55 protein-coding genes (2 of these 55 cut by a window edge) are annotated in these 56,377 nt (G+C 67.5%); 30 read left to right on the top strand and 25 right to left on the bottom strand.

From position 1 onward, the window contains the following. A protein-coding gene (locus NRB20_RS23055) for an FAS1-like dehydratase domain-containing protein (RefSeq protein ID WP_153412417.1) crosses the window boundary here: on the top strand, positions 1–663 show its 3' portion. It extends 576 nt beyond the left edge of the window; 663 of the gene's 1,239 nt are visible here — the last part of the coding sequence; its start codon lies off the left edge, out of view; it ends in the stop codon at positions 661–663. A 36-nt stretch (positions 664–699) separates the two neighbouring features. Here NRB20_RS23055 and NRB20_RS23050 read toward each other — a convergent pair whose 3' ends face one another. Further along, on the bottom strand, positions 700–2,184 hold the full coding sequence (locus NRB20_RS23050) for a FadR/GntR family transcriptional regulator (RefSeq protein ID WP_153412415.1): 1,485 nt from the start codon (positions 2,182–2,184) through the stop codon (positions 700–702). Between the two features lie 277 nt (positions 2,185–2,461). On the opposite strand from NRB20_RS23050, the gene NRB20_RS23045 reads away from it, so the two are divergent. Next, positions 2,462–3,655 carry an acyl-CoA dehydrogenase family protein gene (locus NRB20_RS23045; protein ID WP_153412413.1) on the top strand — a complete coding sequence of 398 codons (1,194 nt, stop codon included), beginning with the start codon at positions 2,462–2,464 and terminating at the stop codon, positions 3,653–3,655. A gap of 28 nt (positions 3,656–3,683) precedes the next feature. Here the strand turns inward: NRB20_RS23045 and NRB20_RS23040 are convergent, their stop codons facing one another. Then, complete coding sequence (locus tag NRB20_RS23040) at positions 3,684–4,208, bottom strand: nuclear transport factor 2 family protein (protein ID WP_153412411.1); 525 nt, start codon at positions 4,206–4,208, stop codon at positions 3,684–3,686. A gap of 213 nt (positions 4,209–4,421) precedes the next feature. Between NRB20_RS23040 and NRB20_RS23035 the strand changes: the two genes are divergently transcribed. Beyond that, complete coding sequence (locus NRB20_RS23035; protein WP_227833775.1) at positions 4,422–4,655, top strand: ferredoxin; 234 nt, start codon at positions 4,422–4,424, stop codon at positions 4,653–4,655. Positions 4,656–4,698: 43 nt separating this feature from the next. Further along, the gene (locus NRB20_RS23030; RefSeq protein WP_319945290.1) at positions 4,699–5,274 is read left to right on the top strand and encodes an isochorismatase family protein; all 576 of its coding nucleotides are present in this window, start codon (positions 4,699–4,701) and stop codon (positions 5,272–5,274) included. A 2-nt stretch (positions 5,275–5,276) separates the two neighbouring features. On the opposite strand, the gene NRB20_RS23025 is transcribed toward NRB20_RS23030, so the two are convergent. Beyond that, positions 5,277–5,921, bottom strand: coding sequence for a response regulator transcription factor (locus tag NRB20_RS23025; RefSeq protein ID WP_319945289.1), 645 nt, complete (start codon positions 5,919–5,921; stop codon positions 5,277–5,279). Beyond that, positions 5,909–7,084 (bottom strand): sensor histidine kinase, encoded by a 1,176-nt coding sequence (locus NRB20_RS23020; protein WP_153412409.1) that lies wholly within the window; start codon positions 7,082–7,084, stop codon positions 5,909–5,911. The genes NRB20_RS23025 and NRB20_RS23020 overlap by 13 nt, the downstream gene beginning before the upstream one ends. Before the next feature lie 169 nt (positions 7,085–7,253). Between NRB20_RS23020 and NRB20_RS23015 the strand changes: the two genes are divergently transcribed. Continuing rightward, positions 7,254–7,457 carry a hypothetical protein gene (locus NRB20_RS23015; RefSeq protein ID WP_153412407.1) on the top strand — a complete coding sequence of 68 codons (204 nt, stop codon included), beginning with the start codon at positions 7,254–7,256 and terminating at the stop codon, positions 7,455–7,457. Between the two features lie 391 nt (positions 7,458–7,848). Here the strand turns inward: NRB20_RS23015 and NRB20_RS23010 are convergent, their stop codons facing one another. Continuing rightward, on the bottom strand, positions 7,849–9,015 hold the full coding sequence (locus NRB20_RS23010; RefSeq protein WP_153412405.1) for an acyl-CoA dehydrogenase family protein: 1,167 nt from the start codon (positions 9,013–9,015) through the stop codon (positions 7,849–7,851). Between the two features lie 136 nt (positions 9,016–9,151). Between NRB20_RS23010 and NRB20_RS23005 the strand changes: the two genes are divergently transcribed. From NRB20_RS23005 to NRB20_RS22970, 8 genes are all read left to right on the top strand, one after another. After that, positions 9,152–11,143: an alpha-ketoacid dehydrogenase subunit alpha/beta gene (locus NRB20_RS23005; RefSeq protein ID WP_153412403.1), complete on the top strand. Its 1,992-nt coding sequence runs from the start codon at positions 9,152–9,154 to the stop codon at positions 11,141–11,143. Between the two features lie 95 nt (positions 11,144–11,238). Then, positions 11,239–11,898, top strand: coding sequence for a TetR/AcrR family transcriptional regulator (locus NRB20_RS23000; protein ID WP_153412401.1), 660 nt, complete (start codon positions 11,239–11,241; stop codon positions 11,896–11,898). Between the two features lie 112 nt (positions 11,899–12,010). After that, complete coding sequence (locus NRB20_RS22995; protein ID WP_153412399.1) at positions 12,011–12,760, top strand: SDR family NAD(P)-dependent oxidoreductase; 750 nt, start codon at positions 12,011–12,013, stop codon at positions 12,758–12,760. A 108-nt stretch (positions 12,761–12,868) separates the two neighbouring features. Then, complete coding sequence (locus NRB20_RS22990; RefSeq protein WP_153412397.1) at positions 12,869–14,389, top strand: acyl-CoA synthetase; 1,521 nt, start codon at positions 12,869–12,871, stop codon at positions 14,387–14,389. A 106-nt stretch (positions 14,390–14,495) separates the two neighbouring features. Then, positions 14,496–15,686, top strand: a complete 1,191-nt coding sequence (locus NRB20_RS22985) for an NAD(P)/FAD-dependent oxidoreductase (protein ID WP_153412395.1) — start codon at positions 14,496–14,498, stop codon at positions 15,684–15,686. 18 nt (positions 15,687–15,704) lie between these two features. After that, a complete protein-coding gene (locus NRB20_RS22980; RefSeq protein ID WP_153412393.1) occupies positions 15,705–15,899 on the top strand; it encodes a ferredoxin in 195 nt (64 codons plus the stop codon). A 66-nt stretch (positions 15,900–15,965) separates the two neighbouring features. Further along, positions 15,966–16,331 (top strand): EthD domain-containing protein, encoded by a 366-nt coding sequence (locus NRB20_RS22975; RefSeq protein ID WP_153412391.1) that lies wholly within the window; start codon positions 15,966–15,968, stop codon positions 16,329–16,331. Then, positions 16,325–17,293, top strand: coding sequence for a zinc-binding dehydrogenase (locus NRB20_RS22970; RefSeq protein WP_319945288.1), 969 nt, complete (start codon positions 16,325–16,327; stop codon positions 17,291–17,293). Before NRB20_RS22975 ends, NRB20_RS22970 begins: the two co-directional genes overlap by 7 nt. A gap of 201 nt (positions 17,294–17,494) precedes the next feature. Here NRB20_RS22970 and NRB20_RS22965 read toward each other — a convergent pair whose 3' ends face one another. Together NRB20_RS22965 and NRB20_RS22960 are read right to left on the bottom strand one after the other, a co-directional pair. Continuing rightward, positions 17,495–18,025 carry a hypothetical protein gene (locus tag NRB20_RS22965; RefSeq protein WP_153412389.1) on the bottom strand — a complete coding sequence of 177 codons (531 nt, stop codon included), beginning with the start codon at positions 18,023–18,025 and terminating at the stop codon, positions 17,495–17,497. Between the two features lie 13 nt (positions 18,026–18,038). Beyond that, on the bottom strand, positions 18,039–18,581 hold the full coding sequence (locus NRB20_RS22960; protein WP_153412387.1) for a hypothetical protein: 543 nt from the start codon (positions 18,579–18,581) through the stop codon (positions 18,039–18,041). A 217-nt stretch (positions 18,582–18,798) separates the two neighbouring features. Here NRB20_RS22960 and NRB20_RS22955 point away from each other — a divergent pair, with 217 nt between their 5' ends. Further along, complete coding sequence (locus NRB20_RS22955) at positions 18,799–19,599, top strand: enoyl-CoA hydratase/isomerase family protein (protein WP_319945287.1); 801 nt, start codon at positions 18,799–18,801, stop codon at positions 19,597–19,599. A 53-nt stretch (positions 19,600–19,652) separates the two neighbouring features. Here the strand turns inward: NRB20_RS22955 and NRB20_RS22950 are convergent, their stop codons facing one another. Further along, positions 19,653–20,345, bottom strand: a complete 693-nt coding sequence (locus tag NRB20_RS22950) for a TetR family transcriptional regulator (RefSeq protein ID WP_153412383.1) — start codon at positions 20,343–20,345, stop codon at positions 19,653–19,655. A gap of 86 nt (positions 20,346–20,431) precedes the next feature. Beyond that, a complete protein-coding gene (locus NRB20_RS22945) occupies positions 20,432–21,469 on the bottom strand; it encodes a cyclase family protein (protein WP_319945286.1) in 1,038 nt (345 codons plus the stop codon). 102 nt (positions 21,470–21,571) lie between these two features. On the opposite strand from NRB20_RS22945, the gene NRB20_RS22940 reads away from it, so the two are divergent. From NRB20_RS22940 to NRB20_RS22930, 3 genes are all read left to right on the top strand, one after another. Further along, on the top strand, positions 21,572–21,976 hold the full coding sequence (locus NRB20_RS22940; RefSeq protein WP_153412379.1) for a nuclear transport factor 2 family protein: 405 nt from the start codon (positions 21,572–21,574) through the stop codon (positions 21,974–21,976). A 22-nt stretch (positions 21,977–21,998) separates the two neighbouring features. Beyond that, positions 21,999–22,397, top strand: coding sequence for a nuclear transport factor 2 family protein (locus NRB20_RS22935; protein WP_153412377.1), 399 nt, complete (start codon positions 21,999–22,001; stop codon positions 22,395–22,397). 223 nt (positions 22,398–22,620) lie between these two features. Next, positions 22,621–23,358: an SDR family oxidoreductase gene (locus NRB20_RS22930; RefSeq protein ID WP_153412375.1), complete on the top strand. Its 738-nt coding sequence runs from the start codon at positions 22,621–22,623 to the stop codon at positions 23,356–23,358. Between the two features lie 108 nt (positions 23,359–23,466). Here the strand turns inward: NRB20_RS22930 and pntB are convergent, their stop codons facing one another. Then, a complete protein-coding gene (gene pntB / locus NRB20_RS22925; RefSeq protein ID WP_153412373.1) occupies positions 23,467–24,867 on the bottom strand; it encodes a Re/Si-specific NAD(P)(+) transhydrogenase subunit beta in 1,401 nt (466 codons plus the stop codon). 7 nt (positions 24,868–24,874) lie between these two features. Then, the gene (locus NRB20_RS22920; RefSeq protein WP_153412371.1) at positions 24,875–26,413 is read right to left on the bottom strand and encodes a Re/Si-specific NAD(P)(+) transhydrogenase subunit alpha; all 1,539 of its coding nucleotides are present in this window, start codon (positions 26,411–26,413) and stop codon (positions 24,875–24,877) included. Between the two features lie 267 nt (positions 26,414–26,680). Here NRB20_RS22920 and NRB20_RS22915 point away from each other — a divergent pair, with 267 nt between their 5' ends. The 4 genes from NRB20_RS22915 (at position 26,681) to NRB20_RS22900 (ending at position 30,464) form a co-directional block, all read left to right on the top strand. Further along, positions 26,681–27,433 (top strand): SDR family NAD(P)-dependent oxidoreductase, encoded by a 753-nt coding sequence (locus NRB20_RS22915; RefSeq protein WP_153412369.1) that lies wholly within the window; start codon positions 26,681–26,683, stop codon positions 27,431–27,433. Positions 27,434–27,471: 38 nt separating this feature from the next. Next, entirely contained in the window at positions 27,472–28,290 is an 819-nt protein-coding gene (locus tag NRB20_RS22910) for an SDR family NAD(P)-dependent oxidoreductase (RefSeq protein WP_153412367.1), read from the top strand. Between the two features lie 160 nt (positions 28,291–28,450). Continuing rightward, entirely contained in the window at positions 28,451–29,494 is a 1,044-nt protein-coding gene (locus NRB20_RS22905) for a zinc-dependent alcohol dehydrogenase (RefSeq protein ID WP_227833790.1), read from the top strand. A gap of 115 nt (positions 29,495–29,609) precedes the next feature. Further along, positions 29,610–30,464, top strand: a complete 855-nt coding sequence (locus NRB20_RS22900; RefSeq protein WP_319945285.1) for an SDR family NAD(P)-dependent oxidoreductase — start codon at positions 29,610–29,612, stop codon at positions 30,462–30,464. 36 nt (positions 30,465–30,500) lie between these two features. Here the strand turns inward: NRB20_RS22900 and NRB20_RS22895 are convergent, their stop codons facing one another. Then, on the bottom strand, positions 30,501–31,295 hold the full coding sequence (locus tag NRB20_RS22895) for a class II aldolase/adducin family protein (protein WP_153412363.1): 795 nt from the start codon (positions 31,293–31,295) through the stop codon (positions 30,501–30,503). A gap of 81 nt (positions 31,296–31,376) precedes the next feature. Continuing rightward, complete coding sequence (locus tag NRB20_RS22890) at positions 31,377–32,927, bottom strand: class I adenylate-forming enzyme family protein (protein WP_153412362.1); 1,551 nt, start codon at positions 32,925–32,927, stop codon at positions 31,377–31,379. A gap of 245 nt (positions 32,928–33,172) precedes the next feature. Here NRB20_RS22890 and NRB20_RS22885 point away from each other — a divergent pair, with 245 nt between their 5' ends. Continuing rightward, positions 33,173–34,087 carry an IclR family transcriptional regulator gene (locus NRB20_RS22885; protein WP_153412360.1) on the top strand — a complete coding sequence of 305 codons (915 nt, stop codon included), beginning with the start codon at positions 33,173–33,175 and terminating at the stop codon, positions 34,085–34,087. Between the two features lie 18 nt (positions 34,088–34,105). Here NRB20_RS22885 and hsaA read toward each other — a convergent pair whose 3' ends face one another. Next, positions 34,106–35,266: a 3-hydroxy-9,10-secoandrosta-1,3,5(10)-triene-9,17-dione monooxygenase oxygenase subunit gene (gene hsaA / locus NRB20_RS22880; protein WP_153412358.1), complete on the bottom strand. Its 1,161-nt coding sequence runs from the start codon at positions 35,264–35,266 to the stop codon at positions 34,106–34,108. Between the two features lie 238 nt (positions 35,267–35,504). On the opposite strand from hsaA, the gene NRB20_RS22875 reads away from it, so the two are divergent. Further along, positions 35,505–36,668, top strand: coding sequence for a thiolase family protein (locus NRB20_RS22875; RefSeq protein ID WP_153412356.1), 1,164 nt, complete (start codon positions 35,505–35,507; stop codon positions 36,666–36,668). A 189-nt stretch (positions 36,669–36,857) separates the two neighbouring features. On the opposite strand, the gene NRB20_RS22870 is transcribed toward NRB20_RS22875, so the two are convergent. From NRB20_RS22870 to NRB20_RS22855, 5 genes are all read right to left on the bottom strand, one after another. Beyond that, complete coding sequence (locus tag NRB20_RS22870) at positions 36,858–37,634, bottom strand: enoyl-CoA hydratase (RefSeq protein WP_319945284.1); 777 nt, start codon at positions 37,632–37,634, stop codon at positions 36,858–36,860. 46 nt (positions 37,635–37,680) lie between these two features. After that, positions 37,681–38,403: an ABC transporter ATP-binding protein gene (locus NRB20_RS38345; RefSeq protein WP_227833774.1), complete on the bottom strand. Its 723-nt coding sequence runs from the start codon at positions 38,401–38,403 to the stop codon at positions 37,681–37,683. After that, positions 38,400–39,209, bottom strand: coding sequence for an ABC transporter ATP-binding protein (locus NRB20_RS38340; RefSeq protein WP_319945283.1), 810 nt, complete (start codon positions 39,207–39,209; stop codon positions 38,400–38,402). Before NRB20_RS38340 ends, NRB20_RS38345 begins: the two co-directional genes overlap by 4 nt. A 477-nt stretch (positions 39,210–39,686) precedes the next feature. After that, positions 39,687–41,654: an ABC transporter permease gene (locus tag NRB20_RS22860; RefSeq protein ID WP_153412354.1), complete on the bottom strand. Its 1,968-nt coding sequence runs from the start codon at positions 41,652–41,654 to the stop codon at positions 39,687–39,689. 25 nt (positions 41,655–41,679) lie between these two features. Beyond that, entirely contained in the window at positions 41,680–43,158 is a 1,479-nt protein-coding gene (locus NRB20_RS22855; RefSeq protein WP_153412352.1) for an aldehyde dehydrogenase family protein, read from the bottom strand. A gap of 259 nt (positions 43,159–43,417) precedes the next feature. Here NRB20_RS22855 and NRB20_RS22850 point away from each other — a divergent pair, with 259 nt between their 5' ends. Then, a complete protein-coding gene (locus NRB20_RS22850) occupies positions 43,418–44,914 on the top strand; it encodes an MFS transporter (RefSeq protein WP_153412350.1) in 1,497 nt (498 codons plus the stop codon). 39 nt (positions 44,915–44,953) lie between these two features. Here the strand turns inward: NRB20_RS22850 and NRB20_RS22845 are convergent, their stop codons facing one another. Beyond that, positions 44,954–45,520 carry a hypothetical protein gene (locus tag NRB20_RS22845; RefSeq protein WP_153412348.1) on the bottom strand — a complete coding sequence of 189 codons (567 nt, stop codon included), beginning with the start codon at positions 45,518–45,520 and terminating at the stop codon, positions 44,954–44,956. Positions 45,521–45,719: 199 nt separating this feature from the next. Here NRB20_RS22845 and NRB20_RS22840 point away from each other — a divergent pair, with 199 nt between their 5' ends. Then, positions 45,720–46,274 carry a VOC family protein gene (locus NRB20_RS22840; RefSeq protein WP_227833773.1) on the top strand — a complete coding sequence of 185 codons (555 nt, stop codon included), beginning with the start codon at positions 45,720–45,722 and terminating at the stop codon, positions 46,272–46,274. Between the two features lie 21 nt (positions 46,275–46,295). Here NRB20_RS22840 and NRB20_RS22835 read toward each other — a convergent pair whose 3' ends face one another. Then, a complete protein-coding gene (locus NRB20_RS22835; RefSeq protein WP_194289970.1) occupies positions 46,296–47,336 on the bottom strand; it encodes an Rpn family recombination-promoting nuclease/putative transposase in 1,041 nt (346 codons plus the stop codon). A gap of 160 nt (positions 47,337–47,496) precedes the next feature. Then, positions 47,497–48,477 (bottom strand): NAD(P)/FAD-dependent oxidoreductase, encoded by a 981-nt coding sequence (locus NRB20_RS22830; protein WP_319945282.1) that lies wholly within the window; start codon positions 48,475–48,477, stop codon positions 47,497–47,499. Positions 48,478–48,783: 306 nt separating this feature from the next. On the opposite strand from NRB20_RS22830, the gene NRB20_RS22825 reads away from it, so the two are divergent. Genes NRB20_RS22825 through NRB20_RS22815 form a run of 3 tightly spaced genes read left to right on the top strand, consistent with a single transcriptional unit; the run spans position 48,784 to position 52,225 of the window. After that, positions 48,784–49,065 (top strand): ferredoxin, encoded by a 282-nt coding sequence (locus NRB20_RS22825; RefSeq protein WP_153412344.1) that lies wholly within the window; start codon positions 48,784–48,786, stop codon positions 49,063–49,065. Positions 49,066–49,107: 42 nt separating this feature from the next. Continuing rightward, a complete protein-coding gene (locus NRB20_RS22820) occupies positions 49,108–50,571 on the top strand; it encodes an aromatic ring-hydroxylating oxygenase subunit alpha (protein ID WP_153412342.1) in 1,464 nt (487 codons plus the stop codon). After that, positions 50,564–52,225, top strand: a complete 1,662-nt coding sequence (locus NRB20_RS22815) for an FAD-dependent oxidoreductase (protein ID WP_153412340.1) — start codon at positions 50,564–50,566, stop codon at positions 52,223–52,225. Before NRB20_RS22820 ends, NRB20_RS22815 begins: the two co-directional genes overlap by 8 nt. Positions 52,226–52,363: 138 nt before the next feature. Here the strand turns inward: NRB20_RS22815 and NRB20_RS22810 are convergent, their stop codons facing one another. Next, positions 52,364–52,834, bottom strand: coding sequence for a cupin domain-containing protein (locus NRB20_RS22810; protein ID WP_319945281.1), 471 nt, complete (start codon positions 52,832–52,834; stop codon positions 52,364–52,366). Between the two features lie 151 nt (positions 52,835–52,985). Between NRB20_RS22810 and NRB20_RS22805 the strand changes: the two genes are divergently transcribed. Beyond that, positions 52,986–53,456 carry a cupin domain-containing protein gene (locus NRB20_RS22805; RefSeq protein WP_153412338.1) on the top strand — a complete coding sequence of 157 codons (471 nt, stop codon included), beginning with the start codon at positions 52,986–52,988 and terminating at the stop codon, positions 53,454–53,456. 113 nt (positions 53,457–53,569) lie between these two features. On the opposite strand, the gene NRB20_RS22800 is transcribed toward NRB20_RS22805, so the two are convergent. Further along, positions 53,570–54,574 (bottom strand): LLM class flavin-dependent oxidoreductase, encoded by a 1,005-nt coding sequence (locus tag NRB20_RS22800; protein ID WP_153412336.1) that lies wholly within the window; start codon positions 54,572–54,574, stop codon positions 53,570–53,572. Further along, positions 54,571–55,344 (bottom strand): enoyl-CoA hydratase/isomerase family protein, encoded by a 774-nt coding sequence (locus NRB20_RS22795; RefSeq protein ID WP_153412334.1) that lies wholly within the window; start codon positions 55,342–55,344, stop codon positions 54,571–54,573. Before NRB20_RS22795 ends, NRB20_RS22800 begins: the two co-directional genes overlap by 4 nt. Positions 55,345–55,526: 182 nt before the next feature. On the opposite strand from NRB20_RS22795, the gene NRB20_RS22790 reads away from it, so the two are divergent. Then, positions 55,527–56,377: the 5' portion of a class I adenylate-forming enzyme family protein gene (locus tag NRB20_RS22790; protein WP_319945280.1), read on the top strand. It continues 640 nt past the right edge of the window; the window shows 851 of its 1,491 coding nt (coding positions 1–851); the start codon lies at positions 55,527–55,529; its stop codon lies beyond the right edge, outside the window.

Genomic DNA, 56,377 nt, shown 5'->3' with positions numbered 1-56,377 from the left:
ACGCCCGAGGAACTCGCCGAGATCGACGCCGCCTACGCCGCGGAGACCCGGCGCGGCGCGGTGCCACGCTGGTGGGAGGACGTGGAAATCGGAGATGTCTTGCAGCCCAAGGTCAAAGGGCCGCTGACCACGACCGATGTGGTGGTGTGGCATCTGGGCTGGGGCATGCAGCTGACCCCGCCGGGCGCGTTCAAGATCGCCGCGCGGATCCGCCGCAAGGCCCCGGGCCTGTATCCGCCCAACCCGCTGAACATCCCCGACACCGTGCAACGCCTGCACTGGGAGCCAGAACGCGCCCGCGAACTCGGCCTGCCCAATCCCTACGACTACGGCGGCATGCGCGAAACCTGGCTGGTGCACCTGCTCACCGACTGGATCGGCGACGACGGCTGGCTGTGGAAGCTGCGCTGCGAGCACCGCAAGTTCAACTACCTCGGCGACACCACCTGGGTGCGCGGCGAGGTCGTCGACAAGCGAAAGATCGACGGCCGCAACGAGGTTCACCTCGAGGTGCGCTGCGAGAACCAGCGCGGCGAGATCACCACCCCGGGCACGGCCGTGGTTCTGCTGCCCAGCCGCGACGGCGCGGTCGAACTACCCGCGCCCCCGGCTCCGGATCTGGACGGTATGGTCGCGCACGAGCTGGCCCGGTTCAGCGTCTGAACGAGTTGTTGCGATATGCCTGTGCCACAGGGGTTTTCAGTGCCACCAGGGGGTGAGGGCGTCGAGGTGGCGGCGCATGCGGTGCCGCGCCACCCCGGCGTCACCCTGCACGATCGCGTCGAGGATGCGGCCGTGCGCCTGTTCGACCTCGTCGGCGGCCTGCGCGCCGGGCAGCGGTTGCCCGCCGCCTTCGGCGTGCCGCCGGAACAGTTCGGTGAGGATCGAAAGGAACAGCGACAGCACCGGATTGCCCGCCAGCGCGGCCAGTTCGGTGTGGAACAGATCGGCCTTGCGCGAATCCTCCGGCGGCCCCTCCGACGGCCAGCGCACGGCCCGGCCGAGTCGGTCGACCGCCTCGGGATCCCCCGCGGCCAGACGTTCGGTCACGCGGGCGACCAGGCCCAATTCGATGGCGTTGCGCACGGTTTGCAGATCCGCGGCCGTGACGCCCTGATACTCCAGATACAGCGCCATGGTGTCCACACTGGCCTGCGCCTCGGGTTCCGCGACGATCAACCCGCCGCCGGGCCCGCGACGCATCCGGGCCACCGAGTGGTACTCCAGCAGCCGCACCGCCTCCCGCAGCACCGCGCGGCTGACGCCGTAGCGGCCCAGCAGATCGGTCTCCGAGCCCAGCACCATGCCGACCTGCCAGCCGCGTGCGGCGATGTCCTCGTGGATGCGGCCCGCGACGATCTCGGCGAGTTTGGCCCCGGGACCCTCGACCACCTCGGGCTCGACCACCGGACCCTTGATCCGGGAGGCGCGGCGCACCCGATGTTTCTCGATCCACTCCGCCACCGATTCCAGGTGCGCGGTCAGTTCGATCTGGGCGCGGGCGCCGTCGCCCGCGATCACCGCGTCCACCACGGCCCGATGTGCCTCGTGCGCAACGGTTTTGGAGTCCAGCACCTCCGCCTTGGACAGTCGGCGGGAGGTGTGGGCGTAGCGGGCGGTGAGGCGGGTGAGCACCTCGATGAACAACCGCAACACCGGATTTCCCGACAGCGCGCCCAGCGTGAGGTGCAGCGGATCCTCCGCCGAGACGCCCGGATCCTCCCGGCGGACGGACTCGTCGGCCAGGATCGCGCGCAGCGATTCGATGCTGTCCTCGGTGATCCGCTCGGCCGCCAGCCCCGCGGCCATGGGTTCGAGCAGCAGCCGGGCCTCGAGCAGGTCCGCGACGCTGGTGCCGACGTATTCGAGATAGATGACGATGGCCCGGGTCGCGGGCCCGGCGTCGGGCGCGCAGATGAACAGCCCGCCGTTGGGTCCGCGCCGCATCCGGGCGACCTGATGGTGTTCCACCAGTCGCACCGCCTCGCGCAGCACCGACCGGCTCACCCCGAACTGCTCGCGCAACCCGACCTCCGAGCCGAGCGTCTCGCCGACCGGCCACCCCTCCCGGATGACGGTCTCCTCGATGCGTCGCGCGATCTGGGCGGCCAGTTTGCCGCCCACGGCTTCGGTCTCGATACGCGGCTCGCCGTCGGCGGGCTCGGTCTCGACGGCAGTCGCCATGGACACTCCTCGGGGTGGGTTTCGGATCCTCAGTGTAGTCAGCTGGGGGTTTGTGATCGGTGTGACGTGCGGTCCCGGGGTGTGCGAGTTGGAGTACGGGCCACTGTTTCGCGGGGTCGGGTCGGCTGTTCGATGCGCGAAGACATGGTTTGAAAGTATACTCTTTTAAATCTCCCACCCCCGATCGGCGGGATGTATTCCGGGTCGCGGTCGAGAAGTTCGAATATAGAGTGCAATTAATCCGAGTGCTGCGGCTCGAGAAGAGGAGCGTGGAGTAATGCGGTTGGAATCCACACCGGAGCTGGAGGCATTCCGGAAACGGGTGCGCGCGTTCATCGCCGAGCATGCGCCCGGCATCAAGCAGCACGCTGGAGTCCGCGCGCCCGAGCCCGAACTCGTTCCGGCGATTCGGGATTGGACCGCGAAGCTGTATGCGGCGGGTCTGCTCGGCATCGACTGGCCCGCGGAATTCGGCGGTCGTCCCGACGCGCATCCGCTCGAATCCTTCGTCGTCGCCGAGGAGATCGCCCGCGCCCGCACCTGGTCGCCGATCGGCGCGGCGACGCTGGCCGCCGCCGCGATCATCGAATTCGGCACGCCCGAACTGCGGATGCGCCTGCTGCCCCGGATTCGCAGCGGTGCGGACATCTGGTGTCAGCTGTTCAGCGAACCGGGCGCGGGTTCGGACCTGGCGTCCCTGCGCACCCGCGCCCGGCTGGAAGGCGAGGGCGAGAACGCGGTGTTCGTCGTCGACGGGCAGAAGGTGTGGACCACCAACGGCCAGCACGCCGACATGGGTTACCTGCTCGCCCGCACCGACCCCGACGCGCCGCGCAAACACGGCGGCATCACCGCCTTCGCCCTGGATATGCGGACGCCGGGCGTCACCGTGCGGCCGCTGCGCGAGATCACCGGGACCACCGATTTCAACGAGGTCTTCCTCGACGACGTCCGCATCCCGGTCGCGAATGTGATCGGCCGGGTGCACGAGGGCTGGCGGGCGGCGATGAGCAGCCTGGGCCACGAGCGTTCGGGGGTGGCCGCGCGCGGCGCGGAACTGCTCACCACCCTGGACGACCTGCTCCGCCTCGCCGCCGAGACGACCGTGAACGGCGTTGCAGCACTGGAGGATTCCGCGACCCGCCGCACCATCGGCGAACTCGCCACCCGCGTGCACGTGAACGCCGCCATTCTCGGCCTCACCCAGTCCCGCATGCTGCATCACACCGAACAGCCCGCCGACGCGCCGCTGGGCAAGATCTTCTTCAGCGAGCTCAATCACGATCTGGTCGCCTACGGCGTCCGGTTGCAGGGCACCGCCGGACTCTTGCAGGAGGCCGATCCGGCGGTCGTGGCCGGTGGCTGGTGGCAGGACGCGCAACTGTATTCGCGCGCCTACACGATCGCGGGCGGCGCCAACGAGATCCTGCGCACCCAGGTCGCAGAGCGCGGGCTGGGATTACCCCGGTGAGATGAGCACCCGCCCGCGCCCGGCCGCCTCACATCGACGCGCCGAATTCGAGATACGACGGATCCGAGGAATCCCGCGCACCCCAGTTGGCGGGCCCGGCCTCCGAGGCGGGCGAGCGGACCTCACGGAACAGATCCGCGACATAGGTTCGGTGATCGATCGCCCACACACCCTCGCGACACGACCAACGGTCGATGTACCTGCCACGATGGAACTGATCGGTCACGAATCCGTCGGCGGGCGAGGTCTGCAACCACACCGCGACATACGCTTCGCTGACGGCGGTCCCGGCCGGGAGATCGACCCGGATGATCGCATTGCTCACCCGATGCGAATGCGCGCGGAATCCGGCATGGAACTCCCACACGAAATCCAGGAAACCCGTTCCGGTGCCACGGAATCCGGGACCGTAGTCGGCGGTCCCGTCGGCGTGCCACACGCTCTCGGCCAGTGGTCGATCCATGCGATCCAACCCTCGGCAATAGGCGTGCAGCACCTCGCGAACGGCTTCCTTGGCGGACAGGATCGCGACGGAATCGTCGGGAATGCTCATCTGCGTTCTCCTCGCTCGATATCGGCCGTGGCGCAACGGCGTCGGCCCGTGCTCAGCGCTAACAGAGAACGCGGCCGGGAGGAGTTCGGCCGTCCCGGAGACCGGAAGCCCGCCGCCCTCGAGCCTGCCGGCCCGCGGCCCGAAAAGTGCCCTGGCGCAGGACTTTCCACTGGGCGAGACGTCCGCGACGGGCATTTTCGGCCGGTGCTACAGATGAACCTGCGCAACCAGCCCACACTCGAGAAACGGTTCCGTCTGATGAAGATCACCATCGACACCACCAAATGCTCCGGCCACGCGCGTTGCTGGGCGACCTCCCCGGATGTGTTCGAACTCGACGACGACGGTTACGCACTCGCCTACGACGGTGAGATTCCCGCCGAACTCGCCGTCGCGGCCCGCGAGGGCGCGCTGGCCTGTCCGGAACGGGCGATTGCCGTAGAGTGACTGTCGGATCATCGTGTTCCCAAGTCCCGCAAAGGAAGTCACCGTGTCGCTGACCGTCTTGGATCCGCATTCGGCCCTGATCGTGATCGATCTGCAAAAGGGCGTCGCGGCGCTGCCGCTGGCGCATCCGGTCGCCGAGGTCGCGGGTAATGCGGCCCGGTTGGCCCAGGGGTTCCGGGCGCGGGGGCTGCCGGTGATCCTGGTGCGGGCCACGGGGATGGCGCCGGGGCGCACCGAACGCTCGTTCAGCAGGCCGGCCGATGCGCCGCGCCCGCCCGCGGATTCGGCGGATCTCCTCCCGGAGCTGAATCAGCAGGACTCCGATCACGAACTGCTCAAGCAGACCTGGGGTGCGTTCATGAATCCGGAGCTGGATCAGCTGCTGCGGAAACTGGAGGTCACGCAGGTCGTGGTGATCGGTATCGCGACGAGTTTCGGTGTCGAATCGACCGCGCGGCAGGCGTACGAGCACGGCTACCACGTCACCCTGGCCACCGACGCGATGACGGATTTCAGCGTCGAGGCGCACGAGGGCAGCGTCGTGCGGATCTTCCCGTCGCTCGGGGAGACCGGGACCACCGCGGAGGTCCTCGCACTGCTCGAGTCGGCCCCGGCCTGAGTTCAGGCGTTCTCGAGGTAGGCCAGTACCGCCAGCACGCGGCGGTGTCCGCTGTCGGTCGGCGGCAGGCCCAGCTTCTGGAAGACGTTGCCGATATGTTTGCTGACCGCGCGCTCGGTGACCACCAGGGTGGCCGCGATGGTGGTGTTGTCGTGTCCGGCGGCCATCAGTTCGAGTACCTCGCGTTCGCGCGGGGTCAGCGAGTCCAGGGGTGAGTTCTTGCGTCGGGTGAGCAACTGGCTCACCACCTCCGGGTCCAGCGCGGTGCCTCCGGCCGCGACGCGGTCGAGCGCGTCCAGGAATTCGTCGACGCGGCCGACGCGGTCCTTGAGCAGATAGCCGATGCCGGCCGCGCCGCCGCCGAGAAGCTCTGTGGCATAGGACTGTTCGACGTACTGCGACAGCACGAGCACTGGCAGACCGGGGAGTTCGGCGCGGGCCGCGAGGGCGGCGCGCAACCCTTCGTCGCGGAAATCGGGCGGCATCCGCACATCCAGGACCGCGATGTCGGGCCGGTGTTCGCGCAGGGCGGGCAGGATCTCCGGGCCGGTGCCCGCGACGGCCGCCACCTCGTGTCCGGCGGAGGTCAGCAACAGCACCAGGCCCTCGCGCAACAGGGCGTTGTCCTCGGCGATCACCACACGCACGGCAATTCCACCTCGATCACGGTCGGGCCCCCGACGGGGCTGGTCAGCGACAACGTACCGTCCAGCGCGGCGATGCGACGGCGCATCCCGGCCAGTCCGGAACCACCCGGCGCGCTGGCGGTATCCGGGGGTTTCTCCTGCGCGCCGCCGACGCCGTCGTCGCGCACCGCGACCCGCAGTCCGCGCGGCATGCGGGTCAGGCTCACCTCGGCGCGCCGGGCCCCGCTGTGTTTGGCCGCGTTCGTCAACGCTTCCGCGACAACGAAATACGCGGCGGCCTCGAGCGCCGCGGGTGCGCGGGCGGTGTCGAGGGCGCGATCGGAGTCCACGGTGACCTCCAGCCCGCTGTCGGCGGCCAGCGCCCGGACCGCGCCGGGCAGACCGCGATCGGTGAGGATCGGCGGATGGATGCCGCGCACGATGTGACGCAGCTCCGCCAACGCCTGTTCGGCCTGTTCCTGGGCCTGATCGAGCATGGTGCGCGCGGTGGCCGGATCCCGGTCGAGGGCGCGTTCGGCCAGGCCGATCCGCATGGTGAGCGCGACCAACCGGGCCTGGGTGCCGTCGTGCAGATCGCGTTCGATGCGGCGCAGCTCGGCCTCGTGCGCGGCGATCGCACCCGCTCGCGTCTGGGTCAGCTCGGCCACCCGGGCGGCCAGCAGCGCCTTGGGCGGTGGTTGGAGCAGTCGCCGCGACCATTCGGCATCCAGGTCGGCCACCCGGCTGATCAGCGGTAATACGACGGCTTCGCGTCCGAGCAGCCCGCACCACACGCCGTCGATCAGGATTCCGGCGATCCAGAGCGGAATCACCAGCACGGCGAGCAGCCCGTAGACGTAGTACGCCACCATCCAGCGCAGATCCGAGAACGCGGTGGGGTCGTGGCGGACCGCGTCCAGGCTCTCTCGCAGCCCGCCCTCGATCGGCTGATACGCCTCGGGGACCTGGGTTCCGGTCCAGGCCGCGACCTGCCGTCGCTTGGCTCCCGCAAAGCGCCGTATGAGCGTCACCGTCACCGGCGCGATGCCGATGCCGACGACCGCCACCGCGCCCGCCACCGTCAGCAGCAGCATATTGATGAACAGATAGTTGCCGATCGCCAGCGCGAGCGCATCGGCGAGCTGGAGGGTTGCCCGCCCCGCCTGCCGCACCGTCTTCCGCATGTTCCCAGGCTATGCGCGGTCGGGTCGCACGTCGGTGAAGCGCGGTCCCGAGCGGGGGTGTAGCCCGCTACACCCCGGATTCGGGCACGCGCTCCCTCGTTGCGACGAGCCGAAAACGGAATCGTCTACCGCAGACATCCACCGACCTCCGAATTCCGAAGGACCGACCATGAAATCGCTGCTCGCCAAGAAATCCATCCTCTGGTTCCTGTTCCTGTTCAACGCCGCGGTCGCCCTGGCCGTCGGCTTCGCCCCGGTAGCCGAGGCCGTCGGCGCGCAGGGCATCCAACAGGTGGTGACCTGCGCCGGCATGGGCGCGGTCGCCCTGGGCGCAGGCTCCGCACTCTGGCTGCGCCGGGCGCGCCCCGCCTGATTCCGGGCAGTGCTGGCCTCGATTGCCCTGGCGCACAGCGTTTTCCGCCGGGCCGCCGAGCCGATGACTTCGGCGGCCCGGACTCCCGCGATGAGGGCAGTCCATTCGCCAGGGTGAACTCCTAAGCAGAGCTACACCGTTCCCTACGGCCAGTGTGAAATAAGGAAGTCTATCCGTCCTGGGCCGGTCTACCGATCGGCTCGGCATGAAATGGCAACGCCACCAAAGCATCTGGTTGGCTGGTCTGAAAACGGCGGCAGGGCGAGCGGGGTCGTTGATCTCGGTCGCCCTGCCGTGTGTTGTTGCCTTGCTGTGCGTGGTCGTGCAGTTGCCGACTATTCGCGCGAGTGCGGTCCTCGGGCTGTGGCGCAAGGGGGATTCGCGCCGAGACTCAGCTTCGTTGTGATGCGGCGCGAAGGACGTTGCGGGCTATGACGTTTCGTTGGATCTCGTTGGTGCCTTCGCCGATTTCCAGGACCTTGGCGTCGGCGTAGAGTCGGGAGATCTTGGATTCGCGGATGTAGCCGTAGCCGCCGTGGATCTGGACGCTCGCGCCGGCCGCGCGGTTGGCGGCTTCGGAGGCGTAGAGCTTGGCCATGGCCGCGGCCTGGCCGAACGGTTTGCCGTTGTCGGCGAGCCAGGCGGCGCGGTAGACCAGGGCGCGGGCGGCCTCGACCTCGGTGGCCATATCGGCGATCATGTGCTGCACCGCCTGGAACGCCGAGAGCGGTTTGCCGAACTGTTCGCGGGCGGCGGCGTGCGCGGTCGCCAGGCGCAGGGCCTCCTGGGCGAGTGAAAGTGCCAGTGCCGCAACGCTGATGCGTCCGGCGTCGAGGACGTCGAGGAACTGCCGCAGCCCGTTGCCCTCCTCTCCGATGAGGTTCTCGGCGGGAATGCGGCAGTTCTCGAAGATCAGTTCGCGGCTGTCCATGGCGTGCCAGCCGATCTTCTTCAACGGTGCGCCCACGGAGTAGCCGGGGGTGCCGGTCGGGACGAAGAAGGTGCCGAATCGCTTGGTGTCGTCCGCATTTCGCCCAGTGACCGCCAGAATCGTTGCGCCCAGGCTGATTTCGGTGCCCGCGTTGGTGATGAACATCTTGGTGCCGTCGATCACCCACTCGTCACCCTCGCGGCGGGCGGTGGTGCGAATGCCGCTCGCGTCGGATCCGGCGGTGGGCTCGGTCAATCCGAACGCGCCGATGTGGGTGCCCTGCGCGAGCGGGGTGAGCCATGTGCGTTTCTGCTCGTCGGTGCCGAACACGGCCAGCGGGAGCGAGGCGATCGTGGAGTGCGCGTTCCAGCAGGCGGCGAAGGACTGATCGGCCGCGCCGATCGCCTCCATGGCCGCGACATAGGACAGATATCCGGCGTCGGTGCCCCCGTACTCCTGCGGAATCAGCAGACCGGTCAGATCCAGCGCACCCATCTTCAGGAATACCTCGGCGGGGAATCGCTCTGCCTCCGACCAGGATTCGGCGTGCGGCTCGATCTCGGCCGCGGCGAAGTCACGGCACAGCCGCTGTAGTTCGAGCGCCTCGGCGGGTAGGTCTAGATCCATGTCGGGAGTCCGTCCTGTCGGTGGCCGCGTAGGCGACCCTTGTTCTTTAGAACAATCGGTATAATATTGACTCCAACGGCGTGCCACGTCAACCGGCGGCGCGCCCCGCGACTTCGTGACCGATTGGCAGAGATCTATGACCGCAGCAGCGTTGACCCCACCGGATACGACCAGTCCGGCCGCGATGTCGGAGATGTACCGCAGGATGTTCCGCATCCGACGGTTCGAGGAGCGGGCGGCGCGGCTCTACGCCGACGGGCAGATCCCCGGCTTCCTGCACCTGTCCATCGGGCAGGAGGCGTCGGCGGTCGGGGCGTGCTGGCCGCTGGACGATCGTGATGTGGTCACCTCGACTCATCGCGGCCACGGGCACTGCATCGCCAAGGGCCTGGACGTCGAGGGCATGTTCGCCGAGTTGATGGGCAGGGAGACCGGAACATGCAGGGGCCGTGGAGGTTCCATGCACATCGCCGATCCGCGCCGGGGCATCTTCGGCGCGAACGGCATCGTCGGGGCGGGCCTGCCGATCGCAGTCGGCGCGGGCACCGCCGCGCAGTTGCGGCACACCGGGGGAGTGGTGGTCGCCTTCTTCGGTGACGGCGCGGTCGCCCAGGGCGTCTTCCACGAGGCGGTCAACCTGGCCGCGGTGTGGAATCTGCCGGTGGTGTTCTGGTGCGAGAACAACGGCTATTCGGAGTTCTCGCCCGCCGCCGACCAGCATCGCGCGAGCCTGCGCGAACGCGCGATCGGCTACGGCGTGGAGTTTCAGGCGGTGGACGGCAACGACGTGCTCGCGGTGGCGGAGTTGCAGAACGCGATCGTCGCCCGGGTGCGCGGCGGCGCGGGCCCGATCCTGGTCGAGGCGAGCACCTATCGCTGGCACGGGCATTACGAGGGCGACCCCGAAAGCTACCGGGACGCAACGGAACTCGAGGAGTGGAAGCAGCGCGATCCGCTGCTGGTCCTGGGCGCGACGATGCGCGCACACGGGCTCGCCGACCAGCTCACGGCCATCGAGGCGCAGATCGAGGCCGAGATCGCCGACGCGATCGAAAAGGCCACGGCCGCACCGTATCCGGCCCCGGAAACGGTCGCGGACTACGTCACCTCGCCGCGTCCGGAGCTACCCGAACCGCCGGTGCCGGAGACCGGCGCCTGGAAGGTCATGCACGCGGTCACCAACGCGCTGACCAAGGAGCTCGAGGACGATCCGGCGGTCTTCCTGGCCGGTATCGATGTCGGCAAGGGCGGCAACGTCTTCGCGCTGACTCGCGGTCTGGCGCAACGCTTTCCGGATCGTGTCCGGGACACCCCGATCTCCGAGAGCGCCATCATGGGCACCGCCGTGGGCGCGGCCATGGCCGGCTTCAAGCCGGTGGTCGAGCTGATGTACTTCGACTTCATCGGCGTCTGCCTGGATCAGCTGATGAACCAGGCGGCGAAGATGCGGTTCATGACCGGCGGCGCGGTGAGCGTCCCGCTGGTGGTGCGCACCCAGTTCGCGGCCGGGAAGTCCTCGGGCAGTCAGCATTCGCAGAGCCTCGAGGCGCTGCTGGCGCACATTCCCGGGCTCACGGTGGTGATGCCCTCGACCGTCGCGGACACCTACGGGCTGTTGCGCGCGGCGATCCAGGACCCGAATCCGGTGGTGTTCATCGAGAACCGCCTGCTCTACGGCATGAAGGGGCCGCAACCGCCGGTCGATCACATCGTTCCGCTGGGCAAGGCGATCGTGCGACGTCCCGGTACCGATGTGACCGTGGTGTCCTATTCGAAGCCGATCCACGATTGTCTCGCGGTCGCCGAACGCCTTGGCGCGGAAGGACTGTCGGTCGAGGTGATCGATCTGCGCACGATCAGCCCGCTGGATTTCGACACCGTGCTGGCCTCGCTGCGCAAGACCAATCGCCTGGTCGTGGTGCATCAGGCGGTGGGGGAGTTCGGGATCGGGGCCGAGATCGCGGCGCGTGCGGTGCGCGAGGGTTTCTGGCATCTGGACGCACCGGTGATCCGGGTGACCGCCGGTACCTCGCCCGCGCCCTACACGCCGGTGCTCGAGCAACTCTGGCTGCCGGATCAGCAGCGCATCGAGGCGGCCATCCGTGAGTCCTACGAGATGCGATCCTGACGTACGGTCCTGACCAGCATCAACATGTTCGATCGAATGGTCGGTACAGTATATGATCGAACTTTCGACGCGAATCCGGCGAAAGAGAGGATCCGATGCCCCGCCCACCCGGACACGGTCCCGCCTACGAGGTCAAGCGGCAGGAGATCATCGACACCGCCGCGGAGCTCTTCGCGCGCAAAGGCTACTCCGCCACGGGAATCGTCGAACTCGGCGACAAGGTCGGCCTCGCGAAGGGGGCGCTGTACTACTACATCGGCTCCAAGGAGAATCTGCTCGTCGAAATCCAGGAGCGGGTGCTGAACCCGCTCATCGACGCCGCGGCGCGGATCTCGGAGTACGACGCCCCGGCGCTGGTCAAGCTGCGCCTGCTCTCGGGCGAGCTGCTGAGCATGATCTTCGCGCGACTGGACCACATCTGGGTCTACGAGCACGACTATCGCCAGCTCACCGGCAAGAATCGCACCCGCATGCTGGAACGGCGGCAGACCTTCGAGGGTGTGGTGCGCGCCCTGCTGACCGCCGCCATGGACGAGGGCTCGATCCGCGGGTCCGATCCGACCCTGGCCACCCTGCAGTTCCTCAATCTGCATAACCACACCTACCAGTGGGTCAAACCGGGCCAGAAGTGGGATGCGGAGTTTCTGTCCGCGACCTATTGCGCCACGCTGTTCGGCGGATTCGCCGGTGGCACTTGCGATCTCGCGGCCGTGGAGGCGGGCGTGGCGGCGTATCGGACCGCGCCCGCCGCCTAGCGGTACGAGTTTCCGCGTCTCTTGACAGGATCGCGGCGTATGGTTTCTTATACCGATTGTTCGGAATAACTTTACCCGGACATTCGACGCCGATATTCGAAAGAGGGCGATCATGGGTTCGAGACTCGAGGGCAAGACGATTCTGGTGACCGGGGCCGCGGGCGCGCTCGGCTCGGCGGTCGCGCGCAGCTGTGCCGCCGAAGGGGCGGCCCTCGTACTGGCCGATCTGAACGTCGAGGCGGTGCAGGCGCTCGCCGACGAGATCGGGGCAGCTGGTGCGACGGCGTCGGCCGAACGTCTCGACGTGACCGACGGCGACGAGTTCGACGCCCTGGTCGCGGCGTCTGCCCAGCGGTACGGCACGTTGAACGGGCTGGTCAACACCGCGGGCATCGTGTCCCCGAACGCGCGCATCCACCACCTGTCCACGCAGGATTTCGAACGCACCGTCTCGGTCAACCTGACCGGAACCTTCCACGCGATCCGGGCCGTCGCGCGCGCCCTGCGCAAACGCTCGCCGGTCTCGATCGTGAACATCGCCTCGGTCAGCGGCCTGACCGCGTGGTCGTACGCCGCGCCGTACTGTGCCTCCAAGGCGGGCGTGATCCACCTGACCCGGGTGGCCGCGCTGGAATACGCCAAGGAGGGCATCCGGGTGAACGCGGTGTGCCCGGGCACCTTCCCGACGGCCCTGCACGAGACGCTCCCGGCCGAGGCGATGCAGGCCATCGAGGCGAAACATCCGCTGGGTCTGGGCTCCCCGGACAACCTCACCGGCGCGGTCGTCTACCTCGCCAGTGACGAATCTTCCTGGGTCACAGGACATTCCCTGGTGGTCGACGGTGGCTACTCGCTGCCGTGAGCCTGCGGTGATCTCCATCGGATTGCCGGTTGTGAGCCGGGCCAGAGTTTATTAGGCTAATCGGTACATAAAACTTCGAGGATTCTCCTCCCCACAGCGAGGCCGTGCATGTTCAACTTTGCCTCCGTGCTGGATCGCAGCGCGCACCGATACGCCGACAGGGTCGCCCTGTCCGAAGCCGATCGTGAACTCACCCACGCGGAACTGTCCGTCCGCGTCCAGGCCCTGGCCGTCGCCCTGCGACAACTCGGGCTCGGCGCGGGTGACATCATCGCGGTACTGCTCTACAACCGCGTCGAATTCGTCGAGATCATGTTGGCGGCCAACCGGATCGGCGCGGCGATAGTGCCGCTGAACTACCGGCTGTCCCCGGCGGAATGGCAGTTCATCCTGGAACATTCCGAGGCGGTCGCGATCCTGACCGAGGGCGAATTCATCGGCGGCATGGACGAACTCGCGCCGCGGCTGCCCGCCCTGCGGCACAAGCTCGGTGTCGATGTGGCGCAAGGGAATTGGCTCGACTACGAGGGCCTGCTGACCCCGCATCTCGGCGCGAGTGTGCCGATCGTGGACGTCGAACCCGATGCGCTGCAACGACTCGTGTACACCTCGGGCACCACCTCGCGGCCCAAGGGCGTGATGATCTCGCATGCGAATCTGATCTGGAAGAACCTCGCGCACATCCTCGAATTCGGGCTCACCGATGCCGACAACACCCTGGTCTGCGGCCCGCTGTACCACGTGGGCGGGATGGATCTGCCGGGTCTGGCCACCCTGCACGCCGGTGGCCGGATGAGCCTGGTGCGCCGGTTCGACGCCGCCGCGGTGGTGGACGCGATCGAGACACTGCGGCCGACCAATATCTGGCTCGCCCCGTCGATGATGAACGCCCTGCTGCAACTGCCGGACATCCTCGAGCGCGACACCTCCTCGATCCGGTTCATCACCGGCGGCGGTGAGAAGATGCCGATTCCGCTGCTGGATCGCATCGGCCGGGCCTTCCCGGATGCCTGGTTCGCCGATGCGTACGGCCTGACCGAGACGGTTTCCGGTGACACCGTGAACGATCCGGCGCACATGCGTTCCAAGGTCGGCTCGGTGGGCCGCGCGGTGGCGCACGTGCGCATCGCGGTGCTCGACGACAACGGCGAACCGGTTCCGGCCGGTGAGCTGGGCGAGGTCGCCGTGCGCGGCCCAAAGGTGATGACCGGCTACTGGCGCGACCCGGAGGCCACGCGAAAAGCCTTGCGCGAGGGCTGGTTCCACACCGGCGACATCGGCAGGCTGGACGCGGACGGCTACCTCTACATCGAGGACCGCAAGAAGGACATGATCGTCTCGGGTGGTGAGAACATCGCCACGCCGGAGGTCGAGCGGGTGCTGTACGAGCACCCGGATGTGTTGGAGGCGGCGGTGATCGGGATGTCGCATCCGCGCTGGGGTGAGGTGCCCAAGGCGTTCGTGGTGCTGCGTCCGGACAGTTCGCTCGATGCCGCGACGCTCCAGGAGTTCTGCCGGGGACGTCTGGCGAAGTACAAGGTCCCCGCGGAGGTCAGCTTCATCGATGTGCTGCCACGCACGCCTTCGGGCAAGGTTCTCAAGCGCAACCTGCGCGACACCGGCGCCTGAGCGCAGGCGCGCGGGGGTGTGGTCGACCCGTATTCATTTGATTGTACCGACCGATTGTTCTAATATTGCCTGAGGTGCACGCCGCAGAACGAGACAGGAGTCGTCCATGAGTCATTCCGACTGCGCGCACGTGCTGGTCGTCGGTGCGTCGGCCGCCGGGTTGTCCACGGTGGAATCCTTGCGGCGCAAGGGATATCACGGTGAGATCACGGTACTCGGCGACGAGTGGCATATGCCCTACGACCGTCCGCCCCTGTCCAAGCAGGTGCTCTCGGGGGCCTGGGAGCCGGACAAGGCTCAGCTGCGTTCCGCCGAGGATGTGCGCTCGCTGGACGCGGAATTCCTGCTCGGCGACGCGGCGACCGCACTGGATGTCGAATCCCGCACGGTGCGAACGCATTCCGGCCGCAGTCTGAGCGCCGACGCGATCGTGATCGCCACCGGCGTGCGGCCGCGCACCCTGCCCGGCCAGTCGGATCTGACCGGCGTCCACGTCATGCGGACCCTGGAGGATTCGCTCGCCCTCCGCGACGCGCTGGGCGGCGGCGTGCGCGTCGTGGTGGTCGGCGAAGGTGTGCTGGGTTCCGAGATCGCCGCCACCGCAAGCACTCTCGGTGCCGAGGTGACCATCGTCGGTCCACTGTCCGCGCCGATGGAGTTGCAGGTCGGCCCCTTGATCGCGGGTGTGCTCGGCGAACTGCACGCCGAACGTGGTGTGCGGCTGAGGCTGGGGACCGGCGTGCGCGAGTTGCTGAGCGCCGAAGGCCGCGTGACCGGCGTGCGGCTGACGACCGATGAGGAACTCCCCACCGATCTGGTGGTCGTCGCCATCGGCGCGATACCGAACACGCAGTGGTTGCAGGACAGCGGAATTCGGCTCGACAACGGGGTGGTGTGCGATGCGCGCTGCGGTGCCGCCGACGGTGTGTACGCGGTCGGCGACGTCGCCCGCTGGGAGCACGAGAAATTCGGGCTGATCCGGCTGGAGAACCGCACCAATGCCACCGAACAGGCCGCGGCGGTCGCGGAGAACATTCTCGGTGTGGACCGGCCGTATGTCCCGGTGCCGTACTTCTGGACCGATCAATTCGACGCGAAACTCCAGGTCCACGGCATATTGCGGCCCGGAGCCGACGTCGAGGTCGTCGAGGGTGAGATCGCGGCGCGACGTTTCGTCGCGGTGTACCGCACCGACGGCCTGGTCACCGGCGTACTCGGCTGGAATATGCCCAAACAGACCCGGCTGCGCCGACAGGAGATCCTCGACGCGCTGTTCGCCCCCAGCCCGATCGGCTGAATCCGACAGGAGTATGAGATGAAAGTCGTTATCGACGAAGAGAAGTGCGTCGCGGCCGGACAGTGCGTCGCCGCCGCGGCCGAGGTGTTCGATCAGCGCGACGAGGACGGCATCGTGGTGCTGCTGAACGCGAATCCGCCCGCCGAACTCGCCGACGATGTGCGGCAGGCGGCGGCGGTATGCCCGGCGCTGGCCATTCGCATCGAGGAATAGCCGCGCGGAACCGGAACCGGCGCAACGGAATCGATGTGCTGCCGGTGATCCGGTGAGGAGTGAACCATGATCAAGATGATCGTGCTGATCAAACGCCGCCCGGATATCAGTGCCGAGGAATTCGGCAGATACTACGAATACGAGCACGCGCCGCTGGCCGCCCGCCTGCTGCCCGCGCACGTCGCGGCGGCGATCAAGGACTACCGGCAGGATCACGCGGTCCGCATCGGACGCGGCAAGACCGATCCGGCGTACGACTGCGTGACCGAATTCGAGTTCGAAGACGTTGCCGGACTGCGGATCTGGACTGATTGGTACCGAGGCGAGGGCGGCGCGGCCTTACGTGTCGACGAGGAGAATTTCATGGATGTCGGTGAACGGGTGATCCTCGTGACCGAGGTGCGCCCGACCGCACTGGGTGCGCCGTGCTAGCGGCCACGATCACCGGTGTGGACGCGGCGGATCCGCTGTCGGGCCTGCGGGTGGGGGAGCATCCCGACCCGGTCGCGCCCGAGAGCTGGACCGTCGTGCGGGTGCGCGCGGCGTCGCTGAACCATCACGACATCTGGTCGTTGCGTGGAGTCGGAACACCCAGGGGCGCAACGTTTCCGCGCGTACTGGGCTGTGACGCCTCGGGTGTGGACGCCGAGGGTCGCGAGGTGATCATCCACGCGCTGATCAACGATCCGGACTGGGGCGGCGAGGAGATCCTCGACCCGGGCGTGACGATTCTGTCCGATCTGGTGGACGGCACCTTCGCCGAACGCGTCGCGGTGCCGCGCCGCAATCTGGTCACCAAACCGGAGTCGCTGAGCTTCGAGGAGGCCGCCTGCCTGCCCACGGCCTGGGTGACCGCGTACCGGATGCTGTTCGTGCTGGCCGGTGCCACCGCGGGCAGTACGGTGCTGGTGCAGGGCTCCGGCGGTGGCGTCGCGACGGCGGCGATCATGCTGGGCCGGGCGGCGGGCGTGCGCGTCTGGGTGACCGGACGCAGCGCCGAAAAGCGCGCTCGGGCCGTCGAATTGGGGGCGGATCAGGCTTTCGAACCCGGCGTCCGGCTGCCCGAACGAGTCGACGCGGTACTCGAAACGGTGGGCGCGGCAACGTGGGCGCATTCGCTCAAGGCGGTCCGTCCGGGCGGTGCGATCGTGGTGGCCGGGATGACCTCCGGCAGCAATCCGCCGCTGGATCTCGAGCGCGTCTACATGGCCAAACTGCGGATCATCGGGACCACGATGGGCACCCGCGACGATCTCGAACAGCTCGTGAAGTTCTTGGCGGACAACGATATTCACCCTCCAGTGCATTCGGTGTTGCCCTTGGCCGACGCGCGCACGGCATTCGAGTCGATGCTCGCCGGTGAACTGTTCGGCAAGGTCGTCCTGCAACCCTGATATCCGAAAGTCGCAGTATCCGAACCGAATACGGAAAGTGCCGGGCGAGAACGATTCTCGCCCGGCACTTCTGTCTGCCGACTCATGCCCGGCACTTCTGTCTGCCGGGAACTCCCGGGTGCCTCGGCCGGGTGGGAAAAGCCCAACGAGCCCCGCCCGGATGAGGAATACGGGCGGGGCTCGTCGTGCGACGGCTGAGGGTCAGCCGTGGGCAGGGGCGGTGGCGGGTGCACCGCCACCGGCTGCGGACCTGGCCTGCAACGCGTTGAAGGTGGTCACACCCGCGTACAGACCGGCCGGAACACCGGCCGCCGCACCGCCGAGCACCGCGCCCAGACCGCCGACCGCGGCGGTGCCGACCAGGCAGCCCGCCACGGCGGCCGGAATGCTCAGCGTTCCCGCGGTCGGAATCGCCATGAGCGTGCCACCGGTGATCGCGCCCAGCGGGCAGCCGATGGCCGCGCCGAGCGCGGAGCCCGCGAGGACACCGGGACCCGTGGCGATACCCGCGGACTGGTTGCCGGCCTCCCAGGCCGCATGCAGGTTGGAATTGAAGTCGCCGCCCGCGGGTTGCGCGGGCGCCTGATCGACCGGCTGGGCGGCCTTGGCGGGCGCGACCGGCGCGGTGGCGACATCGTCGGCCGGTGCGGCCGCGCTCGCGGTGCCGGCCGCACTCACGACCGCCAGGGCGGCCAGGGCGGCCAGCGCCGCGACCTGAGTCTTGTGGTTCATGAACAGCTCGTTTCTAGGAGTGCGGGCCCTGCACCTGCTGGGCGATCAGACCGTTGGAGTGCAGCTCGGCCGCCGCCGCGGGCCAGGCCGCCGCGGCCGCCGGAAGGCCGGTCACGGCGCTGCCGATGGTGCCGCCGAGGAAGCCGATGGTGCCCGCGCCGATGATGCAGCCACCCACGGCGCCGAGCGGGGTCAAGGTGCCCGCGGAGACCAGGAAGGTGAGCGATCCGCCGGTCACGGCGCCGACGCCGCAGCCGATGGCCGCACCGGCGACCGACCCGGCGATACGGCCGGCGGTGCTGTCGTTGTCGTACGCCCCGGCGACCATGTTGAACGCCTTGGTGTACTCCGCGGCCGGGTCCACCGGCGCGGCCGGGGCCGCGGGCTGTGCCGGACTCGGCTGTGCCGTATCGGCGGATGCGGGGGCCGCGCCCACCGTGGCGGCCGCCACTGCCGCGGCGGCGACGGCCGTCGCGAGCGCACCGGCCCGCGCCATACCGGCCACCGGACCGGAACTTGATTCTCCGCGGTCCGCCGCGGACGTTCTGATGTGCATAGAGCCACCCCTCATCGGGTTTTCGAAAGGATCGCCCCGAAGTGTGACCGCCCACACATTCCGGCATCGGGGCATTCCCACTGACCGGAAACCGCAGGGGAACAAGATCTGCCTCGCGCGCTCGTCTCGCTCAGCGGCAATCCGGCGGCAATCCCACTCATTACTTCGACCGACCGGTACACTAAAGTTTGGGGCATCACTCGATCGGAGGCACGCAGTGACCAGTGAGAGCACATCCGCGCCGGTGCGGATCGATCCTCATCCCGACGAGCCGCGACTGGGCATCCTGCACATCGATCGTCCCCCGGTGAACGCCCTGGATCAGCGGATGTGGGATCTGCTCGAGACTTGTGCGCGCTCCCTGCACGAGGACAGCGGCTACCGGGCGCTCGTGATCACCGGCGGCGGAAAGCATTTCGCGGCGGGCGCGGATGTGAAGGAAATGGTCGACCTCACCGCCGAGGCCTTCGATCGACGGAACCGGGTGTTACAGAACGCCTTTCACCTGATCGCCACCGCGCCGCAGATCACCGTGGCCGCGATCCGCGGCTACGCGCTCGGCGGCGGCTGTGAGCTGGCCCTGGCCGCCGATTTCCGCATCGCGGGTGCGGGCGCGAGTCTCGGACTGCCCGAAACCACACTCGGCATAATCCCGGGTTCCGGTGGTACCCAACGCCTTTCTCGCATCGTCGGGGTGGCGCGCGCCAAGGACCTCATGCTGTCGGGCCGCTTCGTACCGGCCGAGGAGGCGCTATGCATCGGCCTGGTGGATCAGCTGGTCCCCGACAACGACGTTCTCGACACCGCGATCGAGCGAGCACTCGAGTACGCCCGCGGCCCGATCGCGTTGCGCTACGCCAAACAGGCCATCGACGAGGGTTTCGACCTCCCGATCGAGCAGGGGCTGGCCCTGGAGGCCGACCTGATCACCCGCTGTTTCGCCAGCGAGGACGGGCAGCACGGCCTGCGCAGCTTCGTCGCCGACGGTCCCCGCAAGGCGCGATTCACCGGCCGCTGAGGTCGTTGACCTGCGCTGTCGCAGCCCGACCGGCGAGAGCCCGACGGCCGCGGTCAGCGCTCAGGGCGCTCGGCCGTCCGTGCCGCGAGAATCGACCGCCCGTGCGCCAATTCGACCTCGAACGCATCCCGATCGACCGGTTCGGCGAGGATTCCGTTCAGGAACAGCTCGCAGTAGAAGGCGGCGAGTTCGGCGACCGTCAGACCCTTGCGGCGATCGAGCCACTGATAGGTGTAGTTGTGCAGGTTCAGGAAGGTGAGCATTGCCAGCTCCAGATCCCGAATGCGTAGTGCGCCTGCACGTTCGCCGTCGGCCAGCACCGACAGGATCTCCGATTCGAAACATCTGCGCTTGACCCGGAACCGGATCCGGTACTCGCCGCGCAGCTGGCGGTATTCGTGCAGGAATACCCGGACGTGGTCCTGCCGGTGCACGATCTGGCGTAGCAGCGATTCCGAGAGCAACCGCAGCCGGACCTGAAAACCCATGTCCGCGTGCACGATCGCGGACGCCTCGGCCAGCAGCGGATCCATCACCAGATCGTGGATCTCCGCGAGCAGCGCCTCCTTGGAACCGATGTAGTAGTAGAGCGCGCCGCGCGCGAGCCCGGCGGCCTCGCCGATATCCGCGACTCCCGTACTGGCGTAACCGTTTCGGGAGAACAGCTCGACCGCGACGTTCACCACCTGTTCGCGCTTGCGGTAGTAGCGTGCGGTCTTGCCGCGCTCGGTTCGCGTTGCCGACATGATCCCGTTCCCCTCGTCATCCCGTTCGGGGTGCGGCGACACCCAGCGCACCCCGAACGGCCCTCACCCGACCCTCGTACCAGCGCTCACACCGTCGCGACCGGCGTGAGCGGACTGCCCATCGTCCCGGGCAGGCGCAGCGGCGGCGCGGTGAGCAGGAACCGGCTGCGGTTGTGCTCGCGCAGCCAGCTCGCCAGTTCCGAGGTGTACCAGAGCTCACCGAGCGGAACGCCGAGCCGGAACAGGCACAGATTGTGGATCGGCAGCAGTGTGTGCGGCTCCTCGTCGGGGCCGGGCCAGCCCTCCACGGCGTAGTTGTCCGAGATGAGCGCGGAGATCTGCGACTCGTCGATCCACTGCAACAGCGATTCGTCCTCGGCGTCCATATAGGGGAACATGGCCTGGATCTCCGGTCCCGGATTCTTCTCCCAGGCCATGATCTGATCGCAGAAGCCGGTGTGGAAGATGAGCATATCGCCCGGCTCCACCACGACGTTCTGCTCATTCATGAAGCCCTGCAACATCTTCAGGTTCACCGGCTGCCAGTCCTTGCCCAGACAGGAGACGTCCACGAGCACACCGCGCCCCTGCACGCCGTGCGCGGCCATGTGCTCGAGACCCAGGTTCTGGGCGTACGCGGTGCTGCCGCTGCCGTCGCCCTTGGCATCTTCCTGCGGGCCCACGATCTCCACACCGGCCCGGAATCCGTTGTAGTACACCGGTTCCGCGACGCCGTCACCGTCCGCGTCGAACAGTGCGCCCTGATGCGCCAGCCCGTCCCACTGCGTCGAGTACTGCAACCACAGCGTCACCATGTCATCGCTCCACAGATCGATGAACGTGGGATCGATCTTGTCCTTGGCGATGACGTTGTAGAACGTGTCCTGGTTGTGTTCAAGATCCTCGGTGGGCCGCAGGATCGGCGGGTAGCGCCGCTGGTTCATGGCGCTGCCGCCCGGATAGTCCAGGGGCAGGCTCAGGCTGAAGCTGATCCCGTGCTCGACCTCGCGTACGCCCTGGCGCACCTTCTCCGGGGTCAGCAGGTTGATTCGGCCCAGCTGGTCGTCCTCGCCCCAGTCGCCCCAGGTCGAGCCCGGCGGCCGTTGCTTCCATCGCTTCGTCACGGCTGGTCTCCTTCTGTCCAAACAGTCCGCGTCGACTGCGGTCCCCATGCTATTTTGCATTGTACCGATCGGTCAATGAAATGAACTAATCAGGAGAAATCCATGAGCGAACCAACGGCGGCCGAGGTCGCGGCCGGTGTGCGCGCCACCATCGGCGCGCACACCCAGGCGCAGGACGCGGGGCGCATCGACGACGTGGCGGCGCAGTACACCGCCGACGCGGTGCTCGAGATGCCCGGCGTGCCCGCGTTCGAGGGGCGGGCGGCGATCCGGGAGGCGTTCGAGGGCTTCTCCGCGCAGATCACCACGCCGACGCGGCACCTGCTCGCCAACACCGTCCTCACCTCGTGGAGCGCGGACGAGGCCACCGCCGAAAGCGATGCCGCGCTGTTCGTGCGCGGCGAGAACGGCTGGGGCGTGCAACTCGTCGGCCATTACGTGGACACCCTGCGCCGACAGGACGGCGGCTGGCGATTCCGGCACCGCAAGACCACATTCGAAACGTAAGATCCGTTCCAGGAGAACAACAATGAGCGAAATCACCCACGCCGACGTCGTGTACGGCGTCCAGACCGCGATCGCCATGTACACCCAGGCGCTGGACACCGGCCGCACCGACGACATCGTCGCCACGTTCGGTGCCGAGGCCACCTCCGAGATCGACGGCGTAGGCACCTTCCAGGGCCACGACGCACTACAGGAGGTCTACGCCGGAATGGTCCCGACCGCACCGCAGCGGCATCTGGTCGGCAATATCGTGATCACATCCTGGACCGCCGGCGAGGCGGCGGCCACCAGCGATCTGGTCTTCCTGCTGCGCGGCGAGAACGGTTGGGCCGTACAGCTTCTCGGGCGTTACGAGGACGTGCTGGTCCGCGACGGGGATGCCTGGCTGTTCCGCAGCCGCAAGCTGTCCCTCACGATGTGAACCCGTCCCGCGCGATGTGAACGCGTCGCTCCGACGGTCGGGCCGACCAGCGTGCCCGGCGGTGGCCTCGACGGAATCCGTTCCGGCGAGGCCACTTTCGAATATCCGCGACGAACACGGGCGTAGCGGCACATTCATCGTTGATTGTATCGACCGGTTGTTCTAAAATTGAGACCGCTCAGCCGCCGCGATCCGTCGACGGTCGTCGAGAAGGAGTGATCACATGACACTACGAGGCAGGAATGCCGTCGTCACCGGCGGCGGCCGCGGTATCGGGGCCGCGATCGCGACCGTGCTCGCGGAGAAGGGCGCCGCGGTCGCGGTCTGGGACCTGGACGCCGAGGGCGCGGAGAAGACGGTGGCTGCCATCGAGGCCGCGGGCGGCACCGCGGTGGCCGTGGTCGGCGATGCCGCGGATCTCGACGCCGTCGCCGACGCCGCCTCGCTGACCCAGAACGAACTCGGCCCCGTCACGATTCTGGTCAACAACGCGGGAATCAATGCGGCGGAACCGTTTCCGATCATGAGCGAGGACGCCTGGGACCGCATGATCCGGATCAACCTCAAGGGCCCGTTCCTGGTCACCCGTGAGTTCGTATCCGACATGCTCGCCGAGGGCTGGGGCCGAATCATCAACATCTCCTCGTCCTCCGCGCAGACCGGCGCCCCCGGTATGGCCCACTATGCTGCCTCCAAGGGCGGCGTGATCGGCCTGACCCGCGCTCTGGCAATGGAATTCGCCACCAAGGGCATCACCGTGAACCACGTCCCCCCGGGTTTCATCGACACCCCGCTGACGCGCGCCACGGTCAACGTCGGCGCGGTCGCGGCATCGATGCCGATGCAACGCGCCGGCAGCCCGGAAGATATCGCCCACGCGGTCGCGTATCTCGCCTCCGAGGAGGCCGGCTACGTCACCGGAACGACGTTGAGCGTCAACGGCGGCCGCTACCTGATCTGACACCCGACAGCGGTTTCCGCTGGAATCGCACGAACACTGACGAAGCACGGCAAGCGACCGCGGGGCGGATTTCCGAGGAAATCCGCCCCGCACGACTGTGCGACGAGTTCAGTGCACGGGTTCGCGGTTCAGGGCGTGGACGATGTCCTGGACGCGGTCCTTGGCGTCGCCGAAGAGCATTCGGGTGTTGTCGCGGAAGAACAAGGGGTTCTGTAGGCCCGCGTAGCCGGCGGCCATGGAGCGTTTGAAGACGATGACGTTGTCGGCTTCCCAGACGTGCAGGACGGGCATTCCGGCGATGGGGCTGCCGGGTTCGCGGGCGGCGGGATTGACGGTGTCGTTGGCGCCGATGACGAGAACCGCTGTGGTGGTGAGGAAGTCGTCGTTGATCTCGTCCATTTCCAGGACGATGTCGTAGGGGACCTTGGCCTCGGCGAGTAGGACGTTCATGTGGCCGGGGAGGCGTCCGGCGACCGGGTGGATGCCGAAGCGGACTTGGATTCCGCGGCCGCGCAGGACCTGCACCAATTCGGCGACCGGATACTGCGCCTGGGCCACGGCCATGCCGTAACCGGGCACGATGACCACCGAAGACGCGCTGTCCAGGAGTTCGGCGGTTTCGGCCGCGGTGGTCTCGTGGTAGTCGCCGTATTCGGTGTCGGATCCCGTGCTCGCCTCGATGCCGAAGCCTCCGGCGATCACCGACAGGAACGAGCGGTTCATCGCGGTGCACATGATGTAGGACAGGTATGCGCCCGAGGAGCCGACGAGCGCTCCGGTGACGATGAGCAGGTCGTTGTCGAGCAGGAAGCCGGAAGCCGCTGCGGCCCAACCGGAATAGCTGTTGAGCATGGAGACGACCACGGGCATGTCGCCACCGCCGATGGAGGCGACCAGGTGCCAGCCCAGTGCGAGCGCCAGCACGGTCACCGCGATCAACAGGCCGATATTCGGTGTGGCGACGAACCAGGCGGTCGAGGCGACGAATACGACCAGTGCGCCGATATTCAGAATGTTCTTGCCCGGCAACATCAATGGCGCGGATCCGATCCGCGCGGACAGCTTGAGGAAGGCCACCAGCGACCCGGTGACGGTGACTGCCCCGATGAAGACGCCGACGAACACCTCCGCGTGGTGGATGCCCAGCAGGTTCGCGGGCACCCGGCCGTGTCCGAGATATCCGTTCCAGCCCACCAGGACCGCGCCGAGCCCGACGAAACTGTGCAGCAGCGCGATGAGCTGCGGCATCCCGGTCATCTCGACGCGGGCGGCCCGGGTCAGCCCGGTGAGCGCGCCGAGCGCCACGGCGACCACGAACAGCGCGACGGCCAGCAGATCGGAGGCGTGCACGATCAGCACGAGTGTGGCCGCGAGCGCGACGATCATGCCCGTGATGCCGAAACTCGTTCCACGACGGGCTGTTTCGTGCCGGGACAGCCCCGCCAGGCTCGCGATGAACAGCAGGGCGGCGATGATGTACGCGGCGGTGGCCGCGCCGGAGATGGTCATGGGCCGATCAGTCCTTCGAGAACATGCCGAGCATGCGGCGGGTCACGGCGAATCCGCCGAAGACGTTGATGGTGGTCACGAGTACGGCGGCGAATGCCAGAATCCGCACGACCGTGTCGTCGGCGGACAGTTGCAGCATCGCGCCGACCACGACGATGCCGCTGATCGCGTTGGTCACCGACATGAGTGGTGTGTGCAGGGCGTGGTGCACCTTGCCGATGACGTAGTAGCCGATCACGATCGCGAGGGTGAGCACGGTGATGTGCTGGGGGAGTGGACTCGGCGCGGTCGCGACGGCGGCGAACAGCACCAGCGCGACGAGCACGCCGAGGGCGTACTTTCCACGAGTGCCGAGCCAGGAGGTCTTCTCGGCCGCGGCCGCGGGAACAGCAGTCTCGGGCGTGGTGCGCGGAGCCGCCGAAACCTCGACCGGCGGTGGCGGCCAAAGCTTTTCGCCGTGGTGGGTGACGGTGATGCCGCGCTGTACGGGATCCTCGAGATCGAGCGTCAGCCGCCCGTCCTGCCCCGGAGTCAGCAGCTTCATCAGATTGACCAGATTGGTGCCGTACAGCTGGGAAGCCTGTGCGGGCAGCCTCCCGGCCAGGTCGGTATACCCGATGATCGTCACGCCCGCGGCGGTCACGATCTTCTCCCCGGCCACCGACCCCTCGACATTGCCGCCCTGCGCCGCGGCCATGTCCACCACGATGCTGCCGGGCCGCATCGCGGCGATATCGGCGGCGGTGATCAGGCGCGGGGCGGGCCGTCCGGGCACGAGTGCGGTGGTGATGACGATATCCACCTCGCGCAACTGCTCGCTGTAGATTTCCGCAGCCCGTCGGTCGTACGCCTCGCTGGTGGCCTTGGCGTAGCCGTCGGCGGAGTCCATCCGCTCCTGCACGTCGACCGGAAGATACGTCCCGCCGACCGACGCGACCTGCTCGGCGACCTCGGGCCGCGGATCGGTGGCCCGCACGATCGCACCCAACCGGCTCGCGGCCCCGATGGCGGCCAGCCCGGCCACGCCCGCGCCCGCGACCAGCACCTTCGCGGGCGGCACCTTGCCCGCGGCGGTGACCTGGCCGGTGAAGAAACGTCCGAATTCGTGCGCGGCCTCGACCACCGCGCGATAGCCCGCGATATTCGCCATCGAGGACAGCACGTCCAGCGATTGCGCCCGGGAGATGCGGGGAACCGCGTCCATCGCCAGGCTGGTCACGCAGCGTGCGGCGAGGGTGTCCAGCAGCGCGGGTTGCTGTGCGGGAGTGAGCAATCCGACGAGTACGGCCTGGTGGTGCAGCAGCGGGATCTCGTGCTCGGCCGGGGCCAGGACCTTCAGGACGACATCGCCGTCCCACGCCTCCTCCGTCCGCACCACCGCCGCCCCGCGATCGGCATACGCCTCGTCGGAGAACCCCGATCGCAGGCCTGCGCCGGATTCGACCGCGACGTCGTATCCCAGTTTCACGAGTTGGCCCACCGTAGTGGGCGTCGCGGCGACCCGCGTCTCTTCGGCCACCGATTCGGTGACTACTCCGATCCTCATCTGGCCTTCCTTCGCGTTGGCGGCACGCGGCCCGATCCGCCCCCAGCACCACATCGTCGGGGACGCGTCCGGCGTCGTTGCCGGGGCGTGTGCGTGTCGAACACGCACTGCTGCAAGCGAATCCATCCGGCCGCGAACGGGTCGCGTATCTCTTCGACCGGAATCAAATTTTAGAACAATCGGTCGGTACAATCAATGGGCGGTCTGTGCTAGCTTCACTGTGCTGTACCGACCGGTCCAGGGATCGAATGTGTGCGGAGTGTGGATATGGATATCGGAAACAGCGGCCTGACCGGGCGGCGAGTGGTCATCACCGGGGCGGGCCGGGGGTTGGGACGCATCCTGGCCTCGGCGTTCGACGCGGCCGGTGCGCAACTCGGGTTGGTGGCGCGGTCGGCCGAGGCGCTGCACGAGGTGGCGGGGTCGCTGACGGGTGAGCCGCTGGTGTGTCCGGGTGACGTGCGCGCCGAGGGATTCAACGAATCGGTCACCGAGCGGATGGCCGAACGCTTCGGCGGGGTCGACGTCTGGATCGCCAATGCCGGTGTCTCGCCGCAGGTTTCGACGGTCGAGCGCACCGACCCGAAGGTGTGGCGGGATATCGTCGACGTCAATCTGACCGGAGCCTTTCTCGGTGCGCGCGCCGCGGCCGCGGTGATGGGGGAGGGCGGGCGGATCATCGTGACCGGTTCGGTGATCGGGAGCCGTCCGCGGGCCGGGCTGGCCGCGTACGCCGCGTCCAAGAGCGGTGGTCACGCGCTCGTGCAGGCCCTCGCGCAGGAGTTGGGGCCGCGGGCGATCACCGTCAACGCCGTCGCCCTGGGCTGGTTCGACACCGGTATGGGTGCGCACTGGCATCGCGACGCCGAGCGGGAGAACGACATCGTCGGACACACCGCGCTGGGCCGCTGGGGCCGGTCCGCGGATCTGCCGGGCGTCTACCTGTTCCTGGCGGGGCCCGGATCGGCATACGTCACCGGTGCCACGATCACGGTCGACGGCGGCTATTCCTTGATGTAGGACGAAGTATCGAATCACGCAGGGCGAGAGGATGATCGATGGATACCGGACTGGCGGGCAAGGTCGTGGTCGTGACGGGCGCGACGGCCAATATCGGGCGCGGTATCGCGCTCGCGTTCGCGGCGGAGGGGGCGCGGGTCGTCGTGGTCGGCCGGGACGAACAGGCGGGCCCGCGGGTGGTCGAACGCGCGCGTGAACAGGGTGCGGCCGAGGCGCTGTGGCACGCCGCCGATGTCACCGTCGAGGATCGGGTCGCGGGGTTGGTCGAGGCGGTGCTGGCCCGATTCGGCCGGATCGACGTGCTGGTCAACAATGTCGGCGGCAGTGGCGATTTCGGGCCGTTCGTCTCCACCACGCCCGCGCAGTGGCGCGCCGATCTCGATATGACCGTGCTGAGCACCCTGCTGTGCACGCACGCGGTGCTGCCGCACATGCTCGAGCAGGGTGGCGGGCGCATCGTCAATATCGGATCGATGGCGGCGATCATCGGCGATCCTCAGCTGGCGGTGTATTCCGCGGCGAAGGGTGCGGTGCACTCGTTCACGCGGGTGCTGGCGCTGGAACTGGGGAAGACAGGGATCACGGTGAACGCCGTCGCGCCGTACGGCACCCGGCCGCGGGATCCGCAGGAGGAGTTCAGCGCGGGCAGCCGGTATCACCCGGAGTCCGGGTTGTTCAGCAAGGCGTTGCGTGAGCGGCCCGAGCAGTTGCACACCATCGGGCGGCCGACGGCGCTGCCGCGTCAGCAGGCGTATTCGGACGAGATCGGCGCTGCCGCAGTCTATCTCGCGTCGGAACAGGCTGCTTTCGTCACCGGTCAGGTGTTGCAGGTGGACGGCGGCGTCGCGCTGGTGTGAATCGGCGACGCGCGACCGGGAACCGTCCGCGACACGGGCGATGGTGTAGCCCGCTACACCATCGGTTCGGGACTATGCTCCCTCGTCGTCGCACGTCGGAGGGGGAATCGTGGGAAGCGGTAAATCCATCGACCGAGAAGGCAGGCAGCAGATGTCCTCGATGAAGCTCGTGCAGACCGGCGACGCGGACGCGATCCGGGTCGTCGAGGTCGAACGTCCCGTTCCGGGCCCGAACGACGCCCTGGTGAAGATCCGCGCCTGCGGAATCTGCGGCACCGATGTGACCTTCCTGCACATGGGCGGCACCCCGATCGACGCTCTCGGTAATCCGCTCGACGGTGGCGCGTTGCGGTCGCTGCCGCTGGGGCACGAACCGGCCGGTGAGGTCGTCGAGGTCGGGGCCGAGGTGACCGAGTTGAAGGCCGGGGATCATGTGGTGGTCAATCCGCAGGCCGCGCCCTCGGGCATCATCGGCTGCGGCGGCGCGCTCGGCGGGATGGGTGAATACCTGCTGATCGAGAACGCCGTTGTCGGCAGAAGCGTTGCGGTACTTCCCGATTCGGTGCCCTTCGAGGTGGCCGCGTTGAACGAGCCGATGGCTGTCTCGCGGCACTGCGTGAACCGATCCGAGGCCGGGCCCGGCGACAAGGTCGTGGTGTTCGGTGCGGGTCCGATCGGTCTGGGCGCGGTGATCTGGCTGAAGTTGCGCGGCGTCGAGCATGTGGTGGTGGCCGATGTGATCGCCTCGCGGCTGGAGACGGCGCTCGCGGTCGGGGCCGACGCGGTCATCGACTCCTCGGTCGAGGACGTCCCGGCGCGGTTGCTGGAACTGCACGGGACCGGGCACAACGCCCTCGGGCAGACCCGTCCCGACACCGACGTCTACATCGATGCCGCGGGCGCGGCCGTGGTGGTCAACACCGCGCTGCGCACCGGTAAGTGGGGTGCCAAGCTGGTCGTGGTCGCCATGCACAAGCAGCCCGAGCCGATCGATATCGGTGCGATGCTGCGCAGTGAGATGGTCATCATCGCCTCGCAGGGGTATCCGAGCGAGATCTTCGAGGTGACGCTCGAAATCGCCGAGCACGCCGAGCGTTTCGGGAAATTGATCAGTCACAAGGTGCCGTTCTCGGACGTGGCGCACGCGTTCGAACTCACCCTGACTCCGGGTGCGGCCGAGAAGGTGGTCGTCACCTTCGACTGATCGGGCCGGGTGTTGTCAAGCCTGCCGATAATGGCGACTGAAGCGTATCATTAAACTGCCTCGTAACTATGCGCGATATCCGAGATCGTGCTGAAAGTATTTGGGAGACAACACCGTGCCGATCGATTCGAAACTTCCCGTCGCTGTCGTCACCGGTGCCAGTTCCGGGATCGGCAGGTCCACGGCCGCGCAACTCATCGCGCTCGGGTGGCAGGTGATCGGCGTCGGCCGTGATCCGCGGCGTTGCGCCGAGGCTGTCGAGCAGCTCGGCGCGGCGGCTCGTGACGGTGGCACGTTCACCATGCTGCGCGGCGACTTCACGCTGATGTCGGAGGTGCGGCGGGTGGCCGGGGAGATCGCGGCGCTCACCTCGCGGGTGGATGTGCTGATCAACAATGCCGGAGGGGTTCGTGACCGGCGGATCGTGACCGATGAGGGAACCGAGGCGACCTTCGCGGCCAATCACCTCGCCCCGTTCCTGCTCACCCGCGAACTGCTGCCGTCGCTGCGCGCGAGCGGCGGGCGGGTGATTGCGGTGTCCTCCAGCGCGCACCGGATCAGCACGGAACCGGACTGGGACGACTTGCAGAGCCTGAACAATTTCGACACCACCATGGCCTACGCGCGCGCCAAACTCGCCAACATCCTGTTCACCCGCGAACTGGATCGCCGGGAGGCGGATGCCGGAATCACCGCGCAGGCAATGCATCCCGGCGTCGTGGCGAGCAATTTCGCCTCGCACGGGAATGCGGGAATGCAGGCGCACATGGCCGCCGCCGACACCGTCTCACCCGACGAACCCGCCCGCACACTGGTGTGGCTGGCCACCTCGGACGAGGGCGGCCGCGCAGGCGGGCGGTACTTCCACAATGAGGCAGAGGAGACACCGGCTGCCCTCGCGCAGGACGATGCCGCCGCGGCCCGCTTGTGGATCGAGAGCGAGAAAGTGCTTGCCGGACTTGGCTTTTAGAATGCTCGTCAGGACGCTGTGCGCACCCCGGCCCGCTCACTCCCGATAGGTCGACCCGGCCCGGTCCAGGGTGCGCAGCAGCGACGGCCACTCCAGACCGGCCGAGAACGACGCCCGCCACTGCTGCGCGGTCAGTTCGACGACCTCGCGGGACGGGAGCCGCAGCGGCTGCCCGGTGGCCTGCGCGAGCAACTGCGTCTTCGCGGATTTCTCCAGGTAATACATCTCGACGAACGCCTGCGCCACGTCGCGACCGACCGTGAGCGAGCCGTGATTGCGCAGCACCAGCGCGGCATTGTCACCCAGATCCGCGATGAAACGTCGCCGCTCGTCGGTGGTGAGCGCGATGCCCTCGTAGTCGTGATAGCCGATGCGATCGTGAAATCGCATGGCGTGCTGGGTAATCGGCAGCAACCCCGCTTCGAGGCAGGACAGCGCCATCTGCGCCTCGGTGTGCAGATGCATGATGCAGCCGGCGTCCTCGCGGACCGAATGGATACCGCCGTGGATCACGAACCCGGCCGCGTTGGGCTGATACCCGTGCCGGTTCTCGCCGACCACATTCCCGTCCAGATCGATCTTGATCAGGTTGGACGCGGTGATCTCGTCGAAGGCCAGACCGAGCGGATTCACCAGGAAATGGTGTGCGGGGCCCGGGATGCGCGCGGAGATGTGCGTGTAGATCAGATCGTCCCAGCCGAAGCGCGCGCAGAGTTGATACGCCGCGGCCAGATCGCGGCGGATCCGCTGTTCGGCCTCGGTGCGCGGCCCGGTCTCGGCGACCGATCCGGCCTCCATCCGGAAGCTGTCGTATACCGTCTCGGTGGCCATGTCCGGTCTCCTTCGTTCGTGCGGATCGTCGCGTCGGTGGCGGTGTTTCGAGTCGAAAGCCCTGTGCCGGAACGACTTCGGTCAGGTTCTGCGCTCCGCCACCTGGAAGCGGCGGATCTTCCCGACGCTGGTGCGGGGGATGGAATCGACCACGTGCCATTCGCGCGGACGGGCCGCGGGCGGCAGATTGCCCGTTGCCCACTCGGTGAGACGGGCGGCCTCGGGTGGCGCGGCCGGATCCCGGGCGACCACGTAGGCGACCGGGACCTGATCCCGGATCGGGTCGGGTTGCGCGAGGACGACGGCCTCGAGCACCCCGGGCGCCTGGCAGATCACGGCCTCGACCTCGGTCAGGCTGACGTTCTCGCCCGCGACCTTGATGACGTCGTCGGCGCGGCCGACGAAACTCAACGCTCCGGTCAGGGGGTCCGCCGCGACCAGATCTCCGGTGCGGAACCAACTGGTTCCGTCGGCGAGATCGGTGAAGCTGCGGGTGTTCACCTCCGGCGCGTCGAGGTATTCGGCGAACAGGTCCGCGCCGCGGGTGCCGTGCACCAGCAGCATGCCCGGTTCGCCGGGGTCGCGCGGACGGCCGGTCCGCGGGTCGACCACGGCGATCCGGCGATCCCCGAGTGGCGATCCGATCACGTTGTGCCGCAACGGATCACTGGTGTCACCGGTGACCGCGGCGACGGTTTCGGTCATTCCGTACAGCTGACGCGGTCGTCGTCCGGCGAGTTCGGCGAAGCGTTCGTAGTGTTCGCGCCCGAGGCTCTGGGCGAACCACACGTGCCGCAGGCGCAGCGGCGGCGCCTGTTCGGGGGTGCGGGCCAGGATCATCCGGATCGGCGCGGCGAACAGGCTGGCGTGGGTGGCCTTCAGGTCGTGGGCCTGCTGTACCCAGCGCGATGCCGAGAACGTTTGCGTCAGTGCGACACTCGCGCCGACCGTGATCGCGGGGGCGAAGCAGTAGTACTGGGCGTTGGCGTGGAAGAGTGGCAGTGTGACCAGCCAGCGATGCTGTGCGGTCAGGTCGACGGCCTCGGCCATGGTCCGCGCCACCGTCGCGTAATTGTGCTGGGTGAGCACGACGCCCTTGGGTTCGGAGGTCGTGCCCGAGGTGAACATGACCGCCAGGCGATCGGCGGGCGACAGCTCGGCGTGCGCGGTGGTGATCGGCGCACCCGTCACCAGGGCGCCGCCGGGTGCGAGGTCGTCGGCGGTTTCCCGCAGGGCGATGATGACCGGGACCGAGTCGGCCGCTCCCTCGAGATATTCCGGCCGACGTTCGAGGGCGCATACGCCCAGCGCCGGTGTCGTGCGACGGGTCTGATTGGTGATGTCGCGCGGGGACGACGCCGGGTCGACGGGGACGAACCACGCGCCGAGCCGGGCGACCGCGAGCCAGATCGCCACGAACGCAGGGCAATTGCGCAATGCGACGTGCACGGCCGAGCCCGGTCGCACCCCGCCCGCCCGCAGCGTGCCCGCAGTCCGGGCGACGATGTCGTCGAACTCGGCATAGCTGTATTCGGTTGTGCCGCTGGGGTCTTGGAAGATCAGGAACGGCGCGGAGCCGTGGTCGGCGACGGTTCGTGACCAATGGTCTTGGAAGAGAAGCGAATCTGTCATGATTCCGGAATCAGGTCCCACTGTTCTTGTCAAGTCGAGGTGCCGGTCGTTGGTGACATAGAAGAGTATACCTATAGTTGGTTCGTCTCGGTGGATACGGCCACAATGTGCTGACACAGCGAAAATCGGTATAACAAATATTGTCTCAGGCCGTTGCGTCTGGCTAGACTGTGGCTAGAATCACTCGTTAAGTTTCAGTCTCCGGAATTCGGAGGCGAGAGTCTCCGAAGTTAGGAGGCCGTGGCATGACCTCGGTTCTCAATGGCGATACCGATACCAGCGTGACCGGCGTGCGGGATCGTGGCGCGCTGCCACCCTCGGTGGTCGATCGTATGACCCTGATCATGGAGTCGTTCGGGGATGTGCACACGCGCCTCACGCTCGAGGAGATCGCGGGCCGTACCGGGTTACCGCGCTCCACGAGTCATCGAATCCTGGAACGACTGGTCAAACTGGCGTGGCTGGGTCGGCACGGGCGGGTCTACTGCCTGGGCGATCGGGCGCTGGGGCTGGGTGGCCGGGAGGAGGGGCACACCGCGCTGCGGTCCGTGGCCTTCCCGCTGCTGCACGCGTTGGCGATGCGCACGGATATGGTCGTCCACCTGGCCGTACTCGACGGGACCGAGGTGGTCTATGTGGACAAGTTCGGTGGCCGGGCCGCCTCGGCGGTGCCGTCGGTGGTCGGTGGGCGCGCACCGGCGTGGTGCACCGCGGCGGGTAAGGCGATCCTGGCGTGGCTCCCGGCCGAACAGGTCGATTCGCGATTGCAGGACGGGCTGCACAAGCGCACGACGCGCAGTATCGATGCGCTCGGCGTACTGCACATGGAGCTCAACCGCATTCGCAACCGGCACGGACTGGCCTTCGAACGCGGCGAATGCTTCCCGAACATCGCCTGCGCGGGTATGGCGGTGCGCGGGCCGGACGGGCCGATCGCCGGGGTCTCCCTGGTCGGCGACGCGCAGGCGCCGCTGGAACGGCTCGCGCCGCTGATGGTCAATACAGTGCACGCTATTTCGGAGAAGATGAGCGGCGGGTCGCGGCAGCAGCATCGGCTGCGGCACGAATCGGTGCTGCCGGTGGGGGCGGCGCGCGGCGTCGCGGCGAACGAGGCGCTGGGACGGCTGGTCGCCATGGGGGAGCGCGGCGAGTGGTTCTAGGCCGCGCGGGTCTTCCGGTCAGACCAGCATGTCGTCGACCGGAAGACCAAGTGCCCCTTGGCCGTACAGCTCGAGCGCGGCGTTGACGTCGTTGGACAGGTGGATGCGGCCGGTGTGGGCGTCGCGCCAGGCCCGTTCGATCGGGTTGCCCCGGCGCAGTCCCATCCCGCCCGCGGCGGCGAAGATCGAATCCACCGAGTTCACCGCGCGTTCGGTGCCGACGGCCTGATCGCGGCGAGTGCGCAGCCGCAACTGCATCGGGATCTCGACCCGGCGGCGGGCGCAGTCGTGCAGTTCGCGCAGGTTCCGGTGCATCTGGAGCACGGCGGCGTCGATCTCGGAGGCGGCGCGGCCGACCGCGACCTGCTGCGCGGTTTCGGGGCCGCCGCTGCCGAAGCTGAGGCGACTGTCGCCGCGCACCCGGGCGACGAACGCGTCCAGGCAGCCTTCCGCTGTCCCGATGATCGGGGCGCTCACCGACGTGCTGTACATCGCCCCGTACGGCATCCGGTAGAGCGGCCCGGTGTTGAACTTCTGGCCCGGTGCGTGGCGCAGCACCACGTCGTAATTGCGCAGCGTGCGGTAGCTCGGCACGAAGACCCGGTCGGCGTGCAGGCCCCGGCTGCCGGTGCCGCGCAGGCCCACCGCGTCCCAGGTGCCGGTCACGCGGCATTCGGACAGCGGGACCAGCGCGGTGGCCAGATCCATCGGCTGACCGTTCTCGGCGACCAGGGCCCCGCCCATCAGCCCCCAGGAGGCGTGTGCGCTGCCGGTGGCGATGCGCCACTGCCCGGTCAACTCGAATCCGCCCTCGACCGGGACGAATCTGCCGACCGGGGCGTAGGCGGAGCAGATCAGCGCGTCCGGTTCCGCGGCCCAGATCTCGCGTTGCGCGCGCTCGTCGAAAAGCGCTACGTGCCAAGGGCTTACGCCCAGGATGCTGGCCAGCCAGCCGGTGGAACCGCAGGCGGCCGAGATCGAGCGCACGGCGTCGTAGAAATCCACCGGATCCGATTCCAGGCCGCCGGACCAGCGCGGGCGCAGCATTCGGAACAGGCCGGATTCGACCAGTGCGGTGATGCTCTCGTCCGGGATCGCACCGTCGGCGTCGACCGCGGCGGATCGTTCGGCCAGCGTCGGCCGCAGGGTGCGTACCGCCTCGGCGATCTCACTGTCCATGCGCTCATCGTCCTGTCTGCCGAACGGATCTCCAAATCGGTCGCCGCTGTCGGATCCGGTGTATTTGAGGATGCGCTGTTGGCTATAGCCGTCTCGCATCGCTCCTCGTGGACGATTTGCTCGATCGATGGTGAAAGAGCTGCTCAATGCCGGTCTGCCCGTTGGATTTCCGTGTCGGCGCGGCGATTCGAGGCGATCGACCCTGTTGTTGTCCGCAATATAAGAGTATAACGAATTCATGATTGATGCCGTGATCCTCTCCGCCTGCCGCACTGCGATCGGCACCGCGCGCAAGGGCTCCCTGCGGGACACCAGCGCCTTCGGCCTGGCCGCCGTCGTCGTCGGTGAGGCCGCCCGGCGCAGTGGGCTGCCGGCCGCGAGCATCGACGACGTCGTGTTGGGGGAGACGCTGGCCGGTGGCGGGGTCATCGCACGTCACGCGGCGCTTCAAGCCGGGCTGACCGACGTTCCCGGGCTCGCGCACAACCGGCACTGCGCGTCCGGACTGGCCAGCGTCGCGACCGCGGCCGGGAGTATTCGCGCCGGGATGGATCGCGCGGTGATCGCGGGCGGCACGCACTCCTCCTCGACCGCCCCGGTGTCGCGCTGGCGGATTCCCGGCACACAGGAGTGGCAGGACCCGTGGTCCTCGCCCTCGCACGTGTCCACACCCGACGCGCCGCACAACGACATGTCGATACTCGTCGGCTGGAATACCGCGCGGCTGGCAGGTATCTCGCGCGCGGAGATGGATGCCTGGGCGGTGCAATCGCATCGGCGTGCCGTGCGCGCCATCGACGCCGGGTGCTTCGCCGAGGAGATCGTCCCCGTCGAGATAGCCGGTGGGACAGCGGTATTCGATACCGACGAGCATCCGCGACGGGACACCAGCGAGGAGAAGATGGCATCGCTGAAGGTCCTGCACCCCGAGATCGAGGGCTTCTCGATCACCGCGGGCAACTCCAGCGGTGTGAACGATGCCGCCGCTGCGGTGACGGTCGCCAGCAGCACACTTGCCGAGGAATATGGACTCACGCCGCTGGCTACCGTGCGGGCCTGGGCGAGCGTCGGCGTGGACCCCGTCCGCACCGGCCTGGCCCCGATAACCGCCATCCGCAAGGCTCTGGACCGCGCCGGACTCGGCCTCGCCCAGGTCGACCTGTTCGAGATCAACGAGGCATTCGCCTCGGTGACCGTCGCCGCGGTCCGCGAACTGGGCCTGGACCCCGAACGGGTGAATCCCTTCGGCAGCGGATGCAGCCTAGGCCACCCGGTAGCGACCACCGGCACCCGCATGGTCGCCACCCTCGCGTACGAATTGCGTCGCCGCGGCGGTGGCACGGCCGTGGCGGCCATGTGCGCGGGCGGCGGCATGGCTTCGGCGATGGTTTTGACTGCGTGATTCTCAGTGGCTGAGTGACTGTGGAGATCGTTCGATTGCTGCGGTCGTGATACCTCGCGGACGTCGGCGATCTCGAAGAATTCGGTTCGGCACTCGAATCACGGTCTGGGAGCGATTGCGTGGTGTTGCTGTTGGAGGCGTAGTCGATTGGGGTGTGGGCGGCGGTCGGAATGGTTATTGCGGCGATCCTCAGTGGCCGAGGAACTGTGGGGGGCGTTTGGCTGCGAATGCGGCGATGCCCTCTTGGACGTCGGCGGTCTCGAACAGTTCGGCTTGGCCTTCGCGTTCGAGTTGTAGGGCCTGTTCGAGATGGGGCAGGGCCGTTTTGTTGAAAGCTCGTTTGATTCGGGTGTAGGCGGCGGTCGGGCCTGCTGCCAATTGTGTTGTGAGTGTGGCTGTTTCGGTGTCGAGGTCGGCGTCCGGCACCACGTGGGAGAGGAGGCCCCAGTCGGCGGCCTGGGGGGCCGGGATGCGTTCGGCGAGCATGGCCATGCGTGCGGCGCGGGCGGGGCCGATCAGGGCGGGGAGCAGGGCGGTGGCGCCGCCGTCGGGCATCAGGCCGACTCGGGTGAAAGCCAGTAGGAGATAGGCGGATTCGCGGGCGACGGTCAGGTCGGCCGCCAGCGCGATCGAGCATCCGACTCCGACGGCGGGGCCGTTGATCGCGGCGATCACCGGCTGCGGTGCTGCGCGTAACGCGCGGATCAGGCGGTTGGCCGCATCGATGGTGACGCCCTGCGGACCTGCGACGGCGGATCTGGACAGGTCCGCGCCCGAGCTGAAGGCGCGGCCCGCGCCGGTCAGGACCAGTACTCGGATCTCCGGATCGGCGCTGAAATCTGCTACGGCCGTGGCAGTTTCGTCCAGCAGCTCGGCGGTGAGGGCGTTGAGGCGGTCGGGGCGGTTGAAGGTCAGGCGGGCGACCGCGTCGGTGCGTTCGACGAGCAGATGTGGGGGCGTGGTCACTGGCGGCCTTCCGAAGTGCTTGCGGGGTGGGGGAATCGGTGGTGGGTCATGCCGCGGTGGTGTCGCCGAGGTAGCGGTGCAGGAGTTCGCTGCCCGCGTCGTCGGCGGGGCCGGTCCAGGCGACTCGGCCGCGTTGCAGGATCAGGCATCGGTCGGCGAAATCCAGTGCGCGCGTGGCGAACTGTTCGATCATCAGTACGGCCACGCCTGCCGCTCGGGCCCGTTGCAGGCTCTCGAATACGACGTCCACCATCTTCGGGGCCAGGCCCAGCGACATCTCGTCGGCGATCACCAGCCGCGGATTCACCATCAAAGCCCTTGCGAGCGAGAGCATCTGCTGTTCGCCGCCGGACAGCGTGCCCGCCGCTTGCCCGGCTCGCTCGCCGAGCACCGGGAAGATCTCCAGCGCGCGGTTCAGCGATTCGGTGCGGCGACGGCGGTCGCCCATGGTCGCCATGCGCAGATTCTCCAGCACGGTCAGGCCCGCGAACACGCCTCGGCCCTCGGGTAGGTGCACCAGCCCGGTCCGGCGGATGTACTCCGGTGAGCGTCCCGCGATATTGCGTCCATCGAGCTCGATACTGCCGCGGACCGGCGGTACCAGCCCGGACAACGTGCGCGCCAGCGTGCTCTTACCCGCCCCGTTCGGGCCCAGCACGGCCAGCGCGCTGTTCGGCGGCAGATCGAACGACACGTCCCGCAGCGCCACGGCCGGACCGTACTGCACGTCGAGATCACGGACCTTCAGCAGATCGGTTGTGCTGGTCATGATTTGGTCCTGTCCTCATCGGCATCGGCATCGGCGCCGAGGTAGGCGGCGCGTACAGCGGGATCGGCACGGATGTGCGCCGGATCGCCCACGCTGATCTCGACGCCGAAATCGATGACGTGCACCGTGTCGCTCAATCCCAGCACCAGCTCCACATCGTGCTCGACCAGCAGCAGCGACACCCCGCGCTCCCGCGAGATATCGGTGAAAACTGTTGCCAGCTCCTCGGTTTCGCGAGTATCGAGCCCCGAGGACGGTTCGTCCAGCAGCAGCACGGTCGGCTCGAGCGCCAGCGCCCGCCCCACCTCGAGCAACCGCGCGGTCCCCAACGGCAACCCCGCGACAGGCCGATGCGCCTGCTCACCCAGATGCAACAGCTCGAGAATCTCCTCGACCCGCCGATCCTCCGCCGCCCCCGACGCCCGAAACCCACCCGCCGTCACCAGATCACTCCAGATCCGCCCCCGCGCGTGCCGCACCCGATCGGCGAGCACCACATGATCACGAACAGTCAACCCGGAGAACAACTCCGGCTGCTGAAACGTCCGCGCCAGCCCCCGCCGAGCCCGCGCCTGCGGACTACTCCGAGTCACCTCCCGCCCATCCAGGAACACCGCCCCCACCTGCGGCCGCAACAACCCCGACAACACCGCGAACAACGTGCTCTTCCCCGCCCCATTGGGCCCCACCAGCCCCACGATCCCCGCCGCCGGAACCACCAGATCGACGTCGTTCAACGCCACCAGCCCCCCGAACCGCACTGTGACACCCCGAGCTTCGAGCCGGGGCGCCGCTGTCGTCGTCACAACCACCCTCCTGTCATCGCCGATCCGGCTGCATCGCCGTTCGTCACCTGGGCCCGGTACTTGCCGAATTGCACTGTGACACCCCGAGCTTCGAGCGGCGGTGGCGCTGTCGTCGTCATAACCGCCCTCCTGCCATCGTCGATCCGGCTGTATTGCTGTCCGTCACTTGGGGTCCGGTACTCGCCGAATCGCATTGTGAAGCAGCGAGTTTCGATGCGGGCCTGCGTTATCGTCGTCACGGGTGTTCTCCCGCCGTAGCCGACTGGGGCGCACCACAGTCCGTCGCCGGGGTTCGTTGTTCATCGAATCGCACAGTGACGCCACGGACCCCGAGCCGGGCCGTCGCCGCCGCCAGGATTGCCACCCTGTCGCAATCGATGCGGTCGCGTAGGCGTTTGCTACCCGGGTCGCCGCTGGATCGGTTGGCGGATCTCACTGTGACACTGTGAGTTTCGATGTGGTTACGTGGTGTCGTTGTCATACGTGTTCTCCCGCCAGCGCAGGTGTGTCCGTGTCGGCTGATTCCGGGGGCGCGCCGGGGCGGCCGAATCGGGCGCGCACTGCCCGCAGCTGCCGGGCGTGCATGGCGGCGAGTCCATCGGGGTTGCGGGCGAGCATGATTGCGCCGAAGCCGAACATGATGACCGGGATCTGGGCCCAGGTCGAGGGGAGGTAGGTCTGGAAGACGCTGGGCAGCACGGTGTATGCCACGCCCGCGACCAGGGCTCCGGTGATGGAGCGGGAGCCGATGGTGACCAGCACCGCCAACCATACCAATCCGGTGAACGGGTTGAACGAATCCGGTAGTGCGGCTTGGTAGTTCAGCGCCAGGAAGCCGCCGCCGAGCGCGGCGATGAAGGTTGCCAGGGCCGAGACCAGGACCTTCACCGGGACGATGCTCAATCCCATTGTCCGCGCGCCGCTTTCGCTCGACCGTACCGCCGTGACCGCCAGACCCGCGGTGGAGCGTCGCAGATTCAGCACGATCGCGCCGAGCACGAGGAATACCGCGAGGGCGAACAGCGCGAAAACCCGGTTGTCCGTAGCCCATTCGGGTCGCAGCAGACTCACGCCCTGACCGGAGTTGTAGATGTGGTCCCGCAGGAATACGAGGTTCTGCACCAGCAGACCGAAGGTGAGCGTCACCAGGGCGACGTAGAGATTGCCCAGGCGGATGGTCAGGATGCCGATCACGACCCCCACCGGCGTGACGACGATCGCGGCCACCAGTACGGCGAGCAGCGGTGACCATCCGGCGTCGGTGGCCAGTTCGGCCGCCAGCACCGCGCCCAGGCCGGCGAATGTGGTCTGGCACAACCAGATCATGCCGCCCTCGCCGGTGACCATCGTGTACGACAGCAGCGCGATCGCCAGCGCGATCCCACCGGCCACCACCCCGCCCCAGAACGGCTCGAGGACCAGCGGCAGCGCGGCGACCACGATCAGCGTCACCACCGGGCCGAGCGCCGAGGACCATCGGATCCCCTTGCCACGCACCGCATCCGTTCCGGCTGCTCCCGTCGCGGCGATGCGCACGGCCCGATCCAGCGCGCCGCCGGTCGCGGTGTCACCCGCCTGACCGCGCACCGCGTAGCAGAGCAGCGCCACGAGCATGAACAGGAACGGAATACTCGGCACGAGCTGCGCGGACAGTGCGCTCTGCGGCGCCACGAATCGCTGCACGACCGTGGTCGCCACGCCCATGATCACCGCGATCACGACCGCCGCGGGAAGGTTCCGCAGCCGCGCCGCCACCACCGCGGCGAACGCGGCCGCCATCAGCGAGGTCATCCCGTCCACCGTGAGCCCTGAACTCGGTGCGACCAGCACACCGGCCAGTCCGGCCAGCAGCGTGCTGCCCGCCCACACCCCGAGCGACACCCGAGTCGGGCTGACACCGGACATCGCGGTCAACGCCTCGGAATCCACCAGAGCGCGCACCCGCAGCCCAACATCGGTGTACCGCAACACGATTGTCCCGACCGCGAGCACCACGACCAACGCCAGATACGTGATCAGCTGATCGAGATTCACCACGCCGCCCAGCACCCGGAAGGTGTGCACGGGTTGCGGCGCCAGGCCCGGGGCGGTCGCGTTCGACAACTGCCCGAAGATCAGATCGACCAGCGGCGGCAGCGCCACCGACAACCCGATGGTCGCGACGATCTTGATCAGCGGCGAGCGTAATCGCAAGTGCCGGAACAACAATGCGTACAGCGCGGCCCCCAGTACCGGACCGAACACGCCGATCGCGACCACCGCCGCGGGCAGGATCGCCCACCCGTGCTGCACGTGCAGGAAGTAGTAGAAACGCGCCACCGCATAGGCCAGCGCGCCGAACGCGAAGTTGAACACGCCCGCCGAAACGTAGGTCACCACCAGTGACGCGGCGGCGATGGCATAGATCGAGCCGAGGGCGAGCCCGGCCAGGACATAGGACAGCAACGGTGGCTCCTCACTGCTCGCAGGCTCAGCGAGCGGCCCAGCTGATGCTCTTGGTCTGGAGGAATTCGTCGAGCCCGAACTCGCCCCATTCGCGGCCCACGCCGCTGCGCTTGTACCCGCCGAACGCGATGCGCGGATTCACCCCGCCGCTGCTGCTGTTGATCGACACCCCGCCGGTGCGGATCTCGCAGGCCATCGAGTAGGCCGTCGCGGTGTCGGCGCTCCAGATCGCGCCCGCCAGCCCGTACGGACTGTCGTTGGCGATCCGCACCGCCTCCGCGTCGCTCCGGGACTTGATGACCACGCCGACCGGTCCGAAGAACTCCTCCTGAGCGATGGCCATGGCATTGTCCACGCCGGTGAACAGGGTCGGCTGCACGAACCACCCGCGCTCCAATCCCGCGGGACGCCCTCCGCCGCAGACGATTTCGGCCCCTTCGGCCTCGCCGCGCCGGATCAGCGCCTCGACCTTGTTCCGCTGCGCCTCGGTGATGAGCGGGCCCATGGTGGTGTCCGCGTGCGCCGGATCGCCGACCCGGACCAGGCTCAGCGCCGCACGCAGCCGCTCGACGAATTCGTCGTGCCGGGATTCGTGCACGATCGTGCGGGTCAGCAGCGAGCAGCCCTGTCCGGCGTGCGCGGTCATCCCCATGAACGCGGCGCGCACCGCGCCGTCCAGATCCGCGTCCGCGCGCACGATGTTCACCGATTTGCCGCCGAGTTCGAGCACGACCTTCTTGATCGAATCGGCGGCCTGGCTGTAGACCATCCGGCCCACGGTGTCCGATCCGGTGAAGCTGACCAGGTCGACCATCGGATTCGTGGTCAGTTCGCGGCCCGCCTCGATATCGCCGGTGACGATGTTGAGCACGCCCGGCGGCAGGTCCGCGGCCTCGGCGAAGTCGGCGAGCAGCAGGGACTCCAGCGGCGTGGCCGGGGCGGGTTTGAGCACCGCGGTGCATCCGGCCGCGAGCGCCGGGATCACCTTCATCATGCTCAGGAAGAACGGGAAGTTGTAGGCGGCGATCAGGGCGCAGACGCCGTACGGTTCGCGCCGCAGCACTCCCTGGCCGATGCCCGCGCCGGGGGTGATGGTGGGATCCATCGGACGTTCCCAACGGAACGCCGGCATCACCCGTTCGGCCATATCTCGCAAGTGCGCCAACGGAACTCGCGTCTGCAACGTCTCGGCGAGACCGCGCACCGAGCCCGCCTCGGCGATGTTCAGATCGATCAGTTCCGGGAGCCGGCGCTCGATCTCGTCGGCCATCCGCAGCAGTACCGCGGCGCGCTCGGCGGGACGCATCCGGGGCCAGGGGCCCTCGTCGAATGCCGTGCGGGCGGCGGCGATGGCGCGCCGGACATCGGCCGAACTCGATTGCGGGACTTCGGCAATGGTCTCCTCGGTGGCGGGGTTGCGGACGGTCACACGAGTGTCGGACTCGCCGTCGGTGCGACGTCCGTCGATGTAGAGCTGTGCAGAGAACGAGTAGGCCGCGGTCATAAGCCCTCCTGATGCCGAGCTGGTGCCGCACGCCTGGCGGTCCCAATTTAAGTATCCTGAATACTCGCTCACGGTTGGCGGCGTGTCGTTTTTCCACTGGATGGGATGACGGTTTGTGGTCTGAGCCACAGATAGCTTGTTATTCCGGTTACGCATTCACCTCGCCGGGTGGCGGTGATGCGGTTCCTCCCCTAGGCACGGCTCGACTCCCCGGCGCATCGTGCGAGGTCCGGCGTGCTCTGTCCCGAAAGACTCGATCATGAGCCCTGATACGCCCTCCGGCACGTCGTCCGCGGAACAATCCTGGACGCCGCGGCTGATCTTCTCCCTCGCATCCATCGTGCTGCTGCTCGAGATGCTCACCCTCAGCTATCTGATGATCTCGATGTCGCTACCGTCGATCTCCGCGCACTTCCACACCGCGCAGGGCGCCTGGTTGCTGACGGTATTCCTGCTGGTGGGTGCGGTATCGAGTCCACTGCTGGGCAAGCTCGGCGATCTGTACGGCAAGCGCAAGGTGATGCTCGGCTGCATCGCCATGTCCGCGATCGGGTCGCTGCTGTGCGCGCTCGCGGCCAATTTCGCGATGATGCTGGTGGGTCGCGCGCTCGCCGGATTCCTGCCGCCGTGTGTCTTCCTGGGCTACTCGCTGATCCGGGATGTGTTCCCGCCCAAGGTGATCGGCCTCGCGGTCAGCATCGCGACCAGTGGGCTGGGCCTGATCGCGATCCCCGCGCCGTTCTTCGCCGGATGGTTGATCGACAACTCCGGATTCCGCGGCATCTTCTGGGTGCTCGCAGCGGGATCGGTGCTGTTCGGCTGCATGATCGCGGCGAGCACCGAGGAGTCGAGTGTGCGGGTGCGTTCACGGATCGACGTCCTGGGTGCGGTGCTGCTCGGCGCGGGAATCGGCGGGGTGTTCGTCGCGTTGAGCCTCGGGCCGAGTTGGGGCTGGTCCGCGACCTCGACCCTGGTGTACCTGTTCGGGGGGCTCGTGCTGATCATCGCCTGGGCGGTGTCGGCGGGCATGATTCGCGAGCCGCTGCTGGAGTTGCGGGTGCTGCGTCGGCGGCCGATCCTGCTGATCACGTTGTCCTCGGCGTGCTGTTACGGCTGCGCCACGACATTGGCGCTGCTGCTGCCGATGATGATCATGACACCCGGGGCGCTCGGCCTCGGATACGGATTCGGTGTCAGCGCAAAGGGTTACGCGCTCTACCAGACGCCGTTCGGGTTGATGGTGGTGGTCGGCGGCGCGCTCGTCGGGGTGCTGATGGGCCGCCGGGTGCGCCCGCGCCCGCTGCTGTTGCTCGGGGCGCTGCTGTTGGCTGCCGCCTTCGCCCTGGTCGCGTTCGAACATCATGATCGGTTGCTGCTCTTGGTTTTCAGCGCGATGGCCGGTACGGGAACCGGATTCGCCTACGGCGCCACGCCCAACCTGCTGATCGAGGCCGTGCCGCCGCAGTTGCAGGCCAGTACCGCGAGCGTTGTCAACGTCGCGCAGAGCGTGATGTCCGCGGCCCTGCCGGTGATCGCGTTCGCGGTGCTGAACAACTCCTTCATCGCTACCCTGCCGGGCGGCTCACACGGCGCAATCCTGTACACGGAGAAGGGATTTCAGGTCGCCTTCCTGATCGGCGCGGCGGCGGGGGTGATCGGTGCGGTCCTGGCGCTGGCGTTGCCGCGCCGGATCCAGCAGATCGTGGTGTCCGATGCGGGTGAGGTCGAAGGGACGGCTTCGGTGGTCGCGCACTGATCGGGTGGGGATCGGCTGCTTGCGGCGGTCGGTCCCCGTTCATTCCTGGGCGATGCGGGCCCGTGTGCTGCCGAGAGTCCTTGCCGCCACGGCGTTTTCGGCCGGTTCTCTGATGGACAGGCGCTGCCCATCGTGTTCTCGGGCCCTGGTGGGTTCGATCCATGGGCCGATGTCGCGGCGGGTGGCGATCCAGCAGGAGACCTGTTCGGTGTACTGGCCATATGCGGACAATCCGTCGCAGGCGATCTTCGCCGCGTCGGCGGGGTCGATGTCCAGGGACAATTGGAATCGGGTGTGGTGCGGTTCGTCGGCCGCGGTGAACCGGGTTGCCAGCGCGGCGTCGATGACTCCGGCCCTGGCTGCCGCGCGGAAGGCGGCCGTGGTGGTGGGCGGGGGATCGCTCAGGAAAGCGGCGGCGGTCTGCGTGTTGATCTCGAATGCCAGGTCGTGCAGGAGCGTGAGGATTCGTTCGGCGACCAAGCCGATCTGCGGAATGCCTTCCAGGCGAACGCCGTTCACCGGTCCCAGCGATTCGAGTTGCCCGATCGACTTGCGCATCGTGATCAGTTTGTTGGCAACGGATTCCTGCTTCGGAAACGTGGTCACGGCTGCTGTCCTCCGGGTCGGGCCGCTGGTAGAGGCGAATGATCCCATCGCGGCAAACCCGCGGCCACCGCACTTTCCGCAGAACGGGATGGCCGGTGGACGCGGACGCCCGGCCGATGGATGGTTGGCGGGCACCCCGGGTTCTCCGGCGGACGAGGGCATTCGGCCGCGTCGCCACCCGGCCGGAAAAGGATGTTCGATGCGAACCCTCAGCGATCTGTTCCGCAATTTCCTGCAACTCGGCTACGTCACCGACGATATCGACGCGGCCGCCGCATACCTCGAAACCACCCTCGGCACCGTGACCTGCGTCAAGCACTACCGCTCCGAGTTGGGCGGCGGCCTACCGCCCTCGGCCGGTGGTGAGCCCGGCGCGAGTTTCGTCGTGGTGGACGGAAAACCCGCGCAGGAGTGGACGATCGACGTAGCCCTGGTCAATGCCGGCCCGACGAACGTGGAGATCATCCGCCCCGTCGGCGGCGCAGTCGACCTCTACCGCGGCGCGGTGCGCCCCGGCATCCCGGCCACCCTGCACCACCTGGGTTTCGTAGTGGACGATTTCGACGAGGTCGACGCAGTCGCCACCGCCGCAGGCAAATCCTGGTCCCAATACGGCCGCAGCGGCGGAATCCGCTTCGGCTACGTCGACCTCCGCGCCGAACTCGGCCACTTCGTAGAGGTGATGGAACTCGACGAAGCAAGCGCCAACGGCTTCACCCAACTAGAGATCGCCTCGAACGCCGATCGGGACTGACCGGCATTCGCTCCCGGCATCTCAGGCGAGGAGTTCGTCGAGGGTGGAGGCGGTCAGGATTCGCGTCACCCACGTGTTGATCTGCGTCGAGCCAGCGGATTTGACCCGTTCGACCGTGGTGGTGGGTAGTGTCCCGAACTTCGTGGTCATCAGCTCGAGCAGAACCTTCGTACGCCCCTTCGCTTCGCCAAGTGCTTCGCCTTTGGCGATGCCACGTGCTTCGCCACGTGCTTCGATGCGGTCTGCGGTGGTCACGATTGCCTCCTTGCCGTGTGGGCCCAGCTTCTCGAACACCCTCGCCAACTCCGACTCCGGGGTATTGCCGACGGTGACCAGGTAGGTCAGCGTTACGATCATGTCACCGAGGGGGTCGGGGCCGTCGTTGAGGGTTTCGAGGTCGTCGAGCATTTCCATCATAATCGTGCCCAGGTTGGTATTGCCGGGGGCGGCACGCAGGAGGGTCAGTGTCAACCGCACTGCCGGGGGCAGCGCGCTGGTCTGGATTTGGCTCACGTCCTGGGTTGCGACGTCGTCCAGGATGAATTCCATGCGGGCCAGGTGTGGACCGAGGGCCGCCCGCGTCGCGGGGTCGATGTCGTAGAGGTCGGCCAGTTCGGTCGGTGCGGTCGTCGGCCAGGTGGTGCCGTCGCTGTTGACGTGCAGGACGACGGGGATCACCACCGGCAGTGTGGTGGCTTTCGGGACTGTGTCGGGGTTGAGGGTGTTGGCTCTGCGGTTGTCGGCGAGGTATCCACTCCAGAGCCGGACGGTGTACTCGAGCAGTCGGAACGCCATGAACCGATCCGAGCTCGACTGGTGCTCCAGCAGGCAGTTGATGTAACCGGGGCGGCCGCTTATGCGAGTGCGGAAGACCAGGTCGCTGACCCGGTTCCGTAGCTCGGGGTCTACGAAATTGCTGGGGACGAGTTCCAGGTTGTCCCAGTCGATTTCGGCGGCGACTGCGGGTGGGAGGTTCGGGCGGATGATCGCGGCGGCGTTCTGCGGTCGGTTCAACATCCAACGGGCAAGGGAATCATGGGGATTGGACCTCTTCCGGGTCATGGAACCGGACAGTACACACCATCGGCGGAACATTCAAATAGGTTCTGCCACAACATATTCCAGTACGGAAAGCGTATTCCGTACTGGAATGAAGAAACCGTCCATTCGAACCGGTGGCGGGAAAAGAATTTCGCCGCGTTCGTGGTTCGGTCGGGGCGGCTCAGCCGTGGTCGGTCGAATGTCCTGGGAACAGTGGGAGATTCGGGTCCAGGATGACGGCGGCGTTGTTCACCGCGGTGGCGACTTCGCCGAAGCCGACCGACATCAGTTTCACCTTGCCGGGGTAGGAGGTGACATCGCCCGCGGCGTAGACGCGGTCCAGGGTGGTGCGCATGCGGGTGTCGACCGTGATTGTCCTGCGGTCCAACCGCATTCCCCATTCGGTCAGCGGGCCGAGGTTGCTGATGAAGCCCAGTGCGGCGACGACCGCGTCGACCTTGTGCACACGCGGTTGATCCTCGCCGTCGACCCGGACGTGCGCCTCGCGTAGGCGCTCGTCGCCGAGCAGGGCGATGACCTGGGCGTCGGTGATGATTTCCGCGCCGCAATCGTACATCTCGCGCACGCTCGCCGCGTGTGCCCGGAACTGGCCGCGCCGGTGCACGAGGGTCACCGAGCGGGCGATGGGGGCCAGCGCGAGCGTCCAGTCGACCGCGCTGTCGCCGCCGCCGACGACCAGGACGTCCTGATCGGCGTAATCATCAAGTGCCGGAACGAAATAGCTCAGTCCGCGGCCGAGGAATTCCTCCCCGGCGGGCAGTGTGCGCGGGGTGAATGTGCCGATTCCGGCGGTCACCACGACCGCGCCCGCATCAATCACCGTCTCATCGGAGAGAGTGACCTGCGGACGTCCGTCGGCGAAGCCCAGCGCGACCGCTTCCCGGCCCAGCACATACTCGGTGTCGAACGAATCCGCTTGCGCCTTCAGCGAATTCACGACTTCACGACCGCGCGCCCCGGGCACCGCCGCGATATCGCGAATCTGTTTCTCCGGATACAACGCGGTGATCTGGCCGCCGCATTCGGGCAGCGCGTCGACCAGCACGGTGCGCAGTCCGCGGAATCCCGCGCAGTAGGCCCCGTAGAGACCGACCGGCCCGGCGCCGACGATGAGAATGTCGGTGGACATGGTGATGGCCACGGATGCGACCTCCTGAATCAGGGGATGGAACAGTACTGCGACGTGGCGGAGCCTATGACCGCCCCGATCGCGTACCCGGCGGTTTTCCGCCTGATGGGACGGCCGGATCACCGGATCGACGGCCTCGAACGATCGTTCCCGTCCTGCGGGAGGGGGCGGGCGCGGCGGTGACCGGTGGCGGACAGTCGGCACAGACCCCGATCACGGTGCCCCCGCTGTGATCCCGAGCGACCGGCGGCCCGCTACAGCCTGGCCGAGAGCCGCCGAGTCCTCGCGGCGTCTCGTCACCTGGAAGGGCATGAATTCATGAGCGACGAAGTAAGAGTCTGGATCGACCAGAAACTCTGCACCGGCGACGGTCTGTGCACCCAGTACGCACCGGACGTATTCCAGTTCGGCGACGACGGGCTGGCCTACGTCAAGCAGTCGGCCGACGCGGATCTGCTGAAATCCGAAGGCGCACAGGCCGATGTGCCGGACAGCCTGCGCCTGGACGTGGTCGACGCCGCGGACGGCTGCCCCGGCAATTGCATTCACGTGGTGCGTCGCACCGACGGCGTCGAGGTCGCCGGCCCCGACGCGGACTGACAGCCCACAGTCCGCGCGTTACTCGTTGAGGAGTTGATTCGAATGTCCGTGGTGCTCGAACCCGGGAAGGCCGGAAAGCTGACCGGGACCACCCCCTGGTTCACGGGAGATGTTGCCGCCGAACGGGTTCCGGAGAAATACCGGCTGGACCGAGCGTTCGTGCCCAAGGCGCGGTACCTCGATCCGGAGTTCCTGCAACTGGAACTCGACAAACTGTTCACCCGCACCTGGTTGATGGCGTGCCGCCTGGAGGAATTGGCGGGTGTCGGATCGTATGTGGAATACGAGATCGGCGCGCACTCCATCCTGATCGTGCGCGAGTCCAAGGATTCGGTGCAGGCGTATTTCAACGCGTGCCGGCACCGCGGCACCCGCCTGGCCAAGGATCGCGGCCGGGTCGGCTCGATCATCTGCCCGTTCCACGGCTGGCGATGGAATCTGGACGGGTCCATCCGGCTGGTGCTCGATCGCGAGGAGTTCGTCCCGCGTTCGGACGACGACCTGGGCCTGGTCAAGGTGCGCACCGAGACGTGGGCCGGTTTCGTGTTCATCAACATGGACCCGAACGCCGTGCCGCTGCTGGAATACCTCGACCCGATCCCGCGGATATTCGAGCCCTTCCACTACGAGAACATGCGCATCCGGTGGCAGAAGGGAATCATCCTGCCCTGCAACTGGAAAACGGCGCTGGACGGATTCCTGGAGGCGTATCACGTCGCCGGGACGCATCCGCAGCTGTTCCGCCTGGACAAGTCGAACGACAACCTGCTGTCGATGAAGGAACTCGAGAACCGGGTCTGGTCGCCGACCACGACTTACGAACGGCACGCGCACTATTCGAGCCTCGGCCAGAAGAAGAGCGAGACCACCGAGGACAACGCCACCAAGGATCCGCTCAAGCGGACCACCGAGGGGCAGATCGATCCGCGCGAGGCGTTCGCGTTGAGTGTGCAGTACATCTTCGACGATATGGGCGGGCTGGAGAACGAGCGCAGCTGGCGTGCCGCGGAGCAGCTCAAGACCACCGACCTGCCCGAGGGGATGACGCCCGGCGACCTGTTCATGCAGCTCTATCAGGATCTGGTGATCTCGGAAGGCTATGCGTGGCAGGACATCTCGCCACAGCAGTGGTCCGAGGCGGGCACCGCGTGGAACGTCTTCCCGAATACGATTCTGCTGCCCAACCAGGGCTCGTCGTTCATGTATCGCGCCCGGCCCAACGGCTCGGATCCGGACAGCTGCCTGTTCGAGATCTTCGCGCTGGATCAGGTCGCGATCGCCGACTACGACAAGAAGCATCAGCACACCCCGCAGATCTTCGAGGACTATCACGACGCCGCCCTCGGCCAGGTGTTCAACCAGGACATGGCCAACGCCAAGGAGGTGACCGTGGGCATGCATTCGCCCAGCTTCGACGGGCATCGCCTGAGCGAGGCGCAGGAGATGACGATCTACAACCACCACCGGGTCGCCGACCGGTTCATCTGGGCGGATCGTGATGCCTGACCAACGTGGCGCCTGGGACGAGGTGTTCGACGTCGTCGTGGTCGGCAGTGGCGGCGGGGCGTTGACCGCCGCGCTGCTGGCCCGGCACGGCGGTGCGAGCGTGCTGGTCGTGGAGAAGGACCGGTACATCGGCGGGACCACCGCGGTATCCGGCGGCGATATGTGGATTCCGAACAATCGCTTTGTCGCGGAACGGGATTCGCGTGAGGACGCGCTCGCGTACATCCACCGGTTGTCGGACGGGCGGGAGTCGGATCCGTCGCTGGTCGAGGTCTACGTCGACACCGCGCCCGAGGCGCACGCGTTCCTCGAGGCGCACACCGGATACCGATCCGAGCCGCACATCTCGCTGGACGACTACTACTCGGTCATCGGGGATCGCATTCCCGGCGTGCGGCCCTTCCCGCGCACGGTCGCGGTCAAGCCCTACCCGGCGGGCGCGGAACTGGGCGAACTCGCGGAGTTGATCAACAAGGGGCCTTGGGTGCCGCCGTGCGAGGTCAGCTTTCCCGAGCAGCGGCGCGGTGAGGTCGGGCCGGAGGAATTGGCCCAGCGGGAGCGAGAGGGCTGGCGCGCCAAGGGCGGTGGCCTGATCGCGCCGCTGTTCAAGGCGCTGTTGGATCTGGGCGTGGAAGTCCGAACCAGCACTCCCGCAGTCGAATTGGTCACCGACGAGCAGCGGGCGGTGGTCGGCGTCGTCGTCGAGGACGCGCAGGGCCCGCGGCGGATCGGCGCGCGCAAGGGCGTCGTGCTGGCCTGCGGTGGTTTCGAGTGGAATCCGGAGATGGTCAAGACCTATCTCGGATACGAGGTCAAACCGATGACGCCGTGGTCCAACACCGGCGACGGGCATCTGATGGCGATGGAGGCCGGGGCCAAGCTGGGCTCGATGACGACCTTCTTCAGCTATGGGGTCATCTACGAGCCCTGGACGCTGGGCCGGGACGGAAATCCGTTGCCGCAGATGCTGATGGGGCTCGGCGCGGGTTCGATCCTGGTCAACAAACTCGGTCGCCGGTTCATGCACGGCGGGTACACCTACAACGACTTCTCGCATCCCTTCGGGTTCTACGATCAGCGTTATCCGGGGTTCGTCAACAAGCCGCCGGCATGGGTGATCTTCGGCAAGCGGCATTTCGAACAGGGCGTCATGGGGTCCAAACCCGGGATCGAGATGAATCTGACCGGGGCCGACGGCCAGGCGCCGCCGGACTGGGTGGCCACGGCCGGATCGATCCGCGAGCTGGCCGAGAAGATCGGTGTCGATCCCGGCGAACTCGAGTCGACTGTCCAGCGGTACAACGGATTCGCCGAGAAGGGCGAGGATCCGGACTGGGGCGATCCCCAGCAGACCCACGTGCTGACCGGGCCCGAAACCGTTGAGCACCGGCCGATTCTCGGACCGCCGTACGGTGCGATCCAGCAGTGGCCGGGCACCATCGGGACCAGCGGCGGCTGCCGCATCGATGCCGACGCGCGCGTGCTGGGACATCGGGTGCCGGTCATCGATGGGCTCTACGCGGCCGGAAACACCTCGGCGTCGGTGTTGGGCGGGACCTATCCCGGCGGCGGCTCCTGTATCGGTCCGAGCGTGACGATGGGGTATCGCGCCGGGCGGCATGTCGCAGCTCGTGCCGCACGCGATATCGGCTGAGTGGTAACGGTATCGAGCGAATCGGTATCGAAATCGGCCCCGTGGCAATGTGATTGCTACGGGGCCGAGGTTTTTGTCGAGGGGCTGAACGGCTTTGGTTCGAGTCGTGTCGGTCGTGGGTCGCTGGTGAGCGGGTTCCTACCGGTGCACCCAGCCGAAGTCGTGCCACACGGTCTGCAACTGGGTGACCGGCACCTGCCAGGTCTCGATGTAGGTGACGCCCTCGGGGCCCGCGGTCATCGTGTACGGCGTGCCCGCGCGGCTCAGGAATACATCGCCCGGTTTCACGACGACGGTTTGCACATCGTCGGGATAACCGAATTCGATGTGGTATTCGCCCGCGAAGACGAACAGCATCTCATCGATATTGTGGTGGTGCCGCGGCACGGTGAAGTGGGGGCGCACCCGCAAAGGGTTGCGATTGAATCGCGGAACATCGATCGGCTTGGTGGTCACCCACATTCCGCCGTCGAATGTCGCCGCGAAATCCACGGGGGCGTCGGCCAGCAGTCCGCCGCCCTGCCACAGATAGGACGGAGTGTTCTGCTGATTCAGGTCCATCGGGACCCAATCCGAATCCGCTACGAGATCGCCGAAAATGAGAGTCACAGCGCCGACGGTACGTCCGAGGCCGGGTGCTACGACCTGGAGTTTTCCGTTCGCTGGGACATCGAACCCGCCGATCTGTGGTCCCGGACACATTCCCGTCCAGTGAAATCCGCTGATGACACACCGCGCGACAATTCGGGAGAGTTCGAGCATGACCACCGCTTTCGGAATCGAATACTTCACCCTGCTGTCCGACGACGGCTGGATGGACATGCCGCTCGACATCATGCCCTCGTACCTGTGGGCCGACGGCGGACTCCTCGCCGACGCTCCCGTCGATTTCGCCGCAACCTTCGGCGGCAATATGCAGCTCTGCACGAAGGTCGACCCGACCTTCAACCTCAACGGCCTGCGCTGCGTCCCCAATTTCGCCGTCCCCCGCCACCACCACAACCTCGACGAGTTGATCATCGTATTCAAGGGCGAATTCCACGTGGCCTGGGGCGAGAACGGCGAAGAAGGCAGCCGCACCATCGGCCCCGGCGAATTCTGGATCAGCACCGCCGGCACCCCCTACCTCATGACCGCAGGCCCCGAGGGCGTCACCTACATCGAAACCTGGCCCTCCCCGATGGCCGAACTCGAAACGTACTGGCACGACGCGGGCTGGGTACACCGCTGAGGTCGGACGCGCAGTCTGCGAGGGGATCGACTCCGAACCGGCCCGAGGGCAGAGTCCACTGCCGCGTCGTCGGTAAGTTTCGCGGGCGCGCGGGGGCGCGCCCGCGAGGAGTTTCATGGCCTCGTGGTGTCCTCGAGTAGGGCGAGGCTGGAGTGGGCGTAGGCGGCTCGGCGCTTGGGGCTGACGAGATATGAAGGGGGTGCGAGGTATCCGAGGTCGTGGGGGAGGTTCGCGGCTCGGCGGGTGAGGGTGGCGCGGGCCTCGGTTGTGGTGCCGCAGATGGCGATTCGGGTGAGCATGTCGTCGGTGACCGCGTTGGTCATGGCTTTGGTGTCGCCGGTGCGGAAGGCCGCGCGGAGTTGGGCGACGGGTTCCTGCCAGCCGTGGTGGGCGACGAACGGGTCGTAGGTTTTCACCGTGAGGTAGAAGGCGATCATGCGGCGGGCGTCGGCGATTGCGCGCTCGGGGGCCGCGTCGTCCACGGCGGTGATGATCCATCCGTGTTCCAGCGGGGTTCTCTCGTGACCGCCCTGCTGGGTGCCGAGAGTGGTTGCGGGGCGGATGATTTCGTTCCACCAGGAGTCGGTGAACAGGCCGTGGCCGATGATGCCGTCACCGACGCGGGCGGCGGTGGCGGCCATGCGCGGGTTGAATCCGGCCAGTAGGACCGGGATGTCGAGGCGGCCCAGCACCGGTGCCCGGACATCGGCGTCGATGTGCTGGAATTCGCCTGTGTACCTGATCTTTTCGCCGTTCTCCGCGTGCAGCCAGGCGCGCACGGCCTCGGCGGTTTCGGCGATGCGGGCCATCGGGCGGTCGGCGGAGACGCCGAACCAGTCGCGGTTGATGCGGTAGGCCGCGGTGCCCAGGCCGAGGAACAGGCGGCCGGGGGCCTGCGCGTGCAGCTGGCGCATCGCGGTGGCATGGGCGTACGGGGTGCGGGCGAAGGCGTAGGCGATGGCGGGGCCGAGCATGGCGTGCTCGGTGTTCGCGACCATCTCGGCGAGGTTCAGGTAGGCGTCGTGGTCGACGAAATCGCCGGTGACGAAGGCCGCGATCCCGGCCTGTTCCGCCTCGCGGGCGACCTCGCGGCCCGGCCAGGACATCCCGAATCTCATCGCAGGGTCCAATTCGGGCGGGCCACGGTGGCGCGATCGACCTCGGCCTTACCGATCGGATTGCCGATCTGGGTGTACGACAGGCCGGTGCGCAGGGCGTGGGATCGGGTGGCGTCCAAGGACTCCCAGATCGCGCGGACCGTACCCTGAATGGCGGCAGCGGGTTTGGCCGCGATGATCCGGGCCAGTTCGTTCGCACGGTCCCACAGTTGTTCGCGCGGAAGAACTTCGCTGACCATGCCGATCTGCATCGCGCGCTCGGCCGAGACCCGTTCGTCCAGGCCCAGCAGCGCGATGCGCAACGTCTCACCCAGCGGGATGCGCCGGGCCAGGCCGATCGGCTCCAGGGCGGCGGTCAGGCCGTAGCTCACGTGCGGGTCGAAGAAGGTCGCGTCCTGGGAGCAGATGATGATGTCGGCCTCGTTGAGCCAGTAGAACGCGCCGCCCGCGGCCATCCCCTGCACCGCGCAGATCACCGGCTTCCAGACCTGATTCAGCTTGGGGGACAAGCGTTCTCCGGGATCGGTCTGCGACCAGACGTTCTCCTGGCGATCGAAACCCTGCTTGACGTCCATGCCGGTGCTGAACGCCCGATCACCCGCGGCGCGCAGCACCACGACGTGGATGTCGTCATCCTCGCGCACGCGCTGCCAGATCTGCGTGAACTCCTCCAGCATCGTCTGGTTGAAGCTGTTCATCGCTTCGGGCCGGTTCAAAGTGATCGTGGCGATGTGCTCGGCCACCTCGAACAGCACGGTTGTCGGATCCATTCGGAAACTCCCTCGTCGGCAGACTCATTCAGTGTAATAAATTAGGGTTACCGGAGGTGGTTCGGCAACGTGTCCCCATCCCGATGGAAGGCGCTGCTGGCATGGTAGATGCCCCGGGTCGAGCTGTCCCGCAGAATGAAAGATCCTGCTCGAGTGAGTGAAAATCGTATACTCTTCTCCGGGTGAACGTCTCTATGTTGCTGGACATGGCCGCCGACGGATTCGGTGACCGGCCGGTGGTCGGTCGGGGCGGGGACGGCCTGACGCCGGTCCGGCTCCGTGAACTCGCCGCCGGCGGGGCGCGCCTGATTCGGGACAGCGATGCCGATTCGGTGGTCTATCTGGCCGTCAACGGCCCGGCCTTCCACGTCGCACTGTTCGCCGCCGCCCGCGCGGGGGTGCCGCTGGTCCCGGTCAACTACCGGCTGGGTGCCGGGCAGCTGGCCGCGTTGCTGTCGAATCATCCGCGGGCACTGGGTATTTGCGATCCGGAGCAGGCGAGTGCGTTGCGCGCGGCGGGATTGAGCGTGCGCAGCCCGGCCGAGTGGCTCACCGACGCGGCGGATGCCGATGGCAGCGGTGATCCGGTGGAATCCGACGCCCCGGCCGTGCTGATCTACACCAGCGGCACCACCTCCGCCCCGAAGGGAGTCGTGCTGCGACACCACAATCTGGTGTCGTACGTGCTGGGCACCGTGGAATTCGCCGGTGCGCAGCAGGACGAGGCCGCGCTGATGAGCGTGCCGCCCTATCACATCGCCGCGGTGTCGAATGTGCTCTCGAACCTCTACTCCGGGCGTCGAGTGCTCACCCTCGAGCAGTTCACCCCCGAGGGCTGGCTGGACCTGGTGCGTTCGGAGCGGGTCACCAACGCGATGGTGGTGCCGACGATGCTCGCCCGAATCATGGACGCCCCCAACCTTTCTCGATCCGCACCCGCTCTGCGCACCCTGGCCTACGGTGGTGCGCGCATGCCGCTGCGGGTGATCGAGACCGCGCTGCGGGAATGGCCGCACGTCGAATTCGTCAATGC

Origin of the sequence: Nocardia macrotermitis (genome assembly GCF_009604405.1) — a bacterium.
In the GTDB taxonomy this organism is placed as follows: domain Bacteria; phylum Actinomycetota; class Actinomycetes; order Mycobacteriales; family Mycobacteriaceae; genus Nocardia; species Nocardia macrotermitis.
The sequence above is the reverse complement of the archived record's forward strand: the minus strand, read 5'-3'. Positions and strand labels throughout refer to the sequence as shown.

Excerpts from the sequence above, each read along its gene's own strand:
- NRB20_RS23050 (WP_153412415.1), bottom strand. The coding sequence starts at position 2,184 with ATGGCGACTGCCGTCGAGACCGAGCCCGCCGACGGCGAGCCGCGTATC.
- NRB20_RS23045 (WP_153412413.1), top strand. The coding sequence starts at position 2,462 with ATGCGGTTGGAATCCACACCGGAGCTGGAGGCATTCCGGAAACGGGTG.
- NRB20_RS23040 (WP_153412411.1), bottom strand. The coding sequence starts at position 4,208 with ATGAGCATTCCCGACGATTCCGTCGCGATCCTGTCCGCCAAGGAAGCC.
- NRB20_RS23035 (WP_227833775.1), top strand. The coding sequence starts at position 4,422 with ATGAACCTGCGCAACCAGCCCACACTCGAGAAACGGTTCCGTCTGATG.
- NRB20_RS23020 (WP_153412409.1), bottom strand. The coding sequence starts at position 7,084 with ATGCGGAAGACGGTGCGGCAGGCGGGGCGGGCAACCCTCCAGCTCGCC.
- NRB20_RS23015 (WP_153412407.1), top strand. The coding sequence starts at position 7,254 with ATGAAATCGCTGCTCGCCAAGAAATCCATCCTCTGGTTCCTGTTCCTG.
- NRB20_RS23010 (WP_153412405.1), bottom strand. The coding sequence starts at position 9,015 with ATGGATCTAGACCTACCCGCCGAGGCGCTCGAACTACAGCGGCTGTGC.
- NRB20_RS23005 (WP_153412403.1), top strand. The coding sequence starts at position 9,152 with ATGACCGCAGCAGCGTTGACCCCACCGGATACGACCAGTCCGGCCGCG.
- NRB20_RS23000 (WP_153412401.1), top strand. The coding sequence starts at position 11,239 with ATGCCCCGCCCACCCGGACACGGTCCCGCCTACGAGGTCAAGCGGCAG.
- NRB20_RS22995 (WP_153412399.1), top strand. The coding sequence starts at position 12,011 with ATGGGTTCGAGACTCGAGGGCAAGACGATTCTGGTGACCGGGGCCGCG.
- NRB20_RS22990 (WP_153412397.1), top strand. The coding sequence starts at position 12,869 with ATGTTCAACTTTGCCTCCGTGCTGGATCGCAGCGCGCACCGATACGCC.
- NRB20_RS22985 (WP_153412395.1), top strand. The coding sequence starts at position 14,496 with ATGAGTCATTCCGACTGCGCGCACGTGCTGGTCGTCGGTGCGTCGGCC.
- NRB20_RS22980 (WP_153412393.1), top strand. The coding sequence starts at position 15,705 with ATGAAAGTCGTTATCGACGAAGAGAAGTGCGTCGCGGCCGGACAGTGC.
- NRB20_RS22975 (WP_153412391.1), top strand. The coding sequence starts at position 15,966 with ATGATCAAGATGATCGTGCTGATCAAACGCCGCCCGGATATCAGTGCC.
- NRB20_RS22965 (WP_153412389.1), bottom strand. The coding sequence starts at position 18,025 with ATGAACCACAAGACTCAGGTCGCGGCGCTGGCCGCCCTGGCCGCCCTG.
- NRB20_RS22960 (WP_153412387.1), bottom strand. The coding sequence starts at position 18,581 with ATGCACATCAGAACGTCCGCGGCGGACCGCGGAGAATCAAGTTCCGGT.
- NRB20_RS22950 (WP_153412383.1), bottom strand. The coding sequence starts at position 20,345 with ATGTCGGCAACGCGAACCGAGCGCGGCAAGACCGCACGCTACTACCGC.
- NRB20_RS22940 (WP_153412379.1), top strand. The coding sequence starts at position 21,572 with ATGAGCGAACCAACGGCGGCCGAGGTCGCGGCCGGTGTGCGCGCCACC.
- NRB20_RS22935 (WP_153412377.1), top strand. The coding sequence starts at position 21,999 with ATGAGCGAAATCACCCACGCCGACGTCGTGTACGGCGTCCAGACCGCG.
- NRB20_RS22930 (WP_153412375.1), top strand. The coding sequence starts at position 22,621 with ATGACACTACGAGGCAGGAATGCCGTCGTCACCGGCGGCGGCCGCGGT.
- pntB (WP_153412373.1), bottom strand. The coding sequence starts at position 24,867 with ATGACCATCTCCGGCGCGGCCACCGCCGCGTACATCATCGCCGCCCTG.
- NRB20_RS22920 (WP_153412371.1), bottom strand. The coding sequence starts at position 26,413 with ATGAGGATCGGAGTAGTCACCGAATCGGTGGCCGAAGAGACGCGGGTC.
- NRB20_RS22915 (WP_153412369.1), top strand. The coding sequence starts at position 26,681 with ATGGATATCGGAAACAGCGGCCTGACCGGGCGGCGAGTGGTCATCACC.
- NRB20_RS22910 (WP_153412367.1), top strand. The coding sequence starts at position 27,472 with ATGGATACCGGACTGGCGGGCAAGGTCGTGGTCGTGACGGGCGCGACG.
- NRB20_RS22905 (WP_227833790.1), top strand. The coding sequence starts at position 28,451 with ATGAAGCTCGTGCAGACCGGCGACGCGGACGCGATCCGGGTCGTCGAG.
- NRB20_RS22895 (WP_153412363.1), bottom strand. The coding sequence starts at position 31,295 with ATGGCCACCGAGACGGTATACGACAGCTTCCGGATGGAGGCCGGATCG.
- NRB20_RS22890 (WP_153412362.1), bottom strand. The coding sequence starts at position 32,927 with ATGACAGATTCGCTTCTCTTCCAAGACCATTGGTCACGAACCGTCGCC.
- NRB20_RS22885 (WP_153412360.1), top strand. The coding sequence starts at position 33,173 with ATGACCTCGGTTCTCAATGGCGATACCGATACCAGCGTGACCGGCGTG.
- hsaA (WP_153412358.1), bottom strand. The coding sequence starts at position 35,266 with ATGGACAGTGAGATCGCCGAGGCGGTACGCACCCTGCGGCCGACGCTG.
- NRB20_RS22875 (WP_153412356.1), top strand. The coding sequence starts at position 35,505 with ATGATTGATGCCGTGATCCTCTCCGCCTGCCGCACTGCGATCGGCACC.
- NRB20_RS38345 (WP_227833774.1), bottom strand. The coding sequence starts at position 38,403 with ATGACCAGCACAACCGATCTGCTGAAGGTCCGTGATCTCGACGTGCAG.
- NRB20_RS22855 (WP_153412352.1), bottom strand. The coding sequence starts at position 43,158 with ATGACCGCGGCCTACTCGTTCTCTGCACAGCTCTACATCGACGGACGT.
- NRB20_RS22850 (WP_153412350.1), top strand. The coding sequence starts at position 43,418 with ATGAGCCCTGATACGCCCTCCGGCACGTCGTCCGCGGAACAATCCTGG.
- NRB20_RS22840 (WP_227833773.1), top strand. The coding sequence starts at position 45,720 with ATGCGAACCCTCAGCGATCTGTTCCGCAATTTCCTGCAACTCGGCTAC.
- NRB20_RS22835 (WP_194289970.1), bottom strand. The coding sequence starts at position 47,336 with ATGACCCGGAAGAGGTCCAATCCCCATGATTCCCTTGCCCGTTGGATG.
- NRB20_RS22825 (WP_153412344.1), top strand. The coding sequence starts at position 48,784 with ATGAGCGACGAAGTAAGAGTCTGGATCGACCAGAAACTCTGCACCGGC.
- NRB20_RS22820 (WP_153412342.1), top strand. The coding sequence starts at position 49,108 with ATGTCCGTGGTGCTCGAACCCGGGAAGGCCGGAAAGCTGACCGGGACC.
- NRB20_RS22815 (WP_153412340.1), top strand. The coding sequence starts at position 50,564 with ATGCCTGACCAACGTGGCGCCTGGGACGAGGTGTTCGACGTCGTCGTG.
- NRB20_RS22805 (WP_153412338.1), top strand. The coding sequence starts at position 52,986 with ATGACCACCGCTTTCGGAATCGAATACTTCACCCTGCTGTCCGACGAC.
- NRB20_RS22800 (WP_153412336.1), bottom strand. The coding sequence starts at position 54,574 with ATGAGATTCGGGATGTCCTGGCCGGGCCGCGAGGTCGCCCGCGAGGCG.
- NRB20_RS22795 (WP_153412334.1), bottom strand. The coding sequence starts at position 55,344 with ATGGATCCGACAACCGTGCTGTTCGAGGTGGCCGAGCACATCGCCACG.